Origin of the sequence: Enterococcus sp. DIV1067f, from assembly GCF_050543505.1 — a bacterium.
GTDB lineage: Bacteria > Bacillota > Bacilli > Lactobacillales > Enterococcaceae > Enterococcus_D > Enterococcus_D entomosocium.
The window spans coordinates 1,175,344-1,233,014 of record NZ_CP172940.1 but is presented as its reverse complement, the minus strand read 5'-3'; the positions used below and the strand labels follow the sequence as shown (position 1 = coordinate 1,233,014).

At 38.6% G+C, this 57,671-nt stretch carries 51 protein-coding genes (1 of these 51 running past the window's edge); 5 read left to right on the top strand and 46 right to left on the bottom strand.

Translation table 11 applies throughout. From position 1 onward, the window contains the following. A protein-coding gene (locus IGJ42_RS05840; protein ID WP_086332226.1) for a SpaA isopeptide-forming pilin-related protein crosses the window boundary here: on the bottom strand, positions 1–1,716 show its start. The gene continues 1,860 nt to the left of window position 1, outside the view; 1,716 of the gene's 3,576 nt are visible here — the first part of the coding sequence; its start codon is at positions 1,714–1,716; the stop codon falls past the left edge of the window. A 343-nt stretch (positions 1,717–2,059) separates the two neighbouring features. On the opposite strand from IGJ42_RS05840, the gene IGJ42_RS05835 reads away from it, so the two are divergent. Continuing rightward, a complete protein-coding gene (locus IGJ42_RS05835; RefSeq protein ID WP_005236849.1) occupies positions 2,060–3,553 on the top strand; it encodes a helix-turn-helix domain-containing protein in 1,494 nt (497 codons plus the stop codon). A 133-nt stretch (positions 3,554–3,686) separates the two neighbouring features. On the opposite strand, the gene lepB is transcribed toward IGJ42_RS05835, so the two are convergent. From lepB to IGJ42_RS05800, 7 genes are all read right to left on the bottom strand, one after another. Next, positions 3,687–4,235 carry a signal peptidase I gene (gene lepB / locus IGJ42_RS05830; protein ID WP_086299602.1) on the bottom strand — a complete coding sequence of 183 codons (549 nt, stop codon included), beginning with the start codon at positions 4,233–4,235 and terminating at the stop codon, positions 3,687–3,689. A gap of 32 nt (positions 4,236–4,267) precedes the next feature. Continuing rightward, positions 4,268–5,698 (bottom strand): S41 family peptidase, encoded by a 1,431-nt coding sequence (locus IGJ42_RS05825; RefSeq protein ID WP_086332225.1) that lies wholly within the window; start codon positions 5,696–5,698, stop codon positions 4,268–4,270. A 76-nt stretch (positions 5,699–5,774) separates the two neighbouring features. Next, positions 5,775–5,996 (bottom strand): YozE family protein, encoded by a 222-nt coding sequence (locus tag IGJ42_RS05820; protein WP_005236867.1) that lies wholly within the window; start codon positions 5,994–5,996, stop codon positions 5,775–5,777. Continuing rightward, positions 5,989–6,510 (bottom strand): peptide-methionine (S)-S-oxide reductase MsrA, encoded by a 522-nt coding sequence (gene msrA / locus IGJ42_RS05815; RefSeq protein WP_008379644.1) that lies wholly within the window; start codon positions 6,508–6,510, stop codon positions 5,989–5,991. Before msrA ends, IGJ42_RS05820 begins: the two co-directional genes overlap by 8 nt. Beyond that, the gene (locus IGJ42_RS05810; RefSeq protein WP_005236869.1) at positions 6,510–7,160 is read right to left on the bottom strand and encodes a YpmS family protein; all 651 of its coding nucleotides are present in this window, start codon (positions 7,158–7,160) and stop codon (positions 6,510–6,512) included. The genes msrA and IGJ42_RS05810 overlap by 1 nt, the downstream gene beginning before the upstream one ends. After that, on the bottom strand, positions 7,157–8,143 hold the full coding sequence (locus tag IGJ42_RS05805) for an SGNH/GDSL hydrolase family protein (RefSeq protein WP_086317054.1): 987 nt from the start codon (positions 8,141–8,143) through the stop codon (positions 7,157–7,159). The genes IGJ42_RS05810 and IGJ42_RS05805 overlap by 4 nt, the downstream gene beginning before the upstream one ends. 214 nt (positions 8,144–8,357) lie before the next feature. Further along, positions 8,358–9,200: a DegV family protein gene (locus IGJ42_RS05800; RefSeq protein WP_034872242.1), complete on the bottom strand. Its 843-nt coding sequence runs from the start codon at positions 9,198–9,200 to the stop codon at positions 8,358–8,360. 126 nt (positions 9,201–9,326) lie between these two features. Here IGJ42_RS05800 and trhA point away from each other — a divergent pair, with 126 nt between their 5' ends. Beyond that, the gene (gene trhA / locus IGJ42_RS05795; RefSeq protein WP_005236874.1) at positions 9,327–9,980 is read left to right on the top strand and encodes a PAQR family membrane homeostasis protein TrhA; all 654 of its coding nucleotides are present in this window, start codon (positions 9,327–9,329) and stop codon (positions 9,978–9,980) included. 63 nt (positions 9,981–10,043) lie between these two features. Here trhA and IGJ42_RS05790 read toward each other — a convergent pair whose 3' ends face one another. The 14 genes from IGJ42_RS05790 to IGJ42_RS05725 all read right to left on the bottom strand — a co-directional run bounded on the left by IGJ42_RS05790 (position 10,044) and on the right by IGJ42_RS05725 (position 24,644). Beyond that, a complete protein-coding gene (locus IGJ42_RS05790) occupies positions 10,044–10,532 on the bottom strand; it encodes a dihydrofolate reductase (RefSeq protein WP_086299606.1) in 489 nt (162 codons plus the stop codon). 5 nt (positions 10,533–10,537) lie between these two features. After that, positions 10,538–11,284 carry a hypothetical protein gene (locus tag IGJ42_RS05785; protein ID WP_086332223.1) on the bottom strand — a complete coding sequence of 249 codons (747 nt, stop codon included), beginning with the start codon at positions 11,282–11,284 and terminating at the stop codon, positions 10,538–10,540. A 43-nt stretch (positions 11,285–11,327) separates the two neighbouring features. Then, the gene (locus IGJ42_RS05780; RefSeq protein ID WP_086317048.1) at positions 11,328–12,275 is read right to left on the bottom strand and encodes a thymidylate synthase; all 948 of its coding nucleotides are present in this window, start codon (positions 12,273–12,275) and stop codon (positions 11,328–11,330) included. A gap of 16 nt (positions 12,276–12,291) precedes the next feature. After that, positions 12,292–14,199: an ABC-F family ATP-binding cassette domain-containing protein gene (locus IGJ42_RS05775; protein WP_086332222.1), complete on the bottom strand. Its 1,908-nt coding sequence runs from the start codon at positions 14,197–14,199 to the stop codon at positions 12,292–12,294. Between the two features lie 204 nt (positions 14,200–14,403). Then, the gene (locus IGJ42_RS05770) at positions 14,404–16,440 is read right to left on the bottom strand and encodes a cation:proton antiporter (protein ID WP_086317044.1); all 2,037 of its coding nucleotides are present in this window, start codon (positions 16,438–16,440) and stop codon (positions 14,404–14,406) included. Between the two features lie 3 nt (positions 16,441–16,443). Further along, a complete protein-coding gene (locus tag IGJ42_RS05765) occupies positions 16,444–16,725 on the bottom strand; it encodes a hypothetical protein (protein WP_008379625.1) in 282 nt (93 codons plus the stop codon). A gap of 190 nt (positions 16,726–16,915) precedes the next feature. Then, a complete protein-coding gene (locus tag IGJ42_RS05760) occupies positions 16,916–19,036 on the bottom strand; it encodes a peptidoglycan D,D-transpeptidase FtsI family protein (RefSeq protein ID WP_086332221.1) in 2,121 nt (706 codons plus the stop codon). Positions 19,037–19,347: 311 nt separating this feature from the next. Further along, positions 19,348–20,376, bottom strand: a complete 1,029-nt coding sequence (locus IGJ42_RS05755; protein ID WP_422705344.1) for an LCP family protein — start codon at positions 20,374–20,376, stop codon at positions 19,348–19,350. 186 nt (positions 20,377–20,562) lie between these two features. Continuing rightward, positions 20,563–21,372, bottom strand: a complete 810-nt coding sequence (locus IGJ42_RS05750; protein ID WP_008379622.1) for an ABC transporter permease — start codon at positions 21,370–21,372, stop codon at positions 20,563–20,565. A gap of 45 nt (positions 21,373–21,417) precedes the next feature. Further along, positions 21,418–22,473 (bottom strand): ABC transporter ATP-binding protein, encoded by a 1,056-nt coding sequence (locus IGJ42_RS05745; RefSeq protein ID WP_008379621.1) that lies wholly within the window; start codon positions 22,471–22,473, stop codon positions 21,418–21,420. A 168-nt stretch (positions 22,474–22,641) separates the two neighbouring features. Further along, positions 22,642–23,043 (bottom strand): glycerol-3-phosphate cytidylyltransferase, encoded by a 402-nt coding sequence (gene tagD, locus IGJ42_RS05740; protein ID WP_008379620.1) that lies wholly within the window; start codon positions 23,041–23,043, stop codon positions 22,642–22,644. A gap of 109 nt (positions 23,044–23,152) precedes the next feature. Next, positions 23,153–23,353, bottom strand: a complete 201-nt coding sequence (locus IGJ42_RS05735; protein ID WP_005229578.1) for a cold-shock protein — start codon at positions 23,351–23,353, stop codon at positions 23,153–23,155. A gap of 144 nt (positions 23,354–23,497) precedes the next feature. Beyond that, a complete protein-coding gene (locus IGJ42_RS05730; RefSeq protein ID WP_005236898.1) occupies positions 23,498–24,103 on the bottom strand; it encodes a superoxide dismutase in 606 nt (201 codons plus the stop codon). Between the two features lie 79 nt (positions 24,104–24,182). Next, the gene (locus tag IGJ42_RS05725; protein WP_008379619.1) at positions 24,183–24,644 is read right to left on the bottom strand and encodes a GtrA family protein; all 462 of its coding nucleotides are present in this window, start codon (positions 24,642–24,644) and stop codon (positions 24,183–24,185) included. A gap of 664 nt (positions 24,645–25,308) precedes the next feature. Between IGJ42_RS05725 and IGJ42_RS05720 the strand changes: the two genes are divergently transcribed. Next, positions 25,309–26,118 carry a DUF1189 domain-containing protein gene (locus tag IGJ42_RS05720; protein WP_008379616.1) on the top strand — a complete coding sequence of 270 codons (810 nt, stop codon included), beginning with the start codon at positions 25,309–25,311 and terminating at the stop codon, positions 26,116–26,118. A 77-nt stretch (positions 26,119–26,195) separates the two neighbouring features. After that, on the top strand, positions 26,196–27,140 hold the full coding sequence (locus tag IGJ42_RS05715; RefSeq protein WP_008379613.1) for a phosphoglycerate dehydrogenase: 945 nt from the start codon (positions 26,196–26,198) through the stop codon (positions 27,138–27,140). Positions 27,141–27,202: 62 nt separating this feature from the next. On the opposite strand, the gene IGJ42_RS05710 is transcribed toward IGJ42_RS05715, so the two are convergent. The 20 genes from IGJ42_RS05710 to IGJ42_RS05615 form a co-directional block, all read right to left on the bottom strand. Further along, positions 27,203–28,147: a glycosyltransferase family 2 protein gene (locus IGJ42_RS05710; protein WP_176256988.1), complete on the bottom strand. Its 945-nt coding sequence runs from the start codon at positions 28,145–28,147 to the stop codon at positions 27,203–27,205. A 57-nt stretch (positions 28,148–28,204) separates the two neighbouring features. Next, positions 28,205–28,504 (bottom strand): HesB/YadR/YfhF family protein, encoded by a 300-nt coding sequence (locus IGJ42_RS05705; protein WP_008379609.1) that lies wholly within the window; start codon positions 28,502–28,504, stop codon positions 28,205–28,207. Between the two features lie 11 nt (positions 28,505–28,515). Further along, entirely contained in the window at positions 28,516–29,181 is a 666-nt protein-coding gene (locus IGJ42_RS05700) for a potassium channel family protein (RefSeq protein WP_005229566.1), read from the bottom strand. 87 nt (positions 29,182–29,268) lie between these two features. Further along, positions 29,269–29,898 (bottom strand): response regulator transcription factor, encoded by a 630-nt coding sequence (locus tag IGJ42_RS05695; RefSeq protein WP_005236913.1) that lies wholly within the window; start codon positions 29,896–29,898, stop codon positions 29,269–29,271. 3 nt (positions 29,899–29,901) lie between these two features. Then, positions 29,902–30,969, bottom strand: coding sequence for a sensor histidine kinase (locus IGJ42_RS05690; protein ID WP_430616008.1), 1,068 nt, complete (start codon positions 30,967–30,969; stop codon positions 29,902–29,904). Beyond that, complete coding sequence (liaF, locus tag IGJ42_RS05685; protein ID WP_010749367.1) at positions 30,966–31,697, bottom strand: cell wall-active antibiotics response protein LiaF; 732 nt, start codon at positions 31,695–31,697, stop codon at positions 30,966–30,968. The genes IGJ42_RS05690 and liaF overlap by 4 nt, the downstream gene beginning before the upstream one ends. A gap of 152 nt (positions 31,698–31,849) precedes the next feature. Then, on the bottom strand, positions 31,850–32,329 hold the full coding sequence (greA, locus tag IGJ42_RS05680; RefSeq protein WP_005229556.1) for a transcription elongation factor GreA: 480 nt from the start codon (positions 32,327–32,329) through the stop codon (positions 31,850–31,852). A gap of 115 nt (positions 32,330–32,444) precedes the next feature. After that, positions 32,445–33,788: an endolytic transglycosylase MltG gene (mltG, locus tag IGJ42_RS05675; protein ID WP_086332219.1), complete on the bottom strand. Its 1,344-nt coding sequence runs from the start codon at positions 33,786–33,788 to the stop codon at positions 32,445–32,447. Positions 33,789–34,106: 318 nt separating this feature from the next. Then, a complete protein-coding gene (locus tag IGJ42_RS05670; RefSeq protein WP_430616007.1) occupies positions 34,107–36,458 on the bottom strand; it encodes a GW domain-containing glycosaminoglycan-binding protein in 2,352 nt (783 codons plus the stop codon). A 335-nt stretch (positions 36,459–36,793) separates the two neighbouring features. Further along, on the bottom strand, positions 36,794–39,274 hold the full coding sequence (locus IGJ42_RS05665) for a CDP-glycerol glycerophosphotransferase family protein (protein WP_422705348.1): 2,481 nt from the start codon (positions 39,272–39,274) through the stop codon (positions 36,794–36,796). Then, positions 39,264–40,391 (bottom strand): acyltransferase family protein, encoded by a 1,128-nt coding sequence (locus tag IGJ42_RS05660; RefSeq protein ID WP_422705349.1) that lies wholly within the window; start codon positions 40,389–40,391, stop codon positions 39,264–39,266. Before IGJ42_RS05660 ends, IGJ42_RS05665 begins: the two co-directional genes overlap by 11 nt. Then, positions 40,378–42,117, bottom strand: coding sequence for a DUF6020 family protein (locus IGJ42_RS05655; protein WP_422705350.1), 1,740 nt, complete (start codon positions 42,115–42,117; stop codon positions 40,378–40,380). The genes IGJ42_RS05660 and IGJ42_RS05655 overlap by 14 nt, the downstream gene beginning before the upstream one ends. Positions 42,118–42,153: 36 nt before the next feature. Further along, positions 42,154–43,098 (bottom strand): glycosyltransferase family 2 protein, encoded by a 945-nt coding sequence (locus IGJ42_RS05650; protein ID WP_008381165.1) that lies wholly within the window; start codon positions 43,096–43,098, stop codon positions 42,154–42,156. Next, positions 43,098–45,470 (bottom strand): CDP-glycerol glycerophosphotransferase family protein, encoded by a 2,373-nt coding sequence (locus IGJ42_RS05645; protein WP_422705351.1) that lies wholly within the window; start codon positions 45,468–45,470, stop codon positions 43,098–43,100. The genes IGJ42_RS05650 and IGJ42_RS05645 overlap by 1 nt, the downstream gene beginning before the upstream one ends. Before the next feature lie 3 nt (positions 45,471–45,473). Further along, the gene (locus tag IGJ42_RS05640; protein ID WP_008381161.1) at positions 45,474–46,205 is read right to left on the bottom strand and encodes a WecB/TagA/CpsF family glycosyltransferase; all 732 of its coding nucleotides are present in this window, start codon (positions 46,203–46,205) and stop codon (positions 45,474–45,476) included. Then, positions 46,195–47,328: a CDP-glycerol glycerophosphotransferase family protein gene (locus IGJ42_RS05635; protein WP_008381159.1), complete on the bottom strand. Its 1,134-nt coding sequence runs from the start codon at positions 47,326–47,328 to the stop codon at positions 46,195–46,197. The genes IGJ42_RS05640 and IGJ42_RS05635 overlap by 11 nt, the downstream gene beginning before the upstream one ends. 169 nt (positions 47,329–47,497) lie before the next feature. Next, positions 47,498–48,796, bottom strand: a complete 1,299-nt coding sequence (asnS, locus tag IGJ42_RS05630) for an asparagine--tRNA ligase (RefSeq protein WP_086332213.1) — start codon at positions 48,794–48,796, stop codon at positions 47,498–47,500. A 43-nt stretch (positions 48,797–48,839) separates the two neighbouring features. Then, a complete protein-coding gene (locus IGJ42_RS05625; RefSeq protein ID WP_034872200.1) occupies positions 48,840–50,033 on the bottom strand; it encodes a pyridoxal phosphate-dependent aminotransferase in 1,194 nt (397 codons plus the stop codon). Between the two features lie 50 nt (positions 50,034–50,083). Then, the gene (locus IGJ42_RS05620) at positions 50,084–50,584 is read right to left on the bottom strand and encodes a DUF5590 domain-containing protein (protein WP_005236934.1); all 501 of its coding nucleotides are present in this window, start codon (positions 50,582–50,584) and stop codon (positions 50,084–50,086) included. A 48-nt stretch (positions 50,585–50,632) separates the two neighbouring features. Further along, positions 50,633–53,389 (bottom strand): helicase C-terminal domain-containing protein, encoded by a 2,757-nt coding sequence (locus tag IGJ42_RS05615; RefSeq protein WP_008381153.1) that lies wholly within the window; start codon positions 53,387–53,389, stop codon positions 50,633–50,635. Between the two features lie 212 nt (positions 53,390–53,601). Here IGJ42_RS05615 and IGJ42_RS05610 point away from each other — a divergent pair, with 212 nt between their 5' ends. Continuing rightward, on the top strand, positions 53,602–54,372 hold the full coding sequence (locus IGJ42_RS05610) for an SDR family oxidoreductase (protein WP_008381149.1): 771 nt from the start codon (positions 53,602–53,604) through the stop codon (positions 54,370–54,372). 98 nt (positions 54,373–54,470) lie between these two features. Here IGJ42_RS05610 and IGJ42_RS05605 read toward each other — a convergent pair whose 3' ends face one another. The 4 genes from IGJ42_RS05605 to IGJ42_RS05590 all read right to left on the bottom strand — a co-directional run bounded on the left by IGJ42_RS05605 (position 54,471) and on the right by IGJ42_RS05590 (position 57,616). Then, a complete protein-coding gene (locus IGJ42_RS05605; protein ID WP_008381147.1) occupies positions 54,471–55,103 on the bottom strand; it encodes a YfbR-like 5'-deoxynucleotidase in 633 nt (210 codons plus the stop codon). Positions 55,104–55,209: 106 nt separating this feature from the next. Beyond that, entirely contained in the window at positions 55,210–55,410 is a 201-nt protein-coding gene (locus IGJ42_RS05600) for a cold-shock protein (protein WP_003126918.1), read from the bottom strand. A gap of 278 nt (positions 55,411–55,688) precedes the next feature. After that, positions 55,689–56,813 carry a hypothetical protein gene (locus IGJ42_RS05595; protein ID WP_086332212.1) on the bottom strand — a complete coding sequence of 375 codons (1,125 nt, stop codon included), beginning with the start codon at positions 56,811–56,813 and terminating at the stop codon, positions 55,689–55,691. 83 nt (positions 56,814–56,896) lie between these two features. Next, positions 56,897–57,616, bottom strand: a complete 720-nt coding sequence (locus IGJ42_RS05590) for a ThuA domain-containing protein (RefSeq protein WP_430616002.1) — start codon at positions 57,614–57,616, stop codon at positions 56,897–56,899. Positions 57,617–57,671 lie beyond the last annotated feature (55 nt).

Below are 57,671 nucleotides of genomic sequence, written 5' to 3'. Positions count from 1 at the left end.
CCCCTCTTCATCAGCAGAAACCATCTGTCTCATTTTGTTCTCAACATCGGCCTTTGTATACCCAGCTGTTTGATCCCCTTGCAGTTGAATCCCCAATCCGTGAATCTCAATCCCGCGCTCTTTTAACGCCATCGCCTCACCGATCGTGGCGACAAACGTATTGTTGATCCATTTAGAGTTACCGTACTGATCAGATGCAAAATACCCGTTGTAGAGATGTGAAGTATTCATCGGCTGGTCTTGAGAAAGAGAAAAGGCGGTTCCATAATAACTACCATCTGCTTGTGTATGCACTTTGGACACATGATAACTGTAGGTCGGCACGCCATCTGTTAGCAAAACGATGACTTTCTTATGTCCATTTTGCGTTGATAGCATATCCCCAGCTTGGCGAAGCCCTCTTTGGGTAAAGGTCCCCCCAGCTGCTGTTTCTGGCGTCATCGTTCGGATCGTCTCTTTGACTTCAGAAAATTTTCCTAACTGGCAGGTTTTGTTTTGGTAATTGTTACCATCACTGGAATAACCGACATAGCCCATGTAGACACTGTCTTGAATGCCGCTTCCTTCAATTTGATTCAAAAAGCGATCCACACCTTTTTTTACCTCAGTGATGCGTCCCATCTCATTCATACTCCCTGACCAATCCACTACCAACACAACATCGATCGGATCAATTTGGCGTTGAACATTCCCTCGTACATTTAGGTAGACATCAAACAGTCCTGGAGTATTCGTCTCTTTTGCAAATTTCCGTAAAGCAAAATCCGCTTCATCTCCCACACCACCATACTCAATATACGAGTTGGTCAAATTTTCTGGATCACCATTCCATGTAGTTACGCCATCCCAGGTTTCGCCTGCATCTTTGTTCCCCTGATGATTTAAGACATTGCTCTTTTCATCAATTGTCCAATTAGCCGAAGGATACGTCCCGCTTTGGTCTGTCGTATAATCTGGTTCAATCGAAGCAAAAGCCTGTGAAACGGTCGTTTTTTGATAAAGACGTTCTTGTTTAAACGGTTCAATGAGTGTTTCGTCTTCAGAAGAACTTGTCGTTGTTCCTGTTTCCTTTGTCTCTTCCTGCGTTTCTTCATTCGAAACACCTTTTGAGTCTTCATTCGACACTTGTTCCGAAGTTGACTCCGTGCCGGTTTCTGCAGCTTGTGAATCAGTTGAGCTGACTTCCACCCTATCTGAGGAAGCAGATTCTGTCGCAAGCGGAATGTCAACTATCAATTCATCCAAAGACGCCAATTTGTGCGATTCTTGATTTTCGTGATCATATTCTTCAATCTGAATCGCCAACTTCAGTTTTTTTGTTTCATTAGGTAGTTGAAACGTTACTTCTTGTTCACAGGGTGTTTTCAAGAAGTCTTGTGTTGTTAGCCAAGACTGCGCGGATTCATCCTCAATAAAAACCACCTCTTTGTTGTTCGTTTTCGTTAGCGGTTGTTCTTTTGTTTCATCAAGTGCATATAATTGCAGCCAGATGCGTTGCTGTTTGTTTTTTTGTGATAGCTGATATCGTAAAGTAAATTGATTGCCCTCCCGTTGACCTGTCAACTTGATCTGCTCCGTTTCGGTAATAGCGATCGTATTTTCTTCTTGTGCACTTGCTATCCCATTTGTTTGCAAACTCGAATAAATGAAAAATAATATCCCCCCTAACATACAGAAAATGAAAGAGAACCAGTGGTGTCTCTTTGTCAAAAACATAAAAAGACCTCCTTTCAAAGAATCAAAAATTACAAGCTGATGATACAAGAAAGAAGCGAAAGACACCTCTTTTTTTTATTTTCTGAAAAACAGGAAAAATTTACGCATCTGTAGTTATTCATAAATAAAAAAGTTTTTTTATTTCAAAGCGGAACCAATTAACCAACGTTATTTAATAACTAAAAAAAACTAGCGTTTTTCACATGCGATTTCTATTTTTGTTCTTTATGAGACAGCTCTGGCAAAAATTTGTCTCAGTTTTTCTAAAAAAAAGCAAAAGTTTTGAGACGTGTCTTTACACAGTAATATAAATAAGTTATTAATAAAATAAGAAGGTGATCATTTGATTGAAAAAATACTCTTAGATACCCGAGCATTAGACAAAATCGGACTCTACGGAAAACTACTATCAATTGCTCCGGGTGAATACAACATAGAGTTCGTGAAAAATCTGACCCATTTAAGTGCAACGAGATTGAAAAGTTTACTTTCCTCGATCCAAGAGGACCTGCAAAACCTCTCCCCAGTAAATCTTTCATTACATAAAAACACCCTTAGTCTCCCTAAAAATTTGATTGAATACAATCAATATCAGCAGTTTTTAGCCCAAGAAAGTATTTCTTATAAAATGTTGTTAAGTATCTTGACCAATCAAGATGAAAGTTTGCTGGCATTTTGCCAAAGAAACTATATCAGTCGTTCGACTTGTTTCCGACAAACTAAAAAGCTTCAGGATCATTTAAAGGAATTCAACGTAACCTTAAATCAATCCGCCATGACGCTTATCGGTTCAGAGATGGTGATTCGCATCTTATTGTTTAATTTTATCTGGCACATTTCTTTAGGGGATAGTTTGGTGAAGGCCTTTGACCAAGAGATCGAAGAGCTTTTTGTTACCTATGAAGGAACGAAATACAAAAGCAAGTATGAAATTGGCAAAAAAGAAGCCTTACTTCATTGCAAGATTTGTCTGTTTCGTTTAAAGGATGGTCACAAGACAAATCTTTATCAGTTAACGAACCGATCATTTATCCCCAGTGGTGAAAAGCTTGATTTCTTCTCTGCTTTCTTTATGATCATTGATTCTGCAATAGACATTCTTGAGATCAATTCTTTGTTCTTTCTTTTTTATTACTGGCCGATGCTGACTTCTGCCAAAGATGTGCGTCTTCCGATTGTAGCGGATTGTTACAATCACGAAAAGCTAGAATTAAAAGAGCTGATGACTGAGTTTGAAGAACATTGCCAAAAATTTCTCTGTGATTTTGACTTCGACCATCAGTCGTTCCTTTATATGAATACATATCTTACGTTGCTGAAGTTCTGTATATTTAAGCAAAAAGTCCCCCTTTCAAATTTTTTCGAAGCAAATGTCATTAAGGATAAATACCCATTACATACGATTTTGACAAATACCATTCAAAGTTTTTGGCGTAAAATAGCAAATCGTAAAGGTTATGAGTGGTTAAAAACCTGTTATACCGATCTTGCTTTTTATCAAGCCTGTTTGCTTTATCCCATTTACATTGAAAAGGAACAAAAATATAAACTTAAAGTTGCTTTTGTCTATGTATCTAACTACTTGGTTTCCATGGAAGTTTTTAATATATGTGAACGGTTGCCCTACGTTGAAATTGAACGGATCACGCTGCCAACTGAAGAACCTTTTGACTTTTATATTTTGAGCTCACCACAGCTTTTACCCCCTTTTACAACCGAAGAAAACTCGGCGATCATTGATTTTTGTCGCTATCGTGATTTTGAAACGAATTTATGTCAGAAACTATCGAATGCTTTTAATGAAAAAATAAAAAAATTAACAGCAATTAGTGACTAAACAAACGCTTTTTTCGATGCTAACCATTTCCCTTTGGAAAAAGAATAAAAAGCTAGACAAAATCCCCCCTTGGAATCAACGGATGATTCCAAGGGGGGATTCATTATTTAATTATTTATTGATTTTACACAGACTAAATCAATCGAATATGAGTCAATGGATAATAAACAAAACGAGCATTGCCTAAAATGGCCTCTCCTGATATTGGTCCAAAGGAACGGCTATCTTTGGAGGCACGTCGATTGTCTCCAATGACAAAGTAACTATCTTTCCCTAATTTCTCAACACCTAATAAAGATTCCAAATCAAAGTCATTGGTGTAAGAGACAGACTCGTGATCATTGCTGCGGTTCTTCACTAGAAAATCTTCATCTACCGGTTCATCATCAATGTAAAGCTGATCATTGACATATTTCACTGACTCACCCGGTAAGCCAATCACCCGCTTGATATAGGTCGAACCATCCGGCAACTGGAAAACAACGACATCAAAACGTTGGATTGGCGAAATCTTCTCAATGACCACCATGTCTCCTTGTTTTAAGGTTCCTTCCATCGAATTTCCTTCAACAGGAACTGGGATCAACAAGAATGCCCGAATCAAGAATGCTGTTGCAAAAGCGATCAACGCATATTTCACTACTAGCCAAAAACGATCAACCCAGAATTTTTTCGCCTCCACACGTCTGCCTCCTCTCCAATTTTTCACTTAGTTTATTCTTCAGAAAGCAAGGACAGTGCTTTTAAATATGCTGGGTCCTCTGCTTTGAGTTTCTCCGTTACTTCTTTTTCGATCGCTTGGGCAGTGTCTGCATCGACTTCCCCAGTCACTTTTAAATCATGAGCCTCTTGTAAAGTCTTCACTGCTGCTGTCGTCTCATCATTGAAGGTATCACCACTAGTGGCATACCCTAACGCTTTAAGAAATTGATTTAGGTTATTGACTGCCGTTGATGATTGTCCAGCTTTTAAGGCATTGTCCCGTGGTAATGGCGGGAAATACGCATACTCTGGATAGTCCTCTTCATAATCCGGCATCACACCTTGATCATTGACCCAATTTTCATCCGGTGTCAGCCATTTCATGACCGTCATTTTTAATTCACTATTATCCCCCAGATCTTTCACGTTCTGAACGGTTCCCTTGCCGAAGGTTTCTGTACCAACAACTGGGATATCCGCTGATTCTTGCAAGGCTGCGGCAAAAATCTCCGATGCAGAGGCACTGCCGCCGTCGACTAAAACAACGACCGGCTCTGTGACTTTGAATCCTTCATCCAATGCTTCGCTCGCTTTGGTCTCACTGACCACCCCTTGATTGTTGGCAAACTTCACGATCGTTTGGCCGTTTTCTAAAAACATACTTGCCATGATCTGTACTTGGTCCAGCAGTCCGCCAGGATTTTGTCTTAAATCCAAGACAAACGACTTTGCGCCGGCTTCTCGCAGTTCGGTGATGGTTTCTTTCAACTCAGCTGCTGTGTTTTCACCAAAGGAAGTAATATCGATACGACCGATTGTGTCATTATTTTCAGCAATTTCTCCATGGACCGTTTCGATTGGGATCACATCACGAGTGATCTCCACATCAAAGGTGTCCTGATCACGTTGAATCGTTAAGGTGACTTTCGTCCCTTTTTCACCACGAATCTTACCCACAACTTCAGATAATTCCTGTCCCTGCGTATCTTCACCGTCTACCTTAACGATTCGGTCATTGATCCGCAGACCACTTTTTTCAGCAGGCGTATTTTTTATCGGCGCTTGTGCGACTTCTGGATAGTCTTCAACGATCGACAAGGTAGCACCAATCCCTTCAAAACTTCCAGAAAGTGATTGTTCTAAGCTATCCGCATCTGATTGGTTCAAATACGTCGTATAAGGATCATCTAGCGCATCAGTCATCCCTTGAAGGGCACCTTCTATCAAGGCATCCTCATCCACTTCTTGGTAATAATTCGCAAGGATCTGGTCATATAGCGACTGGATTTTCTCCATTCCGCTGGCTTCTGTGGTCGTTTCTGTCACCGGTTGCGCCGTCTGCTGATTTTGCTGAGCCGTTTGCCATAAATAGACACCGCCTCCTGACAAAATTGCGACACAAACGAGAGAAACGATATATCGGCTCGTCGTTAAACCTTTCATTCACAACACCTCTCTGAGAAAAAACAGCTCCGTTCTGCGGATTTTATGCAACCATACAAAACGAAGGATAGTTTTTTTATTTGTTATTTTCGAGATACTCTGCCCAGATACGATCAAAAATATCCATGGATGGCAAATAATCAACATTTAGTTCCAGATAAGAAGAGACTTCATCATAGTCATCGCTGTGCTTCGGAAACTGGATATCATGACTTGCATGAGTAGCAAAGATCTGGGCCTCATCTGTATGACTCGGTCCTTTGACTGCCATTAAATAGGTATAAAAACTTTTACGCATGTTCTTGCTCCCAATGATTTTCTAAAAAGGCTGCTCTACGGGCATGATTGCGAGCAAAATTCTCAGGATTCTTTTTGTAATACTCTTGGTGCTCTTCTTCCGCTAAATAAAAAGGTTGGGCTGGTTCGATCGTGGTCACGATCGGATCGGTAAATCGACCGGAAGCCTGAAGCGCCTCTTTGCTGGCTTCGGCTTTTTTCCGCTGCTCTTCATTAAAATAGAAGATAGCCGGACGATAATTGTCGCCGCGATCTTCAAATTGACCAAAAGCATCTGTCGGATCCGTTTGCTGCCAATAGATCGTCAAAAGGTCTTCATAACTGATTTTTTCAGGATCAAAAATGATTTCCACTGCTTCAGTATGCCCTGTTTGATGGCTTTTGACTTCTTCATAGGTTGGATTTTCGGTATGTCCTGCGGTATAGCCGGAAAAAATTGAATGCACCCCTTCTAATTCATCAAAGGGTTGGATCATACACCAAAAGCACCCACCGGCAAAAATTGCTCGTTCCATTATTCATCCTCCGTTTCAGCTGGTAAATATAAACTCATTTGAATTTCATCATCCACAAGATTGATTTTGTTGGCTTTGATAAACAAGCCATTTTGCATACGGAATTGATCCAAACGTATCAAAATGATTTGTTCATCGGCATTGACATCGATCCAGTCAGGAAATTTAAAACTACGTTTGATCATTTTCATTACTTCACTGGTGGGCAGATCCAAGGTGCCGATTGATAAGCTTTTGGCTTTCAATTGAACGTTACCTTCTTCGGTCACGTAAGGATCAAAATAGAGATAGAAGGTGATAGGAAATCCTAATACTTGAAACTCTCCCGTCAACAATGCCTCATTTCTTAGCTCAAAATTATACTTGACCTCTTGATCTTTTTGAAAATCTGACAGATAAAAATCAATCAATTGGTTGACCTGGCTCTTGTTGCTGTTAACGGTCAGAACAGGACTGCCCTCCCGTTGAACAAGTTCAGCACTTTCATTTAAGCCGGTTTCTCGCTGTTGAAAAATTCTTGAAGCAAAGAAAACCGTTGTGCCTAAAAGGATACCGACCAACACTAGAAAAGCAATTTTCCAGTAGTTGATCGATTTTTTTTTCGTTGCAGCTGTTTTTTCCGGCTGCTTCGTTGATTCGCTTGGTTTCATTTTGCTTCCTCCTCTAGCAACCAATAATTTTGCGTTTTGATCACTTCATCGCGAACGGCATTCGCCATCAGTTGATACCCAAGATTATTGGGATGGAAGCGATCGCCTTCATACAAAACATTGTTTGTGATATTATTCCCGACAGTTTGCGATGAGTCAGTTGTCGTTGAAGTACTGCTTTGTGATTCGTCCGAAGCTGTCGTCGATGAATCAGATAAGCGTTCTGTGTCCGATGATTCGGCAGTTTTCTCTGATTCTCCTTCTTCTGTATCAGCAATACCGACCTCATCACTTAACCCTTTATAGAGCAAATCGTTGATAGGAATAAAAAAGGCATTGTCTTGCTGATTGACGAACGTTTCCGTTTGTTTATTCCAGTTATCAATGATCGTCTGCATATCCGTGATTTCTGGGAAATTCAGATAAAATGGATTGTAGATGCCCAAGACATAGATTGGTGCATCACTATTCAAATCGCGGATTTGAGCAAACAAGTCTTTTAAACGTTCCTGGTAATCTTCCATCGGTTCCGTAAACGTCTCAATGCTCAAGCCGAAGAAATTGCTCTGAATCACTTTTAGTACGTCGTTACCGCCGACAGTCAAGGTAATCAAATCCGCTTGACTAAGATCTTGGCGTAAGTCTTCATCGTTTTTCACTCGCTTTAAAATCTGATCGCTTCTTTCACCAGCGACCCCATAATTTTTAGTTACCAAATTGCTCAAATCATAGCGATCCTCTAGATCCCCAGCCAAAATGGGCACAAAGCCACCACGAGCTGTTTCATCACCAACCCCTTCTGTCAAGGAATCCCCAAGAGCGAGATATTCAATGGCGGATTTTTTTGAATCATTGGCTGCTAGCTTGTCCACAGGGGTCAGCAATGGTTGGGCTTTGGGAACAGTAAAATGAAACAGTAAGCCAGTTCCAATAGCTATCAATCCCACAACGAGTAGATAAGTTACTAATTTCTTCCATTTCACAGGTATTCAAACTCCTTTGTAATCTTTGCTATTTTAACAAAATTCTCATAAAATTCCTAGTCGCAATCCTTCAAACTTAAGAAAGAAAACAGCTACCTGCCAAAGAGTCGACAAGCAACAGCAGCTTCTTTTTTTGTTTTTTCTTCCTGACAGCTTGTCATACGCCAAAAAGCGATTCGTCATTAAACGAATCGCTGAAAGAAAACATGCTTTTTTATTCCGTACTATAAGTAATCGCAAAGGCACCTTTACCTGTGTGAGTGGCGATGATCGGTGTCGTGTGCAACAAGGGGATATCCAACTCGGGGAATAGTTCCGCTAATTCCTTTTGGAAACGTTCTGTGATTTCTAACCCTTCAGCATGAGAAATACCAATTTTCGTCACTTTAGGCATACTCTTCAGTTCAGCTTTTAACTCTTCAAACCATTTATTGAAGGTCTTGACACCACGTCCTTTGACGACTGGAATCAGTTCTGAATGATCAAAATCCATAATCACTTTCATGTTCAGCAAACTCGATAAAAGACCTTTGGCACGACTGATACGACCGCCTTTTACTAAGTTTTCTAACGTTGAAACGCCGATAAATAATTTCGTATGCTCCCGCACCAAATCCACCTCTGGTAAAACTTCTTCTAGTGTCTTACCGGCTTTAGCCAATTCTGCTGCCCGAATCACTTGAAAAGCCAACGCTTGGTCTGTCGTGTCACTATCGATCACAGTGACTTTGGCTTTTGATAGATGACTGGCTTGACGAGCCGCTTCCACGGTTCCGCTAAGCCCTTTGGTCATATGAATCGATAGTATTTCACTGCCATCTTTGCCTAATTCATCATATAGTTCTACAAAATGACCGATCGGCGGCTGGCTAGTTTTAGGTAATTCTTTGGCTTGCGCCATCATTTGCATAAATTTTTCTCCCGGCAGCGTTTCATCATCTGGATAAACGACACCATCGATCATTACAGATAAAGGCACGACATGGATAGCCAAAGCATCACGGACACTTGGTTCCATCGTACTGGAAGAATCTGTCACAATTTTAAGATTTGCCATCATATATTCACTCTCTCTTTAAATCAAGTCTTTTTTCGTGGTAAAATAACCACAGACCATTTATACTAAGTATAACAGAGAGAAAATTTTTTTTCATCTAATTTCGATTCGAAAGGACGGTGCCGAATGCAGCACATGAAGTTTAGTCGCAGATATTTGATCGTCAATGAAGTATTAAATGCAGTAACCCACGGGATCGGATTAGGACTGAGTATCGCAGGACTGGTCATCCTCTTAATCAAGGGGGCAAATCTAGGGTCACCTATCCACATCGTTTCCTATGCCATTTATGGGTCGATGATGATTTTGCTCTTCCTCTTTTCTACCTTATTTCACAGTTTGATTTTTACCAAAGCAAAAAAGGTCTTCCAAGTCTTTGATCATGCCTCCATTTTCTTGCTGATCGCCGGAAGCTATACACCTTTTTGCTTGCTTAGTATCCAAGGCTGGCTTGGCTGGTCACTCTTTGTCTTGATTTGGCTACTAGCAATTAGCGGCATCGTTTATAAGTCACTGACTCTTCATAAAAAAGAGACTGTCTCAAAAATCTCCACCCTGATCTACATCATCATGGGCTGGCTATGTGTCGTCGCCTTCAAACCTCTGATCGAACATTTAGGCTACTGGGGAACATTTTTACTAGCAAGCGGTGGTGTTTCTTATACTGTAGGTGCGCTATTCTATAGTTTAAAATCCGTTCGATTCATGCATGTGGTTTGGCACTTATTCGTTATGTTAGGTGCTGGACTGATGTACTTCTCCGTCTTGTTGTATACCTAAAAATGAAGCATTGCTTACAAACAAAGAACAGGAAACTTTCGCTGCAGAAAGCTTCCTGTTCTTTTATTTTCTATGATAAAATTCAAATTGATGGGGGTAACGGTTCTTTTCATCGACGATCCCATCGATCACATGATCAAGTTTCCATTGCGTCCAATCAATCTCTGGGAAATACACATCTCCGTTAAATTCCGCATCGATCACTGTACGGTACAATTGATCGCAATCGTCAATCATCGCTTCAAAAACACCCGCTCCACCAGTTAAAAAAACGGGATGCTCTTGTTGCTTCACATACGCTAAGATTTCCTCTCGGTCATGCATCACTAACGCGCCGTTGGCTTGATAGTGTGGATCACTTGTCAAAACGATCGTCGTACGCTGCGGCAGTAATCTTTTTCCCATTCCTTCAAAGGTTTTGCGCCCCATTATAATCGTATTATTGATGGTTTGCTCTTTAAAAAATTTCAAATCATTTGGCAAATGCCACGGCAACGTGCCATCCGCTCCGATCAAACCCTTTTGATCTTGTGCCCAAAGTGCGATCAACATAAAAATTACATCCCTTCTGTATAAAATGATTCAGAAATAGTAGCAGCAACCTGCAGCCGCTGCATCAGCTGAAAAGCTGATTCATGCTCAAATGGATCTTTGTTGCGTTCATCAAAGCGCAAGCCATCACAGGCTTGGTAAACAATTGTGCCGCCGCTTCTTTGGACATTTCTCGGCCATTCCCCATCGTTTAAACGCGCGTTGTTGTTTTTCAGTAAGGTCGGTATCAGGGAGATAGGAAAGAGAGCACTACCAGCTGCGACATCAATTTCTTGTATTTGAAAAAAGTCAGCTGCGATCTCGTTGATCAAGCGCTCCGTTCTTTGCCACGTTTGCGGATGACTCGCAAACGCCCTTGCAGTTCGCCCTAGGATACAATACGTATTCTCTGGTAACGGCTGTTTGCTTATTGCCACAAGTTCTTCTGGATACGTCTCGATCCAAGTCACTACGCGATCAAAATCACAAATATGCAATGAATCCAGCATTGGTAAAGTATGCTGTGCCGCAAAAATAAGCCTTCTGCGGGCATCCGCCGCCCCTTTAGCTGGTATAAAAAGGGCAGTGCACTGCTGATTTGATCGAATGGCTTCTTTTAGCTCCGGCACAGTTTCCTCGGATACGGATAGCCAAACTGTATCATAGTGCTGATGCAAGAAATCAATGCATTGATCAATGAGCAATGCATGAATCGATCCAGCATGTCTCTGATGAAAGGTCGCCGCAAAGCCTCGTTTGTGGGTATTTTCCATTACGCCTCATTCCTTTCTTTATGAAATGAAACCAAACAACCACTTAAACTGCGATCGGTGCTTTGATTGTTGGATGCGGATCATACCCTGCCAGGGTAATATCTTCCATTTCAAAATCAAAGATTGACTGTTTTTCAGGATTTAACTGTAAGCTTGGCGCCGGACGTACTGAACGAGTCAACTGTTCCTTCATCTGTTCTATATGATTACTGTACAGATGAGCATCACCTAATGTATGGATAAAATCTCCGACTTCTAGTCCAGTTTCATGAGCAATCAGGTGCGTTAATAGCGCATAACTAGCAATATTAAAGGGAACGCCTAAAAAGACATCGGCACTGCGTTGATATAACTGACAGCTTAAGCGACCATCATGAACATAAAATTGAAACATCGTGTGACAAGGGGGCAACGCCATCGTCGGTACATCTTCTGGATTCCAAGCAGAGACGATCAAACGACGAGAATCTGGCGTCGTCTTGATCATGTCGATCACTTCTTTGATTTGATCGATAAACCCGCCCGTACTTTTTTCCCAATGGCGCCATTGGTACCCATAAACGTGTCCCAAATCGCCGAAGGCTTCAGCGAAAGTATCATCAGATAAGATTTTTTCACAAAACTGTTTCAACTCGTGTTGGTACTGTTCGTTGAAAGCTTCATCCACTAGGGAACGACGGCCAAAGTCCGTCATGTCAGGACCTGTGTAAGCATCACTTTTAATATAGCGCTCAAACGCCCATTCATCCCAAATGTGGTTATTATGTTCTAGGAGATAACGAATGTTGGTATCTCCTTTTAGAAACCACAATAATTCGCTTTTGATCAAGCCAAAAGGAACTCTCTTGGTTGTCAACAATGGAAAGCCTTGGGACAGATCAAAACGCATTTGGTGACCAAAGACACTGCGTGTTCCCGTTCCTGTACGATCACTTTTATCATTGCCTTCTGCTAATATTTTTCTTCCTAGATCTAAATATGCTTGTTCCATCGTTCTCTCCTTTACTCTACACAAACTCGCTCAAATATTCCCAACGATCCATTTTTTCTGCAAGTTGCGTTTCAACCTCGCTGATTTCTTGCTGTAATTTTTGGAGCTTGGTAAAGTCAGCTCCTTGATGATTCATCTCTTCAGTCAAAGCGGCAGCTTTTTCTTCTAACGCCGCGATATCATCTTCAATTGTCGCCCACTCTTTTTGTTCCATATAACTCAGTTTCTTTTTGACAGGCGCTGCAGCAGACTCCTCACTATCAGGAGAAAGTGAATCGTTTTTTGATTCTTTTGGCTCTAGTACACTTGAACTAGCTTTATTGGTATTGGCTGCTAGGTACTCATTAATGGAACCAAAGTAGGACTTAATCCTGCCGTCTCCTTCGAAGATCAGCAATTTTTGGGCAACTTTATCTAAAAAGTAGCGGTCATGGGAAACAGTGATTACTGCACCTGGGAATGTTTCCAAATAATTTTCCAAAATCGTCAGGGTATCAATATCCAAATCGTTGGTCGGTTCATCTAACAAGAGAACATTTGGCTGCCCAATCAATAGCTTGAGCAAAAATAGGCGTCGTTTTTCCCCGCCAGACAGCTTGCCGATCTTAGTGCCGTGCATGGATCGCGGAAACAAAAACTGTTCCAGCATTTCTGCGACACTGACTTGTGAGCCATCCACTTTTTGCACTTCCTCGGCTGCTTCTTGCAAATAAGCAATCATTCGCTGATCAGGGTTCATCGCTTCAATCGTTTGCGTATAATAAGCCATTTTCACAGTCACGCCAATCGTCCGCTCCCCTTCTTCTAAAGGCAGGCGACCAGCTAAAATATTGAGCAACGTAGATTTGCCCGCACCGTTTTCTCCTGTGATCCCTAAGCGTTCTCTTGATTGAATCAACAGATCAAAGTGAGACAAAATCGTTTTGTTTTCAATCTGGAAACTCGCATCTTTTAGCGCTAAGACTTGTTTGCCTAAGCGTGTCGTAGCAACATCAATGGCCACTTCGCCGTTCCGTTTTACTTGATGTAGGTTTTCTTTTAAATCATCGAAACGATCGATCCGTGCCTGTTGTTTCGTTGTACGGGCCTTCGCTCCGGTGCGAATCCAAGCCAACTCATGTTTGTATAACTGCTTGCGCTTGTCTTCTTGCGTCTCCTCCACTCGTTCTCGTTCTGCTCGAGCATGAAGATACGTCTCGTAATTGCCTTGATATTCATGCAGCTTGCCAAAGGACAATTCAAAGATCCGGTTAACGACTCGATCCAAAAAGTAGCGATCGTGGGTCACCATCAATAACGCACCCCGATAATTTTTTAGATAGCCTTCCAACCATTGGATCGCATCATAATCTAAGTGGTTAGTCGGTTCATCCAATAACAACAGGTCTGGCTCATCGATCAATACTTGAGCCATAGCCACTCGTTTCTTTTGACCTCCAGATAACTCACTGACCTTTTTCTTTAAATCACTGATCCCAAGTTTTTGGAGGATAATTTTGGCTGTTGTATCTGTGTTCCAAGCATCCGCTTTATTCATCGCTTCTTCTGCCAATTGATAATTGCGCTGCGTTTGTTGATCCATACCATTATTTTCTAAAGCAATCAGCGCTTTTTCATAGTCGCGAACAACGCGGATCAGCGGACTGGTCCCTTGAAAAACAGCATCTACAACGGATAATTCTTCTTGTAGCTGATTGTCTTGCGCTAAAAAGCCAATTCGATAATCTTGACTAGCAAAAACAGTTTGGCGATCACCATCTCCACGATCCAAACCTGCTAAGATTCGCAGCAAACTTGATTTCCCCGTGCCATTGACACCGATCAAACCGATCCGATCTTTTTCATGTATCAGAAAAGAAAGCTGATCAAACAGTGTTTTTTCACCGTAAGTTTTGGTTAATTCACTTACTTTTAATTCTTTCACAGAATCCCTCCTGAGTTTTTTCTTCGCTCATTGTACCACATTTCATCCGAGGAAACGATGAGAGAAAGGAGCAGTTTTTGCAATAAAAAAGAATGCCTTCGTCAGTTTATTCCCTCTGATCATCGATGTTGATCATCTTTTAGGAATAACCTGACGGAGACACTCCATAAAACGTGCATCAAGTTGCGCGCCTTTTGAGACATATTATCGGCGGAACATCCGCTGTTTCGGTTGTTCTTCCGCTCGAGACATCGCATACGATTCTAACAGATTGACATTGCGTCGGTACTCATTTGCAGAAATCGTTGAAATCTTCTCTGCCACTTCATATTCATCGATCGTCTTGCGCTCAAGATAATAGCCCCAAAGGACTTTCTTAACAAAAATCGGGTCTTGCTCAATCATGATCGTTTCAATGAAATTGCTATGTTCAAACCGTTTGATGCTCATTTCTCGTTGACGAATAAAGAAATTGATCAGCGAGGAATCATAAACATCTTCTAAATTGCTCAAACTGTGAAAAATGTATTCGCTGTTTTTTAAGTAGATTTTTTGTACTTCAGAAATGTCTCGTTGTTTCAAGGCATCTTTCAGTTGCTGCTGCCGCTGTAAAAACAAACGTGGATGGATCAGTACACGAATAAAACGCTGAATAAAGAAGAGCCAAAAACTAAAGAATGAGAGAATTTGTTTTGCGAGGGAATGCTGCTGCTGAGAAATAAAGCGTGAATAAAAACGATAGCCATTTAGGCTGACTTTCCCATTTCGATAAGCTTCATCCAAGCCGTCTTGTTCGATCGATAAGATCAATCCTTGAATTTCTTGGATTTCTTGTTTTTCTGAATCAGTCAAACTATTGCGATACAATTCCCAACGACGATTTTCATAGGAATTGATGACAGCATCGATCGCTAAGCGACCTTTATCAGAAAGCTCTTGTTTTTCTTCTGCTTCCAATTGTTCGATGACGTCTTCTAAGATCAGCAAGTGATTGAAGTCGACACTTTCGGCAGCTTCACCATCTGCCAAATAAGGTAAGACCATCACGCTGATGATCAATGTCAGCAAAATTACACAGGCGGTCAAAAACAGGAGCAAGCTCCGTTCCTGAAACGGTGTATCATGCACCATCACCGGTAAAATGAAGATGGCTGCCAAACTGACTGTTCCCTTGACGCCACCAAAGGTCAACAAGGCGACTTGATTCATGGATACTTGTTTTTTTGACTGTAAGAACCAATAATAAAATAGCAAAAAGATAAAACGTACGAGGAAAATCACCGCTGTGACGACTAAAATCGTGATGACTAGATGCCAGTTTGCATAGTTTTTGCTTTCCCAGATCGGTGAAAAGACTTGTGACAACTCGATCCCTAGAAAGAGAAACACTAGTGCGTTCAATGTAAAGACAATGGTCGACCACGTGCTTTCCGAAATGTTCGCTAATTCTGCATCAAACAACGAGATCCGGCGTTTTCTTTGGGCTTGGGCTACACCTGCCACAACTGCTGCGATAATCCCTGAGACGCCAATCATTTCTGCCAGCAAATAGGCAGCAAATGGCAAGAGCAGTTCAATCAATAAGTATACTGTGACATCTTGTGCCGAGATTTTTTCAATAAAACGTAAAATCCGGCGTTTCAGCCACACGATCAAGTAACCGACAAGCCCGCCACCGATACTAGAGAAAAGAAGTTGGAAGCCTGCGTTGGCTGCTGAAAAACTCCCGGTAGTCAAAGCCACGATAGCAAACTGTAATGCGGTAACCCCCGAAGCATCGTTCAGTAAGCCCTCGCCTTCAAGAATATGCATAATGTTTTTGGAAATTTTCAAACGCTTTGCTAATGAGGAGACTGCCACCGCATCAGTTGGTCCTAACGCAGCCCCGAAAGCGAAGCAAGCAGCCAGAGGTATCGTCGGCATCAACCAATGGAGGGTTCCGCCGACCGCAAACAGCGTCATTAAAACGCCACCAAAAGCCAAAAACAGCACGATCTTGCTGTTTTTTAGGATCTCAGGTACATCTGCTCGTTCCCCTTCTCGAAATAGCAATGGACCAATGATCATTACTAAAAACATTTCCGGTTCAAAGGCGATCTCTTGACCCATTTCTGTAAGACCTAATAAAATTCCTAAGATGATTTGAATAAAAAAGATCGGTACTGAGGGCAATATTTTGCTCGCCACATTTGATAATGTGACAAGAATTGCAATGATAATGACGAGTTCAATAAATTCCATCCATTACCCTCTTTTCTTTCGAATGGCTAATAACAGCTCAAGAAAATCTTCTTTTTTTAAAAGGATCTTGTCGTTTAGAAGACCTAACTCCTTTTCGTTATTTTCAATCTCGCATTGGACACGCCGTGATTCCAAGCGATATAAATCGTGTTTCATTCGTTCAAATTTTCGGAAAAGCAATGGATTTTTCCGTTGCAAATAATCCCGAATCTCCTTTTTTTCAGCTGGTGTAAATTGTCCCAACTGCTTCATTAGTTCTTGCTTACTTAAACATTCCTTGTTCATAATTACGTTTTTTACCCCTTTTATCATCAGTTTATCTTTTTATTTAACGTGCAAATCAAAATTATCTCTTGACCGCTAGTATTCTAAGCCAATCATTCAAAAATAGCAAGTCTTTCTCACTAAATGTTGGTTTTCTATCAGTTTTCTTATAAAACAAAAAAACCGCAGTCTTCACTGCGATTTTTTATGCTTATTTCATATATAAGTCGTAGTAAGCATCCATGATCTCTTTGGCGATTTGAATATTTGGATGGGTATCTGTGTCGCCTTTTAATTGAGGCATTACGATCGCAATCGCAATATCCGCATCACTGCTTGGCCCGTAGGCAACGATGTTTAGGTTAACTAAGCTGATGGTATTGCCATTACTATCCACAATTGGTGTTTCGGCAGTACCTGTTTTGGCAGAGACCTCCATTTTCGCAGAAGCCAAGCCTTTGGCAGTTGCCCAAGCATCCGTTCCATGGACTGCATCATAAAATCCATTTTGAACAATTTGCATTTGAGCATCTGTTAAACCAACTTCATTCAATACCGTTGGTTCGATCTCTTCAATCAGTGAGCCAAGACCGCCAGTTTCATCATTGCCGTAAATACCGTCGACGATATGAGGCTGCAATCTTTTGCCACCATTAGCAACAGTTGCTGCATATTGTGCCAGTTGCAACGTGGTATAGGTATCAAACTGACCAAAAGCCAAGTCAAGGATCTTCCCACCATCACTGACCGGGTCCATGTTATCGATCGATGTGCTGATACCAGTCGCTTCTCCTGGTAAATCGATCCCAGTTTCAGTTCCCATACCAAAAGAGGCAAAAGACGAACGTAGTTTTTCATAGACATCCCCTTGACGATCCACTGTTGGAATCGAGATACCTGACTGATAATTGATGCCCATCAAACGTAAAGCGACTTGCATCATATAGGAGTTAGAAGAAACTTCCAACGCCTGCTCCGCAGAAAGGTTACGATTATTTGCCCCAGTTGGGTTGAAAATTGAGGCTTTTACATCGGAGCCAATTCTGATTGGTTGATCCAATAACACTTCATTGCCGTTTAAGACCCCATTTTCCCAGCCGGCAGCCAAAGTCCCTGCTTTGACAACGGACCCTGGTACAAAGGAATTAATGAAGGTACCAATGGCATTTTCCTGCAATTCATTTGAACCTGTATCATGATGATAGCCGGACATTGACAAAACGCCGCCGGTTTTTGGATTTAACGCCACTGCGTAAACCCCTGGAGAATATTCTGCTGCCCCAGAATCAATCAGTTTTTGGAAATTGTCTTGCAAGATTTTATCAACTCTCGCTTGAAACTCAGCATCTAATGTTAATACAAGGTTATCCCCTTTTGCCCCAGCAAAGGTTTCTTTTTGACTTTCAATATTATTATTGTTATCAAGGGAAATCTCGGAAATGGATTTTGTGCCTTGTAAGACTTCTTCATACTGCTGCTCTAAATAACTACGTCCAACGCGATCATTACGAGCATAGCCTTTTTCTAAAAATTCATCCAAAACTTCTTCCGGAATTCCTTGTTCTTCACTAGTCACCGTTCCGATCAAACTAGCCAGAGAACTTCCTTCAACGATGTTTCTCGTCCAATCAGTCCCCGTGGAGATTCCCGGTAAATCAACCATATTTTCAGCGACAACAGCTAATTCACGGTCAGACACATCCGACGTCTTAATAAAGACCGTACTCAAAGATTGGGCGCTATTCATCCGCTTAAAAATCGTGGCTGCTTCTAATTCTGCATCAGAGAAATTGATTTCATCTTCTGTCACTTTATCAACGGTTGCCGCATATTGTTCAGAAGTACCTAAAGAACGCTCTTCATCACTCAATCGGTCAGTTGCTGCTTCAAAATTTTCTTCATCGGCCAGCCAAAAGTCCTTAAGATCACGATCAGACAAGTTTTTGTCCACAGGTACTTCGATCAACTCGCTCAATTTTTTGGCCGTTTCTAATAAATCTTGAGCGGTCATTTTGTTTCCGCGGGTAAATGTGATTGCTGCATTGGCTTGATTTTCCACCAGCGCTTTTCCAGAAGCGTCATAGATCATTCCCCGAGGGGCGCTTCCTTTGACTTCCACTACAGATGAAGCTTTCAACTGCTGCTCAATATTGTCGCCATTGACGATCTGTAGATAGCCTAATTGAACGATCAAGGACACAAACAAAGCAAAAATAATAAAAAACAAAAAGTTCAATCGAAATGGAACATGAGATTTGCGATACGATTTAGCCTTTGGTTCTTCTGGCCCCTTGCGTATCCCTTGGACAACTTTATCTTTCAAATTCTTCATCTCATCTATCCTTCCAATCTATAATGACTACTGTCCTATTTTACCAAAAAATTCGATTCGAAACAGAAAAAACAAAAAATATCCATTAATCCTTAGAAAAAACTATAAAAATTGGCGTGAATCCGAGTAAATGTTTCACAGTTTGATTGTTTCATTTTCATTCTTTCATGAAAAAATTGTTTTTTTAAGCTTTCTTATGTTTTTTCATTTGATGGTTTCGTGAAACAAGATTTTCGTTGGTGCTTTTGTGGAAAACTAAAAAGCAGGAGGACTTTCGGTCATCCTACTTTTTAGGCTTCTAAAGAAACTAGCTACTCTCCAGTTGTTGAGTTTTCTTCTGAAAAGGTCAGGCTGTCGTCGTATAACTGATAATTAGGCGATCCGTTAGTAAATTCGTCGCCTTGGGTCAAACCATCGTTCGTCGGAAGCTGCAACTGCTCCTTTAATAAATTTTGCGTATGCAACAACTGATTCGTCCCCAATAACTGATAATACACTCCACCAATCAGTTGCCCTTCTCCTTGGAGTTGCTCTTGTTTGATGGTCGTAAAAGCAGGGATATAATTGGTACCGATGTCCATCATATCATCCCACGTAAGATCCGTCTTCGAATTCTTTTCAACCGCCTTAAGAATCTTTTGGTAATTACTGATACCATCCAGACTCATAACTTTTTGAAGAATTTTCGTAACCACTTCTCTTTGCCGTATTTGGCGACCGATATCCCCTTCCGGATCTTGTTTTCGCATTCTTGCATAAGCCAAACCTGTCTTACCATCTAAAGTAATTTGCCCTTCAGGGACATGAACACCTTCTAAAGTAAAATCGATAGCATTTGTCACCTCGATGCCCCCAACTGCATCAATCAGATCCCGCATACCCTGCATATTGATCGTCACATAATGGTCGATAGGAATGTCCAAAAGATTTTCAACAGAATCCATGGCCATGGCCTCCCCACCAAAAGCATAAGCATGATTCAGCTTATCGATCGTATTGTACCCAACGATTTGTGTATAAATATCACGGTCAAGGCTAATGATCGTTGACTGTTTTTTTTCTGGATTGACCGTCACCACCATCATACTATCCGAACGACCTTGTTCGGTTCGCCCTAAAGCCCCAGTGTCGATTCCCATTAGCAAAATGGAAAACGGATCTCGATCTTCAATGCTGATCGCTTCCTCTCGTTTGTCTGTTTTCCGATCAACAGCGTGAGAGATTTGATTAAAAGTGGCATTCGTCTCTTGATAAACCTGCATCCCGTAGATCGTTACTCCAATGATTCCAACCACTAACACGACTAAAATACCTAAAATTACCTTTTGATATCTCCGCATCTTACACCTCACCAGTAAAAATTCACTCATCAAATAAATTTTCCCACAAAACGCATCTTTCAGCAATCGCTATCATGCATCAACTTCATATTTAATCCTTCCGTAACTTCTTTGAAATAAACAAAAATAAAACAAAAATAAAGTGCACCCTCTAAGTTAGAGAGTGCAGCACAAATAGTCACTTTTTTAAATATAATCCACAAAACGAGCACGAAACTTCATATGCAGATGGCTTCCTAAAATAAGAAGCATCAAAGTTAGACACCAGAAGATAAGTGTATAAGTTGTTTTTTCCCAAACCCATGCACGAGAAAGGAAAGCATCACGAAATCCTTCGATTAAATAGTAAATTGGATTTAAATGTAACACTTTAATTAGCCAATCTGGTAAATTACGATTATTGATATTCCAAATAGGTCCTGAAACATAGAATAATAAACGAAGTACTGATTGTAAGAAAATATGATAATCTCGAACTAGTACTGTTATTGTGGCGTTCAATAGACCAAATGCAAATAAGAAAACAATCATCGCAAGAAAGTAATAAATAAATTGTAACCAATAGATACTTGGCGTCACACCAGCTATGAATAACGAACCTACCACGATTGCCACCATAGGGATGTAGGATGATAAATTACTTATAATATTGATCGATGGTAGAATACTGACTGGAAACTTCATTTTCGCTACCATTCCTACTTGTCGGTGAATACTATTCGAGGCTCCTAAGATTGACGCACTAATATAAAACCATGCCGTGATCCCAATCAACATCCAGATAATAAATGGTACGCCGTCAACATTTCCGTTTTGATTAACGCCTAGACCAAAAACCAAGTAATAGATTCCTACTTGAATAGCGGGATTTAAAATCTGCCAAGCTAAACCTAGATAGTGACTTTGATAGGTTGCTTTATCTTCATAACGGGACATCCGAAAAATAATCCCCGCATTTTTAAATTGTTCTTTTATAACTGCAGCAATCTCTTTCACAAACTTCTTCCTTTTCTATATGAACTAAACAAAGAAACATCTTCTTTATTTGAAAACTTGACTAATCGTTTCAATAGGATTCTTAATTGCGTAAGTAATCGAACGCCCACTAAAAGAAACCAGCGAACAAAATATCGTTGCGGCTACTACCAAACCTAGGATCCCTTTGGTTGGCCAGCTCATTTTTTCCCCTAAAGGTGTACGTTTCAAGTTTTTTTGGATCATTTGGTCCGAAAGATTTTGTTGTTGCAAGAAGTGATCTTCACGGCTTTTTTCTGCTAATTTCTCCAAATTAAAGGCTTTCTGGTCTTCTTTATAATTGTCTTGATACGCTTTTTGCTCTTTCTTTGGCTGCTTTTTGAACCAATCAATGAATTTGCGATATTCAGCCATTACTTCTTCAGTAGGACCAAACATCCGTAAATCACCATAGTGCATCCAAATCGTTCGGTCGCACAGTTTTTCTACCTGTCCTAAAGCATGACTGACAAAAAAGATGGTTTTTCCGGCTGCTTTAAATTCCATGATTTTATCCACACATTTTTGATAAAAAGTTTCATCACCGACAGACAAAGCTTCATCAATAACTAAAATATCTGGATCATTATGAACAGCAATAGCAAAGCCTAACCGTGATTTCATCCCACTGGAATAGCTTTTAACTGGTTGATTGATAAAGTCACCCAAATCAGCAAAGGCCACGATCTCAGGCATTTTTTCATCAATTTCTTTATTAGTCATTCCAGACATCAATGCTTTGAGCCGAATATTTTCTAACCCAGTCAGCTGATATTTTAACCCCGCACCGATTGCGATAATCGAGGTGTCACCATTTACTTCCATCGTACCAGATGTCGGTGGGATAATCCCACTGATCACGTTGGATAAAGTTGATTTCCCAGAACCATTGATTCCAATGATCCCTACTGATTCGCCGGCTTTCACATCGAAGCTGATCCCTTTTAAGGCCCAAAATCGAGGAACATTGCGATGATAGAACTTGAATAGCGCTTTTACTTTATCCGCTTTCTTTTTATATAAGTCGTATTCTTTCGTCACTAAAGTTGCACGGACTTTGATTTCTTTTTCCACTTTCTTCATCCATTCTCATAGAATTTCTAATTGATCGAGTCAACTCACAAAACATCATACCATATTTTGTGTTCTGAACAAATAATCAATGAAAAACTAGTAATAAAATCTTAATTTCTTGAAGTTGGGCTCAATAAAAAAAACATCTGTAAAAGATGCTTTTTTATAATAGTCCTTTTAATTGTTAAGTTTCAAATCTTTTTTGATTTGAGTAGTTGATATTTCCGGGGTCCGTGCTAGATAGATCACTTCAGCATCGGTTTCTTCTTGAATAAAATCAAATTTGCCAGCCCAATCGTCTCCCATAACAAAGGTATCCACATGATATTCTTTGACATCGGAAACTTTTTGTGCCCACCCTTCTTCAGGAATCACTAGATCCACATACCGAATCGCTTCTAACAATTGCTTTCTTTTCTCATAAGAAAAGTAGCATTTTTTTTGTTTTTCGTTCCAATTAAATTCATCCGTTGATAGTGCCACGATCAAATAATCGCCTTGCTCTTTTGCACGACGCAAAAGATTGATATGTCCATAATGCAATAAATCAAATGTTCCGTAAGTAATTACTCGTTTCATGCTTATCCCTCTTCGCTTCCTAGTCTTACTAATGTATTGAAGATACCAAATATGGCGAGAAATAGCAAATTAAAAAAGCTGAGGGCTTACTCAGCTTTTCCGTTCTGCTTTAGACTTTGGTCACTTCTGCTGCTTGAGGTCCGCGGGCACCTTCAACGATCGTAAATTCAACTTCTTGACCTTCTTCAAGTGACTTAAAACCGTCTCCTTGAATGGCAGAAAAGTGAACAAATACATCATCGCCACCGTCAACTGTGATAAAACCAAACCCTTTTTCGTTGTTGAACCATTTTACTTTCCCATGTTCCATAGTGTGTAAAGCCTCCAATAATTATAATCCGACGATTCCGTCGCCTTTATTATAGCGGATTATGTAAGCGTTAGCAATATCAAAACGATTCTTTCTATCCACAAAAAAAGAAGCCTTTTAGCAGGCTTCTTTCTAGTAAATTGTTTAAGCTTTTGCGAAATATTCGTTTACTTTGTCCCAGTTAACAACACTCCAGAAAGCATTGATGTAATCTGGACGAACATTTTTGTATTTCAAGTAATACGCATGTTCCCAAACATCTAAACCTAAAACAGGTGTTTGGCCATCCATCAATGGTGAATCTTGATTCGCTGTTGAGGTGATTGCTAATTTGCCATCTTTAACGACTAACCATGCCCAACCTGAACCAAAACGTCCGGTTGCAGCCGTTTTGAATTCTTCTTTGAAGTCTTCAAAGCTGCCGAAAGCTTCGTCAATTGCCTCTTTGATAGCTCCAGTAGGTTCACCGCCAGCATTTGGGCCTAAGATTTCCCAGAAGAACGTGTGGTTAGCATGGCCGCCGCCATTGTTACGAACCGCTGTTTGAATATCTTCTGGCACAGAAGAAAAGTCAGCTAATAATTCTTCAACTGTTTTTTCACCTAATTCAGGGTGTTTTTCAATCGCTGCGTTTAAGTTTGTTACATAAGTGTTATGGTGTTTATCATGATGCAAATGCATCGTTTCTTCGTCAATGTATGGTTCTAATGCATCGTATGCGTAAGGTAAATCTGGTAATGTGTAAGTCATAAAAAAATTCCTCCTCAATGATAATGTTTACATAAGTAACATTATCAGACTATCAGACTTTGTTCAAAAAATATGCTTACTATCTTTCATCATTTGCTTCAAAATTTTTTATTTTCACCTGATTAAATATCAGGAATTTACTAAATAAATAATTAGCGAGGACAACAATGATTTGAGTAATAATTTTTGCCGTTAAATTCGTTGTATCCATTAAATCGATCATGACATACATCACCCCCATATCCATCCCTAGGGAAAGGACACGATAAAAAATAAACTTAGCAAATTCAACTAAAAGATCTAACTTGCCTTCTGTCTTTGAATGGAACACCCATAATTTATTTGTTACAAATGCAAATAAAACGGAAGCTACCCAAGAGATTCCATTTGCCAATAAGTAGTGCAGAAAGAGCCATTCTATACAAATAAAATACGTCACAATATTAACAATCGTTGCAAGGCCACCAAAAAAAAGATAAATAAAAAGGCTCCACAATTTTCTTTCTTCTAATGTCTCTTTAAACCTTAAATAAAATTTCAAAAAGAACACTCCTATTATATTAACGCTTTTTTCTATATCACATTATATCCTATAAGTAATTAATATACGAATTTTTTCATAAGTTTATCTTTTTCTCACTTCTTTTTACACTCATTCATAAATACCTTGGAGAGCTTCTTATACTATTTTCTCAACTTCCATACAATCATTTTTGTTAAAACAGTAGAGAAAGAGTTGAAATGATTTTGATAGCAAAGCTAAAAAGTGCCTTATATAAATTTGTCAAACTCAGTCAAGTCAGTGAGGTAACATTTTGGAAAATTGTTGTTATAATAGCTTCATCCATGCTTTTACACGTCCAATTAAAATTCAAGTAACCTCAATATTCATCACATAAAAGAAGACTAAAATTAATATTTGATATATCATAGTAGAATTTCAAGCATTCACGAAAAATGAGATAGACGACAATGTTGACTACAGTCGTTAATCCACCAAAAAATAAATACGTAATCGGCTCCCACAACTTTTTTTGCTGCAAGAACTGTTTGTATTCGTTGTACTTTTGCATTCTTTTGCCTACTTTCATTTCTTTATTTATTCATTCCTACGATAATTGGTTCTTTTTTTGTGAATTCCTTGTAATTCAAAGAACCCTTCGTTACAATTACTCTAGTTATACCACAAAGGAGTTCATCAGCAAATGACTATCGTCCAACTATTTAAAATTGCTTTTTTCCGAATACCTGATTTAAAATTTGTCAAAAAAGCAGAATTTTCCAAAGTAATCGTTTTTCTATTAAGCGCCTCCGTGCTTATCGCGGTACCGATGACCATCAATGTATTAGGTGTCTTTCGCGATGTGCAAGCAGACGGACAAAAAATAGGCGAATCGATCCCAGATTTTACGATTGCAAATGGGCAGCTTGCTGCAGCGTCGGATACGCAAGGTTTCATTTATCAAACCGATTCGATCATCTTTACTTTCGATCCAGATGGCAACCGTACGCCAGCAGATATTGCATCTGATGTCACTGGCTCTGTCATCGCTGTTGGCTTGTTAAAAGATCAGCTGGTCATCCGTATCCCCTCTTCTGGCTTATCGACGTCAATGTTAGATTCTAATCAATTAGAATTTGATTACAGTGAGCCTGCGCTGCGCAATCTTAACGGTCAGGCGATTCGAGAAGCGCTATCAAACCAAGCGATCCCCTGGCTAATCAAACTCATTGTCTTTTTTGTTGCATTGTATCCATCATTTGTCAGCTTGCTGATCACCTTAGTGATGGGGACCTTTATTGCAACGATCTATACAAGATTAAAACGATTCTCCTATACCTTCTTTGAAAATTTAAAGATTCTAATCGTAAGTGCTGCATTGCCTACGCTTATTAGTGTAATCGTACAACTACTATTGCCTTCCTTCGATGCAACCACCTTTATTTTGTTTGGTTCTTTATTCTTATTCACACAAGGGGTCAAACATTCTCCAAAAATTCAGTTTAAAACCTGATCTAAGCCATGTTCAATTCCTTGAACATGGTTTTTTTCTCATTCTTTGCTACACTTATGTTAAAAGGAGGCTAGGCAATGAAAAAAATAATCTTAGCTACTCGAGAGTTTCGCGACATATATGTGAAACAAATCGAAAAAGACTATCAATTTCTTGTGTACACAAAGGACCAAGCAATTGATTGGTCACAAGTAGAAATCACCATTGGTTGGAAGTCGGAATGGAAGGACTACCTGCTAACGGAGAAAACAAATTTGAAATGGGTCCAAGCGATTTCAGCTGGCGTAGACACCTTACCATTAAAAGAGTTTGCGAAATACAATATTCGCTTATCTAATGGCAGCGGCATCCATGCCGAATCGATCACAGACCATTTGTTGGCTCTACTATTTATGGAAAACCGCGGGATTTTCCAAGCAATTCAGCAACAGAGAAAACAGCAATGGTCACCGAATACAATTCACTATACAAAATTGTCGGACCAAGAGATTTTGATCGTTGGTACAGGACAAATTGGCCAAAAGTTAGCTCAAGCATTGACCTTTTTTGGTGTAAGTCCTATTGGTATCAATACTAGCGGGCATGACGTGACAGGTTTTGAAAAAACGTTTGCGTTATCTGACTTACACGCTTGCGCAAAAACCGCTGATTGCGTCATCAATATTCTTCCCCTGACAGAAGAAACCACACATTTGTATGACGAAGACTTTTTTGCACAATTGAAACCTTCTGCTTCTTTTTATAATGTCGGCCGTGGGCCTAGTGTGGATACCACTGCATTAGCAAAAGCCCTAGAAAAAAAGCAGATAGCATTTGCCGCACTGGATGTTTTTGAAGAAGAGCCATTGCCCGAAAATGATCCGTTATGGCACATCGAAAACCTTTTGATAACCCCCCATATCTCAGGGCATACGCCCCATTTTCAAAAGGCATTTATGGCCATTTTCTTAGCGAACTTCCAACATTTTTTGGCAAAACAAGAACTTGTAAAAAATGAGATAAACTTGGATAAAGGCTACTAACATATTCTTTCCGCAAAAAAAGTGTACAGTCGGAGGCAAACCCTTCAACTTGTACACTTTTTTTATTTTTGTTTTTCTTGATCTTTTTCGGTTTCTTTCAAAAAATACAAGGGTCTATTTTTAGTCTCTAAGAAAATTTTTCCGATATACTTGCCGATGATTCCTAAACAAAGCAATTGTAGTCCACCAACAAATAAGAAGATGCTGACCATCGAAGGCCATCCTGATGTCGGATCTCCAAAAATAAAAGTTCTTATCACAATAAATACCAAAGCAATCAGAGAGCCAAAACAGGAAAGCGCCCCAATAAACGAAGCAATATTCAAAGGCGTATCTGAAAAGTTAACAATCCCGTCGATCGAATATTGAAACAGTTTCCAAAATGACCACGAAGTTTCGCCAGCGACTCGTTCCCGGTTCTCATAGGCGATGTATTCTGTATCAAAGCCGACCCAGCTGAAGATCCCTTTTGAAAAGCGATTGTACTCTGACAGTTGTAAAACGGCATCCACCATATTACGACGCATCAAGCGAAAATCTCGGGCACCATTTACCATTTCGGTATCGGCAATCTTGTTGATAATATTATAGAAGGCATCTGAGAAAAAACTACGAATTTTCGGTTCTCCTTTGCGATCTGCTCGTCTGGTCCCCACACAATCAAGGTCTGGTTTTGCTTCCAGCATCGCAAACATTTCTGGCAGTAATGTCGGCGGGTCTTGTAGATCTGCGTCCATCACAGTGACAAAATCGCCTTTCGCCGCTTGTAAACCTGCATAAAGTGCAGCTTCTTTGCCAAAGTTTCTCGAAAAAGATAAATAGCGAACACTTTCAGGATGGGCACGATATAACGCTTTTAAAACAGGTAGTGTTTGATCTGAAGAGCCGTCATTAACAAAAATATATTCAAAAGGCATGTTTAAATGCTTCTTCACCTTTTCTGTTTCCTCAAAGAATATCGGCAAGCTCGCCTCTTCATTAAAACAAGGTACAACAATTGATAACATCGGTTTCATCTCCTAGAGCCAATCGTGGAAAGCCGGTCAGCTATGACCGAATCCACATTATTTTTTATCTTCACTAAAATCGTACTTCGGTTCATCCAACGTTTGATCATAATCAACTGTCAGATTATAGCCTTTGAAAAACCACTCATCCGCTTCATCAATAAAAAAAAGCAATCCGTCAATGGTTTGTTCAACGATCGGACGTTCTGGTTTGTCTACTGACATCCCCACGGAAAATCCGTCATGCACTTGTGTCTTTCCATAAATTTTTCCAAAAAAACGAATTCCGCTTCCTTGGTCTACCACCAATTCTTTTTTGAACCATTGCATTGCTTCAGGACTTATTGTTAAGTTCATTTTCTTCACTCCTAATCATTCATATGTTCATCAAGTATATCTACATCATCTGTATTGCCGATCACGAGTAAATTGTCATTTTCACGCACGATCGCCTCTGCATCAGGCGAAACGATCACTTGTCCTGGTCCCCGACGAATCGCAACGACTGTCAGACCATACTTTTGTCGAAAATTCAGCTCAATCAGGGATTTATTGAAAAAGCGTGGATTGGACACGCGAATCTCTGCTAGAGAAAATTCGTCAGATAGTTCAATATAATCTAAAATATTTTTGGAAACAAGATTATGGGCGATGCGAATCCCCATGTCACGTTCGGGATGAACGACACGGTCTGCGCCGAGTTTTTCCAGTACACGGGCATGGTATTCGTTTTGGGCTTTCGCTAAGATATTAGGAACACCCATTTCTTTGACCATCAAGGTCACCAAAATACTAGCTTGAATATCCTCACCAATCGCAACAATGACATGGTCAAAGTTACGGATACCCAATGAGCGTAACGTCATCTCATCTTGTGCGTTGCCGACCACCGCATGGGTGGCGATATTCATGTACTCATTGACACGATCTTCGTTGCTATCGATTGCCAACACTTCTTGACCTGATTCAATCAACGTACGACAAATACTTCCACCGAAACGACCTAATCCAATAATTGCATAATTTTGCTTCACCACAAACGCTCCTTTGTTTGCCAGATCATTATTTAGTATAACAAAAACCTCCCCTGCTTGCCATGAGGAGGTATGATTATTAAGATTTTATTTTATCAAGCCATGTTTAAAAGCATATATCGTAGCTTGTGTACGATCTTCTACTTCTAATTTTGATAAGATATTTGACACATGTGTCTTCACTGTTTTCAGCGTAATGAAGAGTGAATCCGCAATCTCTTGGTTGCTCTTTCCTTCAGCGATCAACAGTAACACTTCTTGTTCCCGATTGGTCAAATCTTCATGTAGGATTGGTGTCCGATTCGTCAAACGATCCATCATTTTCGTGGTGACTTCGGGTTCTAAGACCCGCTCTCCTCGCTGGGTTGCACGAATGGCTTCCGCAATCTCATGAGCAGTAGACGTCTTTAACAGGTAACCGGCCGCACCCGCTTCAATTGCAGGATAGACTTTCTCGTCATCAATAAAACTAGTGACAATGATGATTTTTGCTTCTGGCCAATCATTTAAAATCAATTTCGTAGATTCGATCCCATCCATTTCATCCATCACCAAATCCATCAAAATCACATCTGGACGTAATTCCAATGCCTTTTCATACCCGACTCGACCATTTTCCGCTTCCCCAATTACTTCTATATCGTCTTGAATTGATAGATAAGAAGAGACCCCCAGACGAACCATTTCATGGTCATCAACTAACAACACTTTAATCATACGTTATGCCTCCTTCAACAGTGGAACTTTGATTTCAATACTGGTTCCTTGATTTTTAAAACTAATAATTTTCAACGTTCCGCCAACAGCACTTACCCGTTCTCGGATATTCATCAAGCCATAGCTGCCGGCCTTTTGATCTTGGGGATCAAAGCCAACTCCGTCATCGATCACCCGCAATAACACGTTATTATCGATGCGATGCAAGTATACTTCTAACTCATCAGCTTTCGCGTGACGCAGTGTATTAGACAAGAGTTCTTGGATCACACGAAAGAGTTGATCTTCAATCGAACTAGGCATCGTAAAGTCTTCAATATCCCAAGTCAATAGAATTTTGATTTTGGTCTCTAATTCCTTTAACAATTGCTCGATTCCTTGCTTTAGACTCTTCCCTTCCAAAGTTACAGGTCGTAGATGAAGCAAGAGCGCCCGCATTTCAGATTGCGAAGCATTGATAATGTCTGTGACCATCGCTAACTGTTTCTTTTGGCTTTCTGGAGCATCTGTTCGAATCGCTTGCTCATTCAGTGCAGACATCATCATCATGGCGGCAAACAGCTGTTGAGAAACAGAGTCGTGCAGTTCACGAGCCAGACGCTGCCTTTCTTCTTCTAAAATCTCTTCTTTCGTCTGACCATCAACAAACTGCGGTTTCGCATTCAATTGCTGTAATTCCATCGACATCTGTTTCATCTTCGATTGGATACTGGCAATATCACGATCCACATTCGCAATCAAATGGTTTTCAGACGCATGTGGGATCTTTGTTTCCAATAAAGGGCTATCGATATAGCCGCTGGCTAACAGTCTTAGCTTTTCTTCCACCGGACCGTATTGACGGTTGCGAAAAAAAGAAATCAGTAAAAAGACAGCTAAAGCAATCAATGCAGATATTACAAGTAAGTGAAAGATAATTGGGATAAAAAAGAGTTTGATTTGAAAGACTTCTATCAGCCAATTATTTTTCCCACTGGCATACAAATAGGAAAACAGCATCAATATCATGGTGAAAAAACTTGCTAATCCTGCGTAAAAAGCGATCATGCCTCTTGAAAATTTCCCAATCATACCCGAATCACCTCAACATCACCAACAAGGGTATTCGTTAAGATTTTCAAACGCCGACTATTTTCGCCATAATCCGGGCTGTAAATCGTCACTTTTTCATTTTTCAAGCTCGTTTCTTCGCCTTCAAAGATAACAGAGCCAATAAAAGTACTGTGCTCTAATTTGATCGCTATGCCAGCAGGCACTAAAATACGAGTTCTACCAAAGCCTTTTCGTACGATCACGACGTTTTCTTTCTTAGGCAATAAAGTGTTGCCTAGATCGATGAAAGTGTCTCCCGTCAAGATATCTAAATTGATATCGTCCCATTCATAGACTTGACTGCCGATCCGTTCATTGCCTAACCATTGCTGCTTTTGTTTCAGCGGATGATCAGCTTTGGGTTCTTCAGTTTCAACGATAATCATTTGTTTTTTGCGCCAGAATGAATTTTTAGTTAAGTCGATTCCGGTAATCTCGACTCCTTTTAAACCAATAAATAAAATCGCAAAAATCAGCATCAGCCACAGTGCTGGACTATTTAACAAACTGATCAAAATAGCAATGGAACTTGAGACCATCAAGAAATTTTTAAAATTGCTCTTGCGCTCACTTCGGTTCACAAGGACCAAGCACGTCACACCAAGTATTAATAAAAATAATAATGGCGGATTAGATAAAATTTGCCATACCGCAAAAAGCAGTAAGAGCGCTTCAACAATAAAGAAAAAACGCCAAGGACTTTTCATTCAAGCTCCTCCTCCTAGTAATTCTACTTTATCATACCCGAAAAAAATGGTTTGTCCATCCGTCGCTGGTCCGAAAAAAGACCCTGTTTGATCAAATTCCCTTAAGGAGAATGAACAACAGGGTCAACTAGTTTGATCGAGTGATCAAGCAATTAGCTTTTCTTTACTTCTGTGATTCTTACTTGCATATCTCCGCCTGGCGTTGAGATCGTCACTTCATCATTGACTTTTTTCCCAATCAAGGCACGAGCGATTGGTGAATCATTGGAAATTTTACCAGAAAACGGATCTGCTTCAGCACTACCAACGATCATGTACTCTTCTTCGTCACCATCAGGCAACTCAACAAAAATCACAGTTTTTCCGATGGAAACTTCATCAGAGTCTACACCCTCATTATCAATGATCTCTGCAAAACGAATCATATTTTCTAAAGTAGTGATTCGGCCTTCGACAAACGCTTGTTCATCTTTTGCAGACTCATACTCGGAGTTTTCGGATAAATCGCCAAAACTGCGGGCTACCTTGATACGTTCAATGATTTCCCCGCGTTTTACCGTTTTCAATTCTTCTAATTCTTGTTCTAGCTTTTCTTTTCCTTCAAGTGTCATTGGGTAAACTTTTTCTACCATAGTTCTTTTCTCCTTTTAGTAACTTCTAATAAATCGCAAAAGGTAATCTTTTGCGATGAGTCCACAAAAGATTACCATGCTTTTTTTTAAATGTAAACTATAAACCTATGAAAATTTAATTTGAGGTATTGTTTACATATTGTTCCACTAATTGCATATGCTGTTCATAGGTTTCCGCAAAGTAAACTTCTTGGGTTTGAATTTCAGCAACGAAATAATAGTAGTTGTTCGGTGTTGGATCTAAGACCGCTTGGATCGCTGCTTCGCTTGGATTGTTGAATGGTCCAGGTCCGTAGCCAGTATGCACATAGAGATTATAAGGAGAGTCAACTTGAGTGTCCTCATAAGTGACTAGCTCTTTGTGCTCACCTAACGCGTATAGAATCGAAATATCCGATTGCAGCGGCATATCAATCGCTAAACGATTGAAGAATACCTGTGCGATATTTTTACGATCTTCTAGCTTACTACCCTCTTTTTCAACAAGTGAAGCCAATGTAAGGACTTCTTGAACCGTCATTTCTTTTTGAGCAATTTGATCGAAATATTTGGACAAGACTGAATTTGATTTATCCACCATTTGGGTAACGACTTCTTCTAGGGTATTCCCTGTATAGTAGTCATACGTCGCTGGGAACAAGTATCCTTCTAGTCGGTAACGCACGCCTTGCGCATCGCCGGCACTTGCTAAAAGCTCAGGATAGGTCTCTTTCATTTTTTCAAAGAACTCATCGCTTTCCATCAAAGCTAAGAAATCGTCTTTCGAGATATTTGTTGCTTCCGCTAGAGCATCACCGATTTGATCCACATCAAATCCTTCTGGAATCGTCACTTTTGCATCAGAGGTGACCGAACCTTCGCCATTTTGCAGCATCTTTGAGATTTGATCCAATGTCATACTAGGAGAAAAATGATAATTTCCTGCTTGAAATCCAGTTAAATTATTGAATTTCGTATAATAGTTAAAGATCATACCACTTTTAATGATATTGTCTTCTTCCAATATTTCTCCAATTGCTTTGTTGGACGATCCACTAGGAATCTCAACTGCCACCGTTTCTGTATCTTCTGGATTCAACGGCTGCAATCCTGATGTTACATAACGATACATTGAAAATCCTAAAACACCACCGATGACGAGCAGAGCAAGGACTACGATCAAAACGATCCGATTGACAATCCGATCTTCTTTTTTGCGTTGCTGCTTGCGCAATTGCGTTTCCCCACCTTCAGCTATGGGCACTTCTTCCGCTGCTGCCCTACGACTTGTAGCAGCTTGCTTTGCTTGTTTATTTTTGGTCTTTCCACTTGCAGTTCGCGAACCCACCTCTTCTTGAGGTTGTTGAATAGGACGCTCGTTCAAACCTTGGTCTTCATGGGTTTGATCTGATTGAGGTTGCTTTAAAGCTCCTAATACTTCGTCTTTAAAGGATTTATCCTCTGGATGTTGTTTACTCAAAACAACTCCTCCTAACTTTCGTAATACTGGCTTGTACCATTATACACGAAAGTTAGGAGGAGTGGAATCAATTTTACCATTGGATTTAATAAACTTTACGATATCACTGAATCTCTTTTCGATAAACAACTTATTCCTATTTGCGTTTCATCATTAATACCTTTTCAAATTTATTATTTCACTCAAATCACCATGAAACTTTGTAATTAAACACATTTTTTAAATGTTATATGAACCAAAAGCGTTGTCTCCATCTTATGTTCTATTTTTATTCAAGAAAGCAACAATTACGATTGTTCGTTCTAAAGCTAGTAAAACTTATTCTTTATCCTCCGAAGAAAAGACTATACTACTCGAATCCATCATACTAGATTCTTCAGAGATACTTGGACTAGTTTCTGATATTGCTTCTGATGAATCTTTTGTTTCTGCTACACTGTCTTTAGATGTAGTAGTTGTTTCCTCAGTCTGTGGCTGTTCACTTACAGATGGAACAGCTTTTAATCCAATGAAGTTTCGAATATCAGCCCATGCAGTCATACTACCATCCACTGTTTGGAATTGATAATATTCACCACTTGCCGTCTTCACATAGTTAATTAGCTTCACATCTTTATTCACGTAGGCGCTCGTATTACCGATTCGTGTTGCTCCATACGTATTCCATGGGCCTGCATAAATACCATCATACTTGGTTGCTTGTACTTTACTATATTGATTCATTGCTTTTTGTTCGATGATCGTATCGTACATCTTGAAGTTTCGAATATCAGCCCATGCAGTCATACTACCATCTACTGTTTGGAATTGATAATATTCACCACTTGCCGTCTTCACATAGTTAATTAGCTTCACATCTTTATTCACGTAGGCGCTCGTATTACCGATTCGTGTTGCTCCATACGTATTCCATGGGCCTGCATAAATACCATCATACTTGGTTGCTTGTACTTTACTATATTGATTCATTGCTTTTTGTTCGATGATCGTATCGTACATCTTGAAGTTTCGAATATCAGCCCATGCAGTCATACTACCATCTACTGTTTGGAATTGATAATATTCACCACTTGCCGTCTTCGCATAGTTAATTAGCTTCACATCTTTATTCACGTAGGCGCTCGTATTACCGATTCGTGTTGCTCCATACGTATTCCATGGGCCTGCATAAATACCATCATACTTGGTTGCTTGTACTTTACTATATTGATTCATTGCTTTTTGTTCGATGATCGTATCGTACATCTTGAAGTTTCGAATATCAGCCCATGCAGTCATACTACCATCTACTGTTTGGAATTGATAATATTCACCACTTGCCGTCTTCGCATAGTTAATTAGCTTCACATCTTTATTCACGTAGGCGCTCGTATTACCGATTCGTGTTGCTCCATACGTATTCCATGGGCCTGCATAAATACCATCATACTTGGTTACTTGTACTTTGCTATATTGGTCCAAAGTCTTACTAGAAAGAATTTTGTCATATAAAGTAAGGGTTCTATAATCAACCCAGCCAACAATCGTCCCATTTGAGTCTTTAAATTTATAGTACTTATCTGTCGCAGTCGATGCTTCTTCAATCACTGTTAATTTTTGACCATTATAATTTGATAGATCGCCAATTTTTGTATAACCAGGCGTATTCCAAGGAACATTATAGATGCCCGAATATTTAAGATCTTTTATTGTAGCATTGTTATCTAATGTTTTACTCGATAATACTTTGCCATATAATTTTATATTCTTTTCAGCTACCCAGCCTAAATAATTAGATCCCTCTTTAACTAAATAATATTTACTGTTGCCTGGCATAGTAACTTCTCGAATTGCATTTAATTTTTTATTAGCATAACTGCTAATATTCCCAGTTATTTTAGAATCAATATTACCTTGAGGTTCAGAAAAAATGTACCCGGTACCAGTCACTAAAGCATCGTTATTTATATTTTCTATCTTCGTAGCAACAGACCCACCAATCTTGTTATATATATAAACAACTAATTCATAGAAATCATACATTGAATAATTATTTGCACTAAAGTATCCCACAGGATCAGTATGATCCGTTCCTCCTAAAAACCTAGTAACTGCATCGTGACTCCAAACAGTTCCTTTCCCATCACTATGAGCATTATCTGGAAACAAATTATATTTTTTTAACATATATGCTGTATAAAAAGCGTCGTTATATACAGATCGATCAAAATTTGAACTAGAAACTCGCACCAATTCTATTTGAATAAATTTGGGATTAGCTTGTCGACCGGCCCCCCAACTGTAATAGTCTGTAGGATGGATTTCAATAATATTATTATGATCAACAAAAGCATGCACAAAAGCATTTTGCCAATTTCTTTTCATATATGCAATCTCATTTTGGATTGTAGAGTTTGAATTTGCAGTTTCATGTATGACAACACCAGTAGGCAAAGCATATCCATCTTGATAGTTCATCTTATCAAAATTACCAGAATAGTCTTTTTGAATTTTAAGAAATGGGTAGTTTTTACTAATAATCTGCGAGTTTCTCTGACTCCTTAATAATGCAGTGATTTCATCATTAAGAATATTTGAGTCAAATATATCATCCGCATGAGCATTAGTAGGGAGCATTAGTATAGCTACGAACATACATACTTTTAGTAATTTTATAAGTACTTTTTTCATAATACCTCCTTGAATAATTAAAACTAAATTTGATAATCCTATTAGATGCTTACTTTTTAAATTGTACCATAAAACAAATCAAGGCTATAGATTGCAGATGAATTTATTTTATATAAATTCATCTGCAATCTATGACTGTCTGGGATTTTATTTCTAAATTCCTTTCAAATTGGTAATTTAATGAACACTCTTTCAAACAACTCTACATAAAAAAAACCTAAGACAGAAAAACTCTATTCTGTCTCAGGTTAAATTCAGTAGTTATACATACCATACTACTTAGTATATGCTGTTACATAGTTAGTTATACCAATCAGTGATTTATGAGTATTATTCTATTCAATCAATGCATAGAAGCGATTTAATGCGTCTTGATTGTATTGATCCACATTTAATGATGAAGGAATTTTTTCTCCAGCCAAATAGCGATTCATACCGCCCACCAGCCCCTCAACACTATTGTCCACTATCATTCCATTTTGATCTTCCAAAACAGAAATATTTCCTGGAATATCCGTTGCAACAACTGGAATTTGAAGTGCTAGACATTCTAGCAAAGTCATTGGTTGTCCTTCGTGATTTGAAGGAAAGACGAATAAATCACACTTATCTAGTATCTCCATTGCATGTACAGTTTGCCCTACAAAAATAACATTTTTTTCTAAGCCTAATACATATGCTGTGGTCTTAAGTTTTTTCTCTTCTTTTCCAGAACCAATAATATAAAGCTGGTGCTGATCATTTGATTGCATCATAATTTCTTTAAAAGCAAACAATAGTTTTTCTTGATCTTTTTCAGGTGATAACCGACCAATTGTCACAAAGTTTTTGGCATTCTTAGTAGGAGCAGTCACTCCCACTAACATATTTCTTCCAAACTCACTAGCTTCTTCAATAATTAACTTTTCTTCCCCTAGAATCTCTTTGATTGATAGTTGGGGATTATTTCGATGATCGAAAAGGTATTCCTTATCCAATAAATTTGGAACATAAACAAATTTGTCATTTGAAACAAATTTCGAAAGATTTTTTTTGTTCTGTTCCATTGTAAGTTTACCAACGGATGCAATATAATCAAAGTATTTATAGAATTCGAAAATAGTGGTTAAATTTTTCTTATGAACGTATCGACCTTCTACAACTTTATCAAACTCTGCTTGCATGTCATTATGCTGATAAATAATTTTTCTTTTCGCTTTAGAAAATGCCATCATATATGACCAGAACGGAGCGTATCCGCCAAAATCAATAGCTCTATCAACTTGAGTGTTCCCCAAAAGCCGTTTCCATTCTCTAGCTACAAATACCTGATGTGTTTTGATATCTTCTACAGAAGAACGGTTAAATAATCTATTATACTTAATCCACTCTGAATAAGTAAGGCTTAACCCATTATTTCTATAGACAACATGTGCTTTCTCCGATAATCTACCAATATTTGCCTCAAATTCTTGGTTAACCTTGTTTTTATCAACAATGATAAGATTGTACTTATCATAATCAAAATTTTTGCTTAGATTAATTAAAGAAGAGGTAATCCCATTATTTAATAGCCCTCCGCCATATACAACAACATTCGGTTTGTGATTATCAAAAGAGCGAACATTAACAGCCTTATTCCCGTTCATTATAAAGTTTATATACTTCTCTGTTACGTGACCGTCCTCGTGAGAAATATATTTTTCCTTAAAAATAGTTACATTCGGATTAGCATGAAATTTTTCATTATCTGCCGACAAAATAGAATCCACTAATTTTTTCGTTGTAGTACAAATTTCTCCAGGCATTTCATTTAAATCGAAATATAGACCTCTTGAGTGCTCATATTCTTCTTTATCATACATATAAAACAAAATTGGTTTATCTGTAACCAAGTAATCAAAGAAAATACTACTGTAATCAGTAATCAAAATATCTACAAAGTGAAGTAATTCATTGGCATCGATCCAATCTGGTACTAGAAAGATATCATCTAAGGGAATCTCTTTTATAAATTGATAAACTAAAGGATGTACTTTAACAATAAACTGTTTATTACTTCCAGAAATCCCCTGAGAGATCGCGTTCAATCGTTCAACCATATCCGTAGTTGTATCTTGTACTCGACCAGTAATTCCTCTCCAAGTCGGCGCATATAAAACTAACTCTTTATTTAGATCAATGTTATTTTTTTCTAGAAAATTTTTTACAACTTCACTGTTGCTGAAAATGCTATCTATTCTGGGATACCCATTTTCTAACACTTTTCCTTTGTAAATGCCATCGATATCATAGGAGTAAACCATTTTTTCTGTAGTAAACGTATTTGGGGATAGTAAAAAATCACTTTGCAAAAAATTTCTTTGAACATTGTAGTTCTGAGCAACATTACCAGCCATTTCATTTCCTAATGTTTTTAAGGGAGTTCCATGCCAAGTATTTACATATACTTGGCCTTCGTTTTTGATGTAATAAGGAGGCAAAGTAACATTACTGTAGATATATTTTGCTACCGTTAAATAGTAATAGTAATCCTTCGTATAAGGTGTTACAAATTTGACATTTTTAAACTTACTGTAATATTTTACGTATTCATTATCTGTAACATCGTTCAAAGACCACACATGAATTAAATGATCATACTCATTACTATTTACTAAATATTTAAATATTGCAAATGGATTATCATTCATTGCTTTTCCATGAAAAGACTCATAAAAAACAATATTGCTTTTCACCTTGTTTCTAATGTAATTTTTAGTGAACTGAGTTCTTCTCGAGAATTCTTCATTTAGCATATTCCTACTGAAGTTTTTAAGTATGCCTTTAAAATCCATTTTTTTTCTCCTTTGTACCAAATACTTTTTCTTGAAGATGATGAAGTGTTGTAGAAAATAAATGCATCACCACATTTATTACAGGTAATAAAACGATATAGATGACAATTCCCGTAAGGAATATAAGTATAGAAATGAAAAATCCATACAACACAATATTTTTACCCGAATCAAATTGACTGCCGTTCACAAGTATAGGCCACAAATACTCAGTGCTAAACCATTGGCTACTCTGGATCAAATAAACTCCAAAAGAAGCTCTTGCGACAAATGAATATATCTTTCGTGGTCTAATTTGTAATTTTAGGAAAAATACAAAGATAAGCACTGCAAATATCAATAAATACGGGCTAGAATCACGTGTATAAAAAATTGTCTCATTCCATCCCAAAGCAGTAAAAACATTTCCAAAAAAACTATCCTTGTTTGCAAAAATAATCTGCAAACTAATATTAATTCCAATCCCTATAACCAACATCAAAATATTCATTGTAAATAAAGGAATCATTTTAATTTTCTTAATATTTTTCTCGTTCAATTTTATATAAGCACCGATGGCATATAAAAAAAGAAACCAGACTGGATGAGAGAAATTTAATCCTTTATTATAATAAATAAACGTATATGGACTAAAAATAATAAAAGAAAATATCAAAACTTGTTTTATTTTTTTTATATCCGTACTTACCATTAATTTGTTTATAGCGGGAATACAAAAATACATTAATGTATAAGAGGTAACAAACCAATACTTCCCAAAAACAACTGGGAATAGTCTGAAAATAAACTCTTTCCATTCAAAATGAAAACCAATATCTGGATTAAAAACTAAAAAGAAATAGATAATTAGCGAAATTAAAGTTGTTTCTACCCAAACTTGAAATAAGCTTCTAATTTTAGGAATGGAAGAAATTAGAAAATATCCAGTAATCATTACAAAAATATTTACTCCAAGTTTTCCTCCGATTAATAAGGTCTGAGCTGCTAATTTGTTCAACTGAAAACCCGAGGAAAAATCCCATCCTGACCACAACGCGTAGTGGTGGACTATGATAGCCAGAATTGCCAATATTTTCAACACATCAAAACTTCCTACACGTTGGCTAGTTTTCTGCATTTTCGGACACCCTTTCTGAGAATCGTCCCTTTACAGTAGCCAGCCCCAAAATCCCGATAAATATATTAGGCAATGCATATCTAATATCTTGCGCAGGAATTGCAACAAAAATTGTACCCATTACTAATACATACGGCATAAAAGCAATTATTAGTTTTGTTTTATTTTTGACAATAAGCATAACCATTGAAAAAAGAAACAAAATAAAGTAAAGAGCTGGCATTAATAAAACATAAAGTCTACTTTTTAGAATCCAATTTTGTAACTCGAGCAATTGGTTTCTTACACGGTTATTCCCTTTAGTTATTTCATCTAAATTTAACCCTTCGTAATCCGGATCAATTTCCTCTCTCTGTTCTCTAGTCATAAAGAAAAAAGGACCTTGTTGACCGCTTAACTGGTTTCTAAAGATTGGTCGTAAATTATCCAGTTCTAAAGAAAAGTTTGCGTGCCATAAAATTTCGGTTTGCTTCATATATGCTTCTAATGTTAAGCCAGGATTTCTAATTATGAGACCAAGAACTGTTTCTAAAAATTTTTTAGGATCATCCTTTATTACTTGCTTTTTAAATCGTTCTTTAAATTTTATATTATCAACATTATTCGGTTGGTATAGGTTCTTCCAATCCTCTTTTGGCATCAATGTTTCCAAATATGTCATTTCCTCTTTAGATATAGTCCCGTCATACTTGATAATAGCAGCGGAAATTTGAACAAAAATTCCTAAAGATTCAGTTGAATCACTTCTAATAACGTTGAAGTGATTATAAATAGGACCCGTAATAACTTGATAGCTAAAAACAACTAATCCGATTACGAGGAATAATTTAATAAATTTTTTTCTAAATAAAAATACTGCAAATACTAATGTAGATACAAGCAATGCCGGCCATCCATTATGTCTAAAAAAAACAAATCCTAATAAAGTAAAATACAGTAGAGCTAGATTTGAGATTTTATTTAGCCATTTTCCTTGGCTTATAATGATTCTTACCAAGTATAAGGTAACTAATAAAAGTGTATAAGTAAATAGAGAGTCTTTAACTATATATATACTAGCTAACGGAAAGATCGGTATAGCTATAAAAAAGATACAAGATATCGTCGCAAATTTACTTCCCACAAACTCTCTAATAAAATCACAAAAATATGCCATAATCAAACTATAAATAACAATTTGGAATACTATAAATCCTATTGGATATTTTCCTAACGAAGTAGCCATAATAACAAATGTGTGCCCCACTGGATGCCAATCATTCCATGGTACATTACTTGTCTGGATTTGATCCCATTGATTGATAGAATCCGGGAAAAATATTCCTGGATAATATGCATATAAATAAATACTTGACATAAGAAAAAAAGCTAAAGTATATACCCAAAAGGATGTGACTTTTCTTTTAGAATTTTCTTGGGAAGAAATTAATAAGTAATCTTGTAAAGCGGAAAAAAAGCAAAGAAAATAAGCAAATGTACCCAATAAATAGATTCCTTGCATACTAAATATTAGATTAAATGTTGTCAATATTTCTGAAGGTATTAAACTAATTCCCATGATCGTTGCAAATAGAAAAGATATAAAAAAATTGGTCAACCTACTATAGGGTCTTTTTTTCACACTATCACTTAAAAAAAACAATAGAATAAAATTAATTACAGACATTCCAATTATTACTTTTATATCTTGGAAAAGCATCATGCTGAATAATACCGATGCTGTCATCCAGAAGAAATACTTAATATAGGTCCTGTTTAGCAATTATTTCCCTTCCCTCTTTAACTCAAATAACAGACGATAGACATCCATTTCGTATTGAGCCCTTGACTTTCTAGCCACTGTATCTAAGATTAGTCCACAAACAAATGCTAACATAGCCATTAAAACAAGTCCGACAGCTAGCACTGCAGATGGTAATTTATCGATTAACCCTGTTCTATAAAATTCACTTAAAACTGGAATTCCCGCAATTAAGCCAAAAATTAAAAAGATTAACGCCCACCAAGAAAAGAAAATTAATGGTTTATAGTCTTTAAATAGATTGAATATTGTTTTCAAAACCTTAAATCCATCAGTGAAAGTATTTAGTTTGGATTCACTACCTTCTGGTCGATCACGATATTCAATAGGAACTTCTACTAAATTAAAACGTTTATCCAAAGAATGAATGCTTAACTCTGTTTCAATCTCAAAACCTGGGCTTAAAACAGGAAAGCTTTTAACAAATAACTTGTTGAATCCTCGATACCCTGTCATAATATCTTGATAGTTTGCTTTATACAATCCATTAATTAAACTTCTGACCAAGCTATTGCCTAACCCATGAAAAGCACGTTTATTTTCTTCTGCATAAGTCCCATTTGATAATCGGTCACCAATCGTCATATCTGCGCGCTTTTCTTGAAGTGGCGATAATAGTTTAAAAACTTCTTCAGCTGGATAAGTATCGTCCCCATCTGCCATGATGTAATAATCTGCATCAATGTCTCGGAACATGGATCGGACTACATTCCCTTTTCCTTGCTTAAATTCTTTTCGAACAATTGCTCCTGCGGCTTTAGCTATTTCAAAAGTATTATCGCTTGAATTATTATCATAAACATAAATGTCAGCCTCTGGTAAAACATTTTTAAAGTCTTTAATAACTTTCTCAATGGTTTTTTCTTCATTGTAACATGGTAATAATATTGCTATTTTCTCTTTCATTAACTATTCCACCTTATCATCAATTGTTTTATTATATTTTTTTCGGTATCAATCGCATCCCACGAAAGTAGATTCTGAAGTATTTTCTGGTTATATAATTTTTCGTTATTATTCTTTATTTCACAGGCAAGTTCCTCTTCTGTATATGAATGTCCTATTAAGCCCGTTAATTTTTCTAGATCAAAATACCAACCTATACTATTCTCATAATCTACAGCATCTTCTTGTAAAATAATGATTTTTTTATCTAAGTGAGCAAAATCAAACATAGCAGATGAATAATCTGTAATCAATATATCAGCTATTAAGTATAATTCCTGTATATCAGATATTTCATTAAAGAAACAATGAATACGTGGGTCTAAATTATTGTAATAATTGATTAACTCTGATTCTAAAGGATGCAATTTTACAATTAGTTCATATTCATTTGGCAACTGATTTAAAACTTTTATAAAATCAAGTTGACTGATAGCATCTCTTTTTTGTTTTCTCCAAGTTGGACAATACAAAATATATTTTTTCCCTAACTCGAAATTATAATTAAAATACTTCCCTAACAGCTTATTTTTTAATGCCGTATTATCTTTATTTTTTATCAAAAAAGCATTTCTTGGTGCGCCACTTTTTAAAATTTTTAATTGCGTGTTTTTTTCTAATTGAAAAGCACTTTCAAATAATTTTAAATTCCGTGGAGAAGAAGTAATCAAGTAATTCCATTTTTTCATTCTTGGGATAAATGCGGATACTTCAGTTTCTCTTTGACGAAAATCAACTAAATCTGCAACCATTTTTTTTAGAGGAACACCATGCCAAGTTTCTAAAAAAATCTGGCCCTCTACTTTGCCTGCTTTATCCAACGAATTCCCGTTCAATATCACTAACTTTGATTTTCTAAACTTTGTGACATATTGTTTTCCGCCTAGACGCACCGGTATCATTCCGTAAGAATATATTTCCATGTCAACTAATTCATTCACTGAGCTAACGTAAAACGTGTATTCAGGAAAATTTTTCTTTAACGCTATGGCAAGATATTTCGGATCACCTGTGAAAGATTTGCCATGAAAAGATTCTACAAAAACAAAATCATCCCTCAGATTTCCCTTTAACAGTATATCACTTGTAGGAGTTGCCTCTGTTTTTCTCATCAATCTCTTTAACATTTCTTTAGTTTTCACAGAAGAAACAACAGGTCCGATAACCCTCATCTCTTTTAATCTAAGATAAATCTTAAGAGCAAATGTATCTTTACTTAGATTATTCTGATCATAAATCATTTGATATAGATTATCTGTTTTGCCTTCGAAACGTTGCTTATTTACTAGCGGCGCGGATAGAATTGTTTCTTCATATTTCTTGCCATAATCTTCCAAGGGGCTCAAGTCTTCAACCAAAGGGATGTCGTGTTTGAACAAATGCAGCTTTTCAGAGTAATTATCGTTTACATAATGAATAATCTCTTGTGCATCTTTTATAATGTTCTTCTCTAACCAACAAAAACTTTTGAAGTCACGATAAATATCCTTTAGTGAATTGTCGTCTCCTTTGTATAAAACGATTGGAAGGCCATCTATAAATGCTTCAATAATAGAATAACCAAGAGTTTCATAACGAGCTGTTGACAAATAGATTCCATATTCAGGCACTTTATGATTCAAGAAAACATTCTCACTTAATTGATACAATTCAATTAGGTTTTTATATAAAATTTCACCGGTTCCAGTTCCATTAATATATAATTTATAATGATTTTTGCCTGCTCTGTGAACTAGATAATCCATTAACTTAATACTATAAGCTATATCTTTCTGTGATTCATCAAATCTTGAATATACTAAAAAATTGACTTCCGAATTTATATTTTTCAAAGAGATATCTTTATTTTGTACCTTGTTTGCCAAATGACGAATACTTACTGGAAAAACAACAATATTATTATCTTTAAATTTATCCTTTAGTGTTTGTTTGATCTTTTCTGTTGCTACTCGATATGTATCAATAGCATCAGGTGCAAAATCGGTTTCTGGATCAATTAAACTCAGAGGTGTGTGGACTTCTCCAATCACTTTTACTTGAGGGAATTTTTCCTTAATTATTTTTGCAAAGACAAAAAGGCTTTCTCGAGTGATGATATACGTATCTGCTTCCTGACTCTCTGAGAAATCTTTTAACTGATAAAATTGAATTTTGTCTGGATTAATAAATAATTTTTTTATTTTTTTCACTTTCAGGCTAGAAAAAGGTAATAAATTGAAATAGATAATTTCTTTATTATCTGCTAAAAATTCATTGATTAGATTTGTATTACTTCGAGTTGTTCCTCCTGTACCAAATAAATCATAACCAACTATTCCTATTTTTCTTGTCATAACTTAATCGTCTCCTCTAACCTTCCACCACAAACTTTTCACCACAAAGATAGGCAACTGAATAATCCGACCAATCCGTTTCGGATTACTTAACGAACGATAAAGCCACTCTAAATGTAAGTTTATAATCATTTTTGGCGCTCGTTTTACTCGTCCGCTTAAAACATCGAAACTCCCTCCTACATCTTGTAGGACAGTAACATTTAAGCGAGATGTGTTACGAGCCAACCATTGCTCTTGACGTGGAAATCCCAATGCTACAAAGAGAAAGTCTGGCATTGCTCTATTAATCATTTCAACTACTTCCACTTCTGATAAAGAAGTGTAACCATCTATTCCACCAGTAATTGTCAAGTTAGGATATAATTCACGAGTATTTTCTATGGCATCAAATAAAACTTCGGGTTTCGCTCCATAAAAAAAAACTCTTTTTTGATGATTATTAGCATATTCTAAAAATTTCACCATTAAATCAAATCCAGCTACGCGTTCTTTAATTTTACCACCAGTTAGTTGGGAAACTAGCACTATTCCAATTCCATCGGGAATACGATGTGTACTTTGTTTGATAAATTCTACTATGTCAGGATATTTTTTTGCGTCAACAGCTATTTGTGGATTTATGCTAATCGCCGTCATTTTCTTTCCATTCTCAAAATATAAAGGCAATTCTGCCAAAATAGTTTGATAAGTAACCTGATCAACAGGTAATCCCATGATTACTTCAGTATTCATATTGTGCGTTCACCCACTCTACTAGTTGTTCTATGGCATTCCCTTTAACATATGTGTTCCATTCTTGGTTGAATTGGTTTAAATCACTTGTTCCCTTTTGTATGATTCTGACAAGTTCATCTTGTGTTTTAGCTATGCTCTTTTGTTTTTTGAAACAATCTTGGATACCAACAGTTTTATCATATAAATCATAATCATAACAAAAATAGCAAATCATACCACTCGGGTTGCTTAAACTATACTCAAAAGGTATTGAAGAATAATCAGTCACTAAACAGTCGATTATCGGAAATAAATCTTGGATTTTGTAGCCTTCAAAATTCGTTATGATTCCTTCAATTTTTTTTAAATGTTGTAACTGCTTTAAATCATGGGGATGAAGTTGCACAAGAATGTTCCACTCAGGTAACTCTGTTAGTAATCTGTTAAAATCAATAAAAAAATCTCCTCGTTCTTCCCTGTAGGTTGGTGCGTAGAGGAGCAATTTTTTTCCTCCAAAAATTTTTTTCATTTCTTTTATTTTTTCATCATCACGTTTAAAATACTGATCCGTTGGTGGATAGCCAAAGGGTAAAAAAGTCAATTCACGTTGATAGCTTCTCTCAAAAATTGACGCCATTTTAGGTGAACTTACCACATAGTGGGTATATCGACGATAAACATCCTTATAACGTTTTTGATCGGCCTGGGTTGCTTTTTTAGCATAGTGAGCTTCTAAACCGAATTTTTTAATTGCTCCATTAGCATGCCATAGTTGAACTATTTTTGTTTTGGGTAAAAAGTCAATCCCACCTAATATAGCAAAATAGTTATCGCACAATATAACTCTTGCGCTTTTCAATAAAGGAACAATATGTCTAAATAAAATCAGTTGTGAATCGATACAGTAAATTGGACATCCTTTTTCTTGATAAGTTCTTGCTAAATCAGTTGCGTTCTTTGTATAACAAATTGTCAGTCGTTTTTGATATTTCTGAAACAACTTCTCAATTATATAATTGCTTGTACTAGGAAAACTAAGTAAATAAACAATTTGCTGATGCTGTTTCTTATTTTTTTTAGCAAATCGCTTAATTGTGAATAAATAACTTTGCTTAATTTTCGCAAGAAGCCATGATTTCATCACAGTATCCCTTTCTTTTTTTACGCTACCTTTCATTTTACCCGATATTCATCTAAAAGAAAATAATTGTAATAAAACCGTTATATTGTTACCAATAATGAAACATAAATGAAACTTCAAAATAAAAAAATAACAGATGATTGAATAGTTACCAACCATCTGCATTTCCCTAAGGATAAATCCGATTCAACAACCGTGGAAACGGAATGGATTCTCTTACGTGCTCGATTCCTGATAACCAGGTAACGGTCCGTTCTAGTCCAAGTCCAAAGCCGGTGTGAGGAACTGAGCCGTACTTGCGTAGGTCTAAATACCATGAGTATTCGTTTTCGTCCAAGCCATGGGCGCGGATTTGCTCTAGGAGGTATTCATGATCGATGGCACGTTCAGAACCACCTATGATCTCGCCATAGCCTTCTGGTGCGATCATATCGGCACAGATCACGACATCTTCTCTCGTTGGATGTGGCTTCATATAGAAAGGTTTGATGGCTTTTGGATAGTTTAAGATAAAGACGGGCTGATCGAATGAATTGGCAATAAAAGTCTCATGTGGTGAGCCAAAGTCATCGCCCCATTGAATATCATCAAAGCCGTTCTTTTGTAATAATTCCACTGCATCATCGTAAGAGATTCGTGGGAATGGTAATTTGGTGTATTTTTTCAAGACTTCACGGTCACGACCTAAGACGTCTAACGCATAGGCACAGTTATCGAGCACATTTTGCACTAAGAATGCCACGTACTGCTCTTGGACTTCTAAACTTTCTTCTTGGTGCATAAAGGCCATTTCTGGTTCAATCATCCAAAATTCAATCAAGTGACGACGTGTCTTTGATTTTTCGGCACGGAAAGTTGGTCCAAAAGAAAAGACTTTGCCAAACGCCATAGCGGCAGCTTCCATGTACAATTGACCGGACTGAGATAGATATGCTTTTTGATCGAAATAGTTGGTTTCAAATAAATCGGTCGTTCCTTCTGGTGCTGATCCGGTTAGGATCGGTGGATCGATTTTGATAAAGCCATTCTTGTTGAAGAATTCATATGTTGCCCGAATGATTTCGTTTCGGATTTGCATGATGGCATGTTGTTTTGAAGAACGCAACCATAAGTGACGATGATCCATTAAGAAATCTGTTCCGTGTTCTTTTGGTGTGATTGGGTAATCGTGGCTTTCACCGACAACTTCTAAACCAGAAATGCCAATTTCATAGCCAAATTTTGAGCGGCTGTCTTCTCTGATTTCCCCAGTGACCAGTACGGCAGTTTCCTGATTTAAATTTTTCGCTAATTGGAAAACTTCTTCCCCTACTTCACTTTTTACAACGATTCCTTGAAAATATGCTGTTCCGTCGCGAAGTTGTAAGAAGGCGATCTTGCCGCTAGAACGTTTGTTAGCAACCCATGCTCCGATTTGAACGGTTTCGCCAACGTGTTTTTTTGCATCTAAAATTTGAATAGATTCCACTTGATTCTCTCCTATCTAATTAATAAAGGCACCATAGAGCATTTTAAGCTTTTTGGCGCTTCTTTTCAACAAAATCATGGATTCGTTTGGTAGCTTCCGCTAACGTGTCCCAATCAGTTGCATAGCTGATCCGTAAATAATCCGGTGTGCCAAAACCAGCACCAGTCACTACTGCCACGTGGGCTTCCATTAGTAAAGCTTCTACGAAGGCATCAATGGTTTGATAGCCGCACATTGTCATGGCTTCTTTGACATTTGGGAACAAGTAAAACGCGCCTTGGGGTTTCGTCACCTTAAAACCAGGAATAGCGGCAATTAGCGGATATAGTTTATTCAAGCGTTCTTCGAAGGCCTGACGCATCACTTCGATCGATTCTTGATTACCAGTCAGTGCCTCAACTGCTGCGTATTGGCTAGCAGCCGGCGGGTTGCTGGTAGCTTGGGAAGCGATATCGACCATCGCTTTGATGATTTTTGCATCGCCGACAGCAAATCCGATCCGCCACCCAGTCATAGAATAGGTTTTTGAAACGCCGTTGATCACGATGGTTTGTTTGCGGATCTCTTCAGATAGGCTAGCGATTGATGTAAAGGTATTGCCGTTATAAACCAAACGACCATAGATATCATCCGCTATGATCCAAATATTATTTTCCACTGCCCAGTTGCCGATTGCCGTTAATTCTTCTTTTGAGTATATCGCCCCTGTTGGGTTGGCAGGCGAGTTTAAAATGATGGCTTTCGTTTGCTCTGTACGAGCGGCTTCTAATTGAGCAACAGAAACTTTAAAATCTGCTGATTGCTTAGCTTCAACAAACACAGGTGTCCCTTCTGCTAAACGGACTTGTTCCGCATAACTGACCCAGTAAGGAACTGGAATGAGTACTTCATCCTCTTCATCAAGAAGCGCTTGAAACAACGTATACAGGGCAAATTTCGCGCCATCTGTCACGATCACTTGGTTTGAATCATAGTCAGCACCATAAAACTCTTTCATATAAGCAAGAATCGCCTGTTTTAGCTCTGGAATCCCAGCAGTTGCTGTATAAAAACTAGCTTTGCCGCTCTCAATCGCTGCAATCGCTGCTTGGCGAATGTTCTTCGGGGTAATAAAGTCGGGCTCACCGACGGTTAGACTTAATACGTCTACACCTTGGTCTGCTAATGCTTTTGCCTTAGCAGATGCCGCTAACGTAGCGGAGGGTTCTAATTTTTCTGCTCTTTTTGAAAGTACCATGTTTATCATCCTTCCTACGATCCAAATTTCTGTCTATCAAAAGCGCCTTTTTATAGTTCAGTGACCGCTTTGATTTCTTCTCCATCTTTGAAACCAATCAAATAATAGTTCAAGCGGCCTTGGTCGTCTTTAGTCATGACTTCCCAAGCGGGCTCGCCTTTAAAAATACCCAATGCTGCTTTTTGGATTTCCTGCCCTTGATGGTTGTCGCGAACGAAGGCTTTGGCCTGTGCTTCCGTCAATCCATCCCCTTGATTAAAAACGGAAACCTTTTCGCCGCTTTTAGGAATGATCACGACGATCTCATTGTTATTCGTATCTTTTCCAACAATGCTAAAAGATGTTTCCTCACGGGTGAACCAATAAAATTGTTCGACCTCTGCTAAATCGGTGTATCTTTCTGCTATTTCGATCGCTTCGTTTCTTGCTTGCCGCATTGGACGAGAAGAACGGAGATAGAAAATAGAAGCGAAGAGAATAACGACCAGTAAAACCGTGATCGCACTCAGCAAAATAATCACTCGCCGATGTTCTTTGTCTTTTGTTTTCACACTTCGTACTCCAATCTTAAATAAAACTCATTATATCAGATGTTCGACTCATTTTTCAAAATCAACCGCCGCTTTTTCCTCTTGCGCAAAAAAATGTTGAATATCTTCGGCAATTTCGGTTGGACTAGCTTCAATCAGAGGTAAGTTTTTAGGCAGACCTTTGACCATCCGTTTGCCATACTTCGTTGATAACAAGCGTCGATCAAGGACGACCATCACGCCTGTATCCTCTTCAGAACGGATCAAGCGCCCCAACGCTTGGCGTAGCCGTAGAATCGCTTTAGGTAAGGCATCTTCTTTGAAAGAATCGATGCCTTCTGCTTCCAAGAAGGCATGCCGTGCTTGGACCATTGGTTGCTTAGGATTCTCAAAAGGTAAGCGAGTCACCACAGCGATCTTCAAGGCCTGACCTGGTAGGTCGACCCCTTCCCAAAAACTGCTAGTCCCTAATAAGATGCCATTTTCCGCTAATAAAAATTTCTTTAAGATTTTCTCACGGGTTCCGCCAGTTCCTTGAGCAACGATTTCTCTGCCATAATGCAGGGCTTTTTTATTCAATCGATCATAGACATTTTTCAAAGTTTCGTGCGCCGTAAACAACACAAGCGCTGGTTGCGGATTGTCAAACAAAATTGGGACTAACGCTTCGACTAAATAATCCGCGTATTCAGCAGCTGATGCTTGTTGGATCGAGAGTCCTTTTTTAACTACATAGAGTCGAGTTTGTTTGCTGTAGTCATAAAAAGCGGGAATCGTTTTGACTGGCACATCGGTCAAGCCAATCTGATGGGCAAAATATTCTTTATTTCCTGGGATCTTCAATGTCCCCCCAAGATAAATGATGTGCTGATAGCGTTGATACCACGTGCTTTCCACGATCGAATGCCCTTCTAGATCAGCTAATTCAATCACAGCATTTCCTGACTGGGGATGCTTTTTCAACCAATGAACGTAACGAGGATGCCACCAAGTCAACCATGCGGTCACCGTTTGTTCCTGGGTTTCCATTTGACCAAAGAAATCAAACAAACGAGCAATCACGATTCGTTGTCTTGCATACCACCGATCATTGGTCAACTCGAATCGCTGACGCAACTGTTGTTGGATCTCATTGATTTCTTGATAGTAAAGGCTCAATTTCTGATGAAGCTTGTCTTGTTCTAACGTGCCATCATAGAGGTCGTCATGGTGCACGACTTGTAGCTCTGGCGCATCGATCGACAAACTGCGAAAATACTGTTCTTGTGTTTCGACCAAGATCGACAACGCGTTTCGATACAACGAGAACATCCGTTGCAGAAAGTCATCCTCGGTAATGATTTGGGCAATTTCTTCAAATAGCCCTTCTTCATTTAGCTGTAAAAACTGCCGCTTGAAGTGAGCAGAGTCAAAAACATGTTGACTAAAGCCTTCTGCTTGCTGCGGCAACTGTTGGGCTTCATCAATCAATAAGTAATCACTCGTTGGCAACAGTGGCTGCGCTCGCCGGTTTTCCTGCATCAAAAAGGCATGGTTGACGATCAAAACATTGCTTTGCGCCATCCGCTTATATAAATGTCGAACAAAATCTTGTTCATAGAAGGGTTGATCTTTGGCTAAAAAAGCAACGCCGCGATGGCGGATGTCGGTAAATAAAGGATGATCAAGTCGAACCAAGTTCAATTCATCGAAATCCCCCGTTTCTGTTTTAGTCAGCCAAACTAAGATCCCCATTTGGTATTGCGCATATTGCTTTTGCTCTATCGGTTGATCAAGGGTCGCTTTAAAACGCTGCAAATCAATGTAATGACGATGACTTTTGACCAAAACTGCTTGCAAAGGTTGCTGCAGTACTTGGTTTACCAAAGGAATGTCTTTGTTGATGATTTGATTTTGCAATAGAATTGAAGAGGTACTAACGATCAACGGATTTTCTGGTGTCACTAAATAGGCGGCTGGAAACAAGTAACCAATGGTTTTCCCCATGCCTGTTTCTGCTTCAATGATCAGATTTTTCTCTGGCTGGGTGTAATGCGTATACACTGCATTCATCAAGCGTGCTTGTTGTTTCCGATAGACTAAGTGCTGGCCAAAGCGCTGTTCTTTTTCCGTTTTAACTTTCGGATACGTTTCTTGAAAATGCGTAGATTCAAAAAGCGGGACGGTCTTTTTCCGCAAGACGATACCGTCGATCACTTCTAAATCTTCTGCCAACTCTGGGCCTTTTTCTTTTAAGATTCCATGGATATAGTCACTCGTTTGCATGCCCATTTGACCGCTTAAAAGCGCAATTTGTTTAAGGGTCGTTCGGGGCAGTTCTCGCATGATCGCTTCGATATACAAAAATAAAGCTGCGGTCACTTCTGCATCACTATCAGCTTGATGCGGGTTATCATGACGAAAGCCGATGCTATCTGCCAGATCGCCTAAACGAAAGCTGCTTTCTGTTGGTAGAAACACTTGCGCCAATTCCACCGTATCGATTCCGGGAAGTGATAAAGGCGGTAGCCCGCAACGCACAAATTCATTGCTTAAAAAATGATAATCAAAATAAATATTATGCGCCACAAAAATCGTGTTGCTGAGTAAGTTATAGATCGTATCAGCTACGTCTTCGAAATATGGCGCTTTGCTTACTTGTTGGTTTGTGATGTGTGTCAATCGTTGAATTTGCTTAGAAATTCTGCGGTCAGGGTTGATATCTGCGGCAAAACGATTGATGATCTTGCCATCTTGGACTAAGACACAGCCAAATTGAATAATTCGATCAATCGTCGAATCGGTTCCTGTTGTTTCAAGATCCACCACAGCGTATATGGGTTTCATTGTATTCCTCCTTGCACACTGTCTGCATTATACTACAAAATCAATGGCGATTACATCTGTTTTCCCACTAGATAAGAGGGTTCTCGGGAGGTAAAATTAGAAAACCAACCATTGGCGTTTCCTAGCTGAAGAAGTTTGTTGCTGTTCGCTGATCGCTTTTTTCGACAAAAAAAGGGATCTTTTTTATAATTTACTGTAAGGAGGCGAAAAAAATGAATGATTTCAAAAACAAACGAGTGATTGTAACGGGGGCTGCTTCAGGGATTGGAAAAGCGGTGGCAGAACAATTTCTAGCACAGGGCGCACTTGTTGGGTTAATTGATCGCAACGAAGAAGAGCTGCAGGAGTTTCTTGCTGACTATCAAGCACAAGCCCATTATCGAGCTGTTGACGTCACTGAAGCGGATAAGCTGCAAGAAGCAATAAGTGGTCTTGTAGAAGAACTAGGCGGTCTCGATGTACTCCATGTCAATGCCGGCATCAACGGTACCTGGACACCGATCGAAGAGCTGACAGTGGCAGAATGGGATCAGACGATCAACACAAACTTACGTAGTACCTTTATTACCGTCAAAGCAGCCATTCCCTTTATGAAAACGAACGGTGGCAGCATTGTCATTACGAGTTCAGTCAATGGAAACCGCATCTTCAGCAATTTTGGTGCGACTGCTTACAGTACGTCTAAGGCAGGTCAAGTCGCCTTTACAAAAATGGCTGCGCTGGAACTTTCTGGTTATAATATTCGGGTCAATGCCATCTGCCCTGGGGCGATCGCGACGAATATCGATGCCAGCACAGAAATTGAAGAAGAGGTTGCTCGCGTTGAGATCCCCGTCAAATATCCAGAACGTTCTCGACCATTAAAGCAAGAAACAGGCGTGCCAGAACAAGTCGCCAACCTTGTGCTTTTTCTATCTTCAGAGGCTGCCGGCAATATTTCTGGAACGGAAGTCTATATTGATGGAGCAGAATCTTTGCTTTAATCCAACAAAAAAACGAAAAATCAAACCTGATCCCCTCACTTGTTTCATTGAAGCCCTTGAGATGGATCATTTCTTGATTTTTCGTTTTTTCGTTTGGGTTATTTTTCCACCAAAGCCGCGATTTCTTCTAGAAAAGCAGTCTTGCCATAAAAATCTGCATTTAGTAACTCTGGAAAAATGGCTTCAAAGAAATAAGTGACACACGGTCGATGCTGAAACTCTTTGACGGTTAAAACGGCCTCTCGAAACATTTCTTTGTATACTTTATCTGGGTTGCTTTTTGAGATCTCTTCAAAAGATTCATACAAAAGATCGATCTTATCCGCAATTGCTAATAGCTGCCCTTCAAGGCTGTTGTCTTTGCCATCCGCTAAGCGTCTGCGATACGTTGCTTGAAAGCTTCCTGGAATTTCTTCTTCGATGAAGGCATCGGTCATTTTTTCTTCAACGGTTGATAACATTGCCCGCAATTCTTTGTTCGCATATTTGACCGGCGTTTTGATATCACCGATGAAACGTTCAGTGTAATCATGATTCAAGGCTTTTTCGTAGAGAATTTGCCAATTGACTTGATTCCCCGCCTTTTCTTCGATATCAGCTAAGGTCTGGGCAATCATCGTTACTCGAAATGAATGAGCAGCTACACTGTGCTCAGTAAACTTAAAAAAACCTGGCGCTCGTTGGATCTTCTCTAAATTAGCCAATCCGAGAATAAATTCATTCAATCCCATAAATGTGCCTCCTTTTTTTAAGAGTATAACAACTCCTTTGTCTGCAAGCAACTATCTCGCGCACAAAAAAAGAGCAGCTAAGCTGCTCTTAAAAGGCATTCACTAATTATGCTTTGTTAACGTTAGTCGCTTGAGGGCCACGTTGTCCGTCTTCGATATCGAAAGTCACTGCTTGACCTTCTTCTAAAGTTTTGAACCCTTCGCCTTGGATAGCTGAGAAATGAACGAATACATCGTTACCGTTTTCTGCAGTGATGAATCCAAAACCTTTGTCTGAGTTAAACCATTTCACTGTACCTGTTTCCATAATAAAAATCCTCCTTGTGTTTATACACATATTTTGCAATTACTTGTATAAGGTGAAAATGTGGAAGATGTTTAAGATGAAACAAGCTACCATAATTTACCGTAACAAAAACTACACTTTGTATTATAGCACATTATCTTCATTATGACTAATAGAAAATCAAAAAAAATGAAAACGCCTTTATTTTTTTATAATTCGCAAAAAGGCTGCTGCATTAAAGATCTGCAACAGCCTTCTCTTTTTTGGAAACGATTTATTGGCTAACGACGCAACTGCGTTTAGTAGCGCAAAATCGCCGTCAAACTTTTTTCTCCAGGGGCATCTTTTTGTTCCAAGATAGATACCTCACCGCCGTTCTCTAAAACATCGATTGCCAGTGTATTTAACACTTGCCGCCGATCGTACTCTGTATCAGGATCTTCTCCAAAACCATCGGCGAGATTTGAGGTAGCCACAAACAGATTGGCGATCCGGCCTTCTTTGGCTGAAGGCACGATATCAACCAATTGGTCAATAAATTTTCGATCCAACAGCTTACCGTATTCCCCAACTTCTTTTTGTGTCAACTCTGCAATCAACTTATGCGTACACGTTTGGATCTCTTTCAAGGATAACGATGCTGGGGAAGAGGAAATACTTGGTTCTGCTTTGAAAAAGTTCGTTTTTGCCACTTTTTTAAACAGCGTTTGATTTTCTGGTAATGCAAACAGATACATTGGTAAATGCTCTTCATTTGAAAAATCATTCTTGAAAAATGCATCAACTGCTTGGTAGTAGTTGACGTGATCGATCTCGACTTCTTCATCTTTGGCACTAAAGCCGTGATAAGCAACGCCTTCTCCCCCTGAGTTAGGGCCACCTTGAGCACTGTAATTAAAGTTACCACCACCAGTGACTTCTTCCCCCAGCGCTTTTTCAATCGTCGTCGGTGCCTCTTCTGGCAACTCGACTTCACGCACTTGATTGTTTTCAACTTGATAGACTTGCATTGAATCGCGATTCAACGCTAAGAGATAAAATGGGTAATTAAATTGTGCATTTTTGATGACAGCTAATACATAAGGGGTTTCCCCTACGTAATATTGATCATCCACACGAATACTTAACCGATGGACCAGTACCTCTTCTGGGGTGATAATCACCGCCACACTTGTTGTACTGTTGCGCCAAAATGATTGATCTGCAAGCAGTTCATCAACTTTCGTTTGAAAAAGATCCCAAGAATGTTCTGGGTATTTCTTTTCAAAGCGGCGCTTCGCATCTTTGGCAAAGTTCTTAAATTTGATTTGATCCTTTTCGACATTCTGGTGGCCGACATGCGTATTGAGCATGATCGTGACAAATGGTCCTTTGATTCCGTCAGATATTACCTGCGATAAAAAACTTTTTCCAAATTTTCCCATTCCACATTACCTCCTGCTTAATCAAATACAAATAAAGTGTACCATGCTTATTTTCTTCCATAAAGTAAAACGATTGCACAATTTTATTTCCTCATTCGTTTTTCTGATGACTCACTATACCGACTATTCTTCAACGGATCTGTCAATGTGTTTCTGGTGGCCCATAGAAAGCCTCGCTTGGTCCAAGTCTGAATGGTCGGCTCTTTCAGCTCTTTTAGACTGTGTCCAACAGATTGGAAAAAGACTCGGCCCTTGCCCCATTTTTTGATCCACATCATTGGCAGTATGACTTCTTGGTTAGCTGCATTCGGATGATCTTTAGCGGCAAATGTTGAGGTAGCTAACACAGTGACGGCTGGATCAACCAGACAATAGTATTGCTCCGTCGTCAACTGAGGGATCGATTGCGTATTTGCCGTAATATAGTGATTTGTCTTAAGATCGATGCTATAGGTCGTTTCCAAGCCGCCAGGATGTGCCAAAAAACAGCCGCCAGTCAGAAACAACCAGCCTTTACTGGCTTGAAAAGCCGAAGCAAAGCCGCCATGAACTCCTGCTAATCCTACTCCTTCTGCTACAGCCTGAGTGACATTTTGCAGCGGCTCATCAGGCAATTCTCCACGCGTCCAATTCATGATCAACAGATCCAGCCTTTTTAATTCTTCTTTATGATAGAGAGGTTCAAAATCTGAGGCGAGTGTCACCTGATATCCTTCTGACTCCAGCAACGTTTGGTAAAACTGACTGGTTTCTTTTGGGGCGTGTCCTTCCCATCCTCCGTAAATGATCAATGCTTGTTTCATTTTGTGTTTCCTCCTTTCTTTCTAACTTAGCGAAAAAAACGCAAAAAGCGAAGCA

What these genes read in the sequence shown, in the direction of transcription:
- IGJ42_RS05820 (WP_005236867.1), bottom strand. Translation starts at nt 5,996, where the DNA reads ATGCGTAAAAGTTTTTATACCTATTTAATGGCAGTCAAAGGACCGAGT.
- IGJ42_RS05640 (WP_008381161.1), bottom strand. Translation starts at nt 46,205, where the DNA reads ATGAATACTGAAGTAATCATGGGATTACCTGTTGATCAGGTTACTTAT.
- IGJ42_RS05770 (WP_086317044.1), bottom strand. Translation starts at nt 16,440, where the DNA reads ATGGAATTTATTGAACTCGTCATTATCATTGCAATTCTTGTCACATTA.
- liaF (WP_010749367.1), bottom strand. Translation starts at nt 31,697, where the DNA reads ATGAAAAGTCCTTGGCGTTTTTTCTTTATTGTTGAAGCGCTCTTACTG.
- IGJ42_RS05755 (WP_422705344.1), bottom strand. Translation starts at nt 20,376, where the DNA reads ATGCGGAGATATCAAAAGGTAATTTTAGGTATTTTAGTCGTGTTAGTG.
- IGJ42_RS05810 (WP_005236869.1), bottom strand. Translation starts at nt 7,160, where the DNA reads ATGAAACCAAGCGAATCAACGAAGCAGCCGGAAAAAACAGCTGCAACG.
- IGJ42_RS05800 (WP_034872242.1), bottom strand. Translation starts at nt 9,200, where the DNA reads ATGGCAAATCTTAAAATTGTGACAGATTCTTCCAGTACGATGGAACCA.
- IGJ42_RS05615 (WP_008381153.1), bottom strand. Translation starts at nt 53,389, where the DNA reads ATGAAACCCATATACGCTGTGGTGGATCTTGAAACAACAGGAACCGAT.
- tagD (WP_008379620.1), bottom strand. Translation starts at nt 23,043, where the DNA reads ATGAAACGAGTAATTACTTACGGAACATTTGATTTATTGCATTATGGA.
- IGJ42_RS05665 (WP_422705348.1), bottom strand. Translation starts at nt 39,274, where the DNA reads ATGGATTTTAAAGGCATACTTAAAAACTTCAGTAGGAATATGCTAAAT.
- IGJ42_RS05670 (WP_430616007.1), bottom strand. Translation starts at nt 36,458, where the DNA reads ATGAAAAAAGTACTTATAAAATTACTAAAAGTATGTATGTTCGTAGCT.
- IGJ42_RS05595 (WP_086332212.1), bottom strand. Translation starts at nt 56,813, where the DNA reads ATGGGAAAATTTGGAAAAAGTTTTTTATCGCAGGTAATATCTGACGGA.
- IGJ42_RS05730 (WP_005236898.1), bottom strand. Translation starts at nt 24,103, where the DNA reads ATGACTTACACATTACCAGATTTACCTTACGCATACGATGCATTAGAA.
- IGJ42_RS05760 (WP_086332221.1), bottom strand. Translation starts at nt 19,036, where the DNA reads ATGAAGAATTTGAAAGATAAAGTTGTCCAAGGGATACGCAAGGGGCCA.
- IGJ42_RS05635 (WP_008381159.1), bottom strand. Translation starts at nt 47,328, where the DNA reads ATGAAATCATGGCTTCTTGCGAAAATTAAGCAAAGTTATTTATTCACA.
- IGJ42_RS05785 (WP_086332223.1), bottom strand. Translation starts at nt 11,284, where the DNA reads ATGGAAAATACCCACAAACGAGGCTTTGCGGCGACCTTTCATCAGAGA.
- IGJ42_RS05765 (WP_008379625.1), bottom strand. Translation starts at nt 16,725, where the DNA reads ATGAACAAGGAATGTTTAAGTAAGCAAGAACTAATGAAGCAGTTGGGA.
- msrA (WP_008379644.1), bottom strand. Translation starts at nt 6,510, where the DNA reads ATGGAACGAGCAATTTTTGCCGGTGGGTGCTTTTGGTGTATGATCCAA.
- trhA (WP_005236874.1), top strand. Translation starts at nt 9,327, where the DNA reads ATGCAGCACATGAAGTTTAGTCGCAGATATTTGATCGTCAATGAAGTA.
- greA (WP_005229556.1), bottom strand. Translation starts at nt 32,329, where the DNA reads ATGGTAGAAAAAGTTTACCCAATGACACTTGAAGGAAAAGAAAAGCTA.
- IGJ42_RS05690 (WP_430616008.1), bottom strand. Translation starts at nt 30,969, where the DNA reads ATGATTGGGAAATTTTCAAGAGGCATGATCGCTTTTTACGCAGGATTA.
- IGJ42_RS05720 (WP_008379616.1), top strand. Translation starts at nt 25,309, where the DNA reads ATGACTATCGTCCAACTATTTAAAATTGCTTTTTTCCGAATACCTGAT.
- IGJ42_RS05645 (WP_422705351.1), bottom strand. Translation starts at nt 45,470, where the DNA reads ATGACAAGAAAAATAGGAATAGTTGGTTATGATTTATTTGGTACAGGA.
- IGJ42_RS05695 (WP_005236913.1), bottom strand. Translation starts at nt 29,898, where the DNA reads ATGATTAAAGTGTTGTTAGTTGATGACCATGAAATGGTTCGTCTGGGG.
- IGJ42_RS05710 (WP_176256988.1), bottom strand. Translation starts at nt 28,147, where the DNA reads ATGTTATCAATTGTTGTACCTTGTTTTAATGAAGAGGCGAGCTTGCCG.
- IGJ42_RS05600 (WP_003126918.1), bottom strand. Translation starts at nt 55,410, where the DNA reads ATGGAAACAGGTACAGTGAAATGGTTTAACTCAGACAAAGGTTTTGGA.
- IGJ42_RS05660 (WP_422705349.1), bottom strand. Translation starts at nt 40,391, where the DNA reads ATGCAGAAAACTAGCCAACGTGTAGGAAGTTTTGATGTGTTGAAAATA.
- IGJ42_RS05705 (WP_008379609.1), bottom strand. Translation starts at nt 28,504, where the DNA reads ATGAACTTAACAATAAGTCCTGAAGCAATGCAATGGTTCAAAAAAGAA.
- IGJ42_RS05590 (WP_430616002.1), bottom strand. Translation starts at nt 57,616, where the DNA reads ATGAAACAAGCATTGATCATTTACGGAGGATGGGAAGGACACGCCCCA.
- IGJ42_RS05655 (WP_422705350.1), bottom strand. Translation starts at nt 42,117, where the DNA reads ATGACAGCATCGGTATTATTCAGCATGATGCTTTTCCAAGATATAAAA.
- IGJ42_RS05790 (WP_086299606.1), bottom strand. Translation starts at nt 10,532, where the DNA reads ATGTTGATCGCACTTTGGGCACAAGATCAAAAGGGTTTGATCGGAGCG.
- IGJ42_RS05610 (WP_008381149.1), top strand. Translation starts at nt 53,602, where the DNA reads ATGAATGATTTCAAAAACAAACGAGTGATTGTAACGGGGGCTGCTTCA.
- IGJ42_RS05605 (WP_008381147.1), bottom strand. Translation starts at nt 55,103, where the DNA reads ATGGGATTGAATGAATTTATTCTCGGATTGGCTAATTTAGAGAAGATC.
- IGJ42_RS05825 (WP_086332225.1), bottom strand. Translation starts at nt 5,698, where the DNA reads ATGAAAGGTTTAACGACGAGCCGATATATCGTTTCTCTCGTTTGTGTC.
- IGJ42_RS05735 (WP_005229578.1), bottom strand. Translation starts at nt 23,353, where the DNA reads ATGGAACATGGGAAAGTAAAATGGTTCAACAACGAAAAAGGGTTTGGT.
- IGJ42_RS05715 (WP_008379613.1), top strand. Translation starts at nt 26,196, where the DNA reads ATGAAAAAAATAATCTTAGCTACTCGAGAGTTTCGCGACATATATGTG.
- IGJ42_RS05745 (WP_008379621.1), bottom strand. Translation starts at nt 22,473, where the DNA reads ATGAAGAAAGTGGAAAAAGAAATCAAAGTCCGTGCAACTTTAGTGACG.
- IGJ42_RS05650 (WP_008381165.1), bottom strand. Translation starts at nt 43,098, where the DNA reads ATGAAAGAGAAAATAGCAATATTATTACCATGTTACAATGAAGAAAAA.
- IGJ42_RS05780 (WP_086317048.1), bottom strand. Translation starts at nt 12,275, where the DNA reads ATGGAACAAGCATATTTAGATCTAGGAAGAAAAATATTAGCAGAAGGC.
- IGJ42_RS05625 (WP_034872200.1), bottom strand. Translation starts at nt 50,033, where the DNA reads ATGGTACTTTCAAAAAGAGCAGAAAAATTAGAACCCTCCGCTACGTTA.